This window comes from Streptomyces sp. NPDC091289 (genome assembly GCF_044757365.1).
GTDB lineage: Bacteria > Actinomycetota > Actinomycetes > Streptomycetales > Streptomycetaceae > Streptomyces.
Map to the genome: position 1 here is coordinate 112783 of NZ_JBIVUT010000020.1, position 56229 is coordinate 169011.

General features: G+C 71.0%; 50 protein-coding genes and 1 pseudogene (2 of these 51 cut by a window edge). 23 read left to right on the plus strand and 28 right to left on the minus strand.

The genetic code is table 11. The features are described 5' to 3' along the window. A protein-coding gene (locus ACIQPT_RS26080; protein ID WP_401159020.1) for an amidase family protein crosses the window boundary here: on the plus strand, positions 1 to 99 show its final stretch. The gene continues 984 nt to the left of window position 1, outside the view; the window shows 99 of its 1083 coding nt (coding positions 985-1083); its start codon lies beyond the left edge, outside the window; its stop codon occupies positions 97 to 99. 97 nt (positions 100 to 196) lie between these two features. Here the strand turns inward: ACIQPT_RS26080 and ACIQPT_RS26085 are convergent, their stop codons facing one another. The 3 genes from ACIQPT_RS26085 to ACIQPT_RS26095 all read right to left on the minus strand — a co-directional run bounded on the left by ACIQPT_RS26085 (position 197) and on the right by ACIQPT_RS26095 (position 3238). Then, positions 197 to 1078 (minus strand): hypothetical protein, encoded by an 882-nt coding sequence (locus ACIQPT_RS26085; RefSeq protein WP_401159022.1) that lies wholly within the window; start codon positions 1076 to 1078, stop codon positions 197 to 199. A 55-nt stretch (positions 1079 to 1133) separates the two neighbouring features. After that, on the minus strand, positions 1134 to 2042 hold the full coding sequence (locus ACIQPT_RS26090) for an ADP-ribosylglycohydrolase family protein (RefSeq protein WP_401159024.1): 909 nt from the start codon (positions 2040 to 2042) through the stop codon (positions 1134 to 1136). Positions 2043 to 2110: 68 nt separating this feature from the next. After that, complete coding sequence (locus ACIQPT_RS26095; RefSeq protein ID WP_401159026.1) at positions 2111 to 3238, minus strand: ferritin-like domain-containing protein; 1128 nt, start codon at positions 3236 to 3238, stop codon at positions 2111 to 2113. Between the two features lie 257 nt (positions 3239 to 3495). Here ACIQPT_RS26095 and ACIQPT_RS26100 point away from each other — a divergent pair, with 257 nt between their 5' ends. The 5 genes from ACIQPT_RS26100 (at position 3496) to ACIQPT_RS26120 (ending at position 10244) form a co-directional block, all read left to right on the plus strand. Continuing rightward, positions 3496 to 4431, plus strand: a complete 936-nt coding sequence (locus ACIQPT_RS26100) for a diiron oxygenase (protein WP_401159027.1) — start codon at positions 3496 to 3498, stop codon at positions 4429 to 4431. Between the two features lie 34 nt (positions 4432 to 4465). After that, entirely contained in the window at positions 4466 to 5242 is a 777-nt protein-coding gene (locus ACIQPT_RS26105) for a TetR/AcrR family transcriptional regulator (RefSeq protein WP_401159029.1), read from the plus strand. A gap of 4 nt (positions 5243 to 5246) precedes the next feature. Then, positions 5247 to 5534, plus strand: coding sequence for a hypothetical protein (locus ACIQPT_RS26110; RefSeq protein ID WP_401159031.1), 288 nt, complete (start codon positions 5247 to 5249; stop codon positions 5532 to 5534). 103 nt (positions 5535 to 5637) lie between these two features. After that, positions 5638 to 8784 carry a PQQ-binding-like beta-propeller repeat protein gene (locus ACIQPT_RS26115; RefSeq protein WP_401159033.1) on the plus strand — a complete coding sequence of 1049 codons (3147 nt, stop codon included), beginning with the start codon at positions 5638 to 5640 and terminating at the stop codon, positions 8782 to 8784. Between the two features lie 167 nt (positions 8785 to 8951). Continuing rightward, a complete protein-coding gene (locus ACIQPT_RS26120; protein WP_401159034.1) occupies positions 8952 to 10244 on the plus strand; it encodes an NlpC/P60 family protein in 1293 nt (430 codons plus the stop codon). Positions 10245 to 10280: 36 nt separating this feature from the next. On the opposite strand, the gene ACIQPT_RS26125 is transcribed toward ACIQPT_RS26120, so the two are convergent. The 6 genes from ACIQPT_RS26125 to ACIQPT_RS26150 form a co-directional block, all read right to left on the minus strand. Continuing rightward, entirely contained in the window at positions 10281 to 12476 is a 2196-nt protein-coding gene (locus ACIQPT_RS26125; protein WP_401159036.1) for a hypothetical protein, read from the minus strand. 160 nt (positions 12477 to 12636) lie between these two features. After that, the gene (locus ACIQPT_RS26130; protein WP_401159038.1) at positions 12637 to 13872 is read right to left on the minus strand and encodes a styrene monooxygenase/indole monooxygenase family protein; all 1236 of its coding nucleotides are present in this window, start codon (positions 13870 to 13872) and stop codon (positions 12637 to 12639) included. A 49-nt stretch (positions 13873 to 13921) separates the two neighbouring features. Then, on the minus strand, positions 13922 to 14593 hold the full coding sequence (locus tag ACIQPT_RS26135) for a GTP-binding protein (RefSeq protein ID WP_401159040.1): 672 nt from the start codon (positions 14591 to 14593) through the stop codon (positions 13922 to 13924). Continuing rightward, positions 14574 to 14990: a DUF742 domain-containing protein gene (locus tag ACIQPT_RS26140; protein ID WP_401159042.1), complete on the minus strand. Its 417-nt coding sequence runs from the start codon at positions 14988 to 14990 to the stop codon at positions 14574 to 14576. The genes ACIQPT_RS26135 and ACIQPT_RS26140 overlap by 20 nt, the downstream gene beginning before the upstream one ends. Next, the gene (locus ACIQPT_RS26145) at positions 14987 to 15478 is read right to left on the minus strand and encodes a roadblock/LC7 domain-containing protein (RefSeq protein ID WP_401159044.1); all 492 of its coding nucleotides are present in this window, start codon (positions 15476 to 15478) and stop codon (positions 14987 to 14989) included. The genes ACIQPT_RS26140 and ACIQPT_RS26145 overlap by 4 nt, the downstream gene beginning before the upstream one ends. Further along, a complete protein-coding gene (locus ACIQPT_RS26150; RefSeq protein ID WP_401159046.1) occupies positions 15475 to 18663 on the minus strand; it encodes a nitrate- and nitrite sensing domain-containing protein in 3189 nt (1062 codons plus the stop codon). Before ACIQPT_RS26150 ends, ACIQPT_RS26145 begins: the two co-directional genes overlap by 4 nt. Before the next feature lie 365 nt (positions 18664 to 19028). Here ACIQPT_RS26150 and ACIQPT_RS26155 point away from each other — a divergent pair, with 365 nt between their 5' ends. After that, the gene (locus ACIQPT_RS26155) at positions 19029 to 19823 is read left to right on the plus strand and encodes a hypothetical protein (RefSeq protein WP_401159048.1); all 795 of its coding nucleotides are present in this window, start codon (positions 19029 to 19031) and stop codon (positions 19821 to 19823) included. A 118-nt stretch (positions 19824 to 19941) separates the two neighbouring features. Here the strand turns inward: ACIQPT_RS26155 and ACIQPT_RS26160 are convergent, their stop codons facing one another. Next, positions 19942 to 20424, minus strand: coding sequence for a MarR family winged helix-turn-helix transcriptional regulator (locus tag ACIQPT_RS26160; protein WP_401159050.1), 483 nt, complete (start codon positions 20422 to 20424; stop codon positions 19942 to 19944). A gap of 266 nt (positions 20425 to 20690) precedes the next feature. Here ACIQPT_RS26160 and ACIQPT_RS26165 point away from each other — a divergent pair, with 266 nt between their 5' ends. Next, positions 20691 to 21443: a polysaccharide deacetylase family protein gene (locus ACIQPT_RS26165; RefSeq protein ID WP_401159143.1), complete on the plus strand. Its 753-nt coding sequence runs from the start codon at positions 20691 to 20693 to the stop codon at positions 21441 to 21443. A gap of 103 nt (positions 21444 to 21546) precedes the next feature. On the opposite strand, the gene lon is transcribed toward ACIQPT_RS26165, so the two are convergent. Beyond that, positions 21547 to 23979 carry an endopeptidase La gene (gene lon / locus ACIQPT_RS26170; protein WP_401159052.1) on the minus strand — a complete coding sequence of 811 codons (2433 nt, stop codon included), beginning with the start codon at positions 23977 to 23979 and terminating at the stop codon, positions 21547 to 21549. 292 nt (positions 23980 to 24271) lie between these two features. On the opposite strand from lon, the gene ACIQPT_RS26175 reads away from it, so the two are divergent. The 5 genes from ACIQPT_RS26175 (at position 24272) to ACIQPT_RS26195 (ending at position 31378) form a co-directional block, all read left to right on the plus strand. Then, positions 24272 to 24958, plus strand: a complete 687-nt coding sequence (locus ACIQPT_RS26175) for a spermidine synthase (RefSeq protein WP_401159145.1) — start codon at positions 24272 to 24274, stop codon at positions 24956 to 24958. 234 nt (positions 24959 to 25192) lie between these two features. Further along, positions 25193 to 25930, plus strand: a complete 738-nt coding sequence (locus ACIQPT_RS26180) for a response regulator transcription factor (protein ID WP_030079431.1) — start codon at positions 25193 to 25195, stop codon at positions 25928 to 25930. Then, positions 25927 to 27003, plus strand: a complete 1077-nt coding sequence (locus ACIQPT_RS26185; RefSeq protein ID WP_401159056.1) for an ATP-binding protein — start codon at positions 25927 to 25929, stop codon at positions 27001 to 27003. The genes ACIQPT_RS26180 and ACIQPT_RS26185 overlap by 4 nt, the downstream gene beginning before the upstream one ends. 282 nt (positions 27004 to 27285) lie before the next feature. Further along, positions 27286 to 31092: a multifunctional oxoglutarate decarboxylase/oxoglutarate dehydrogenase thiamine pyrophosphate-binding subunit/dihydrolipoyllysine-residue succinyltransferase subunit gene (locus ACIQPT_RS26190; RefSeq protein WP_401159058.1), complete on the plus strand. Its 3807-nt coding sequence runs from the start codon at positions 27286 to 27288 to the stop codon at positions 31090 to 31092. A 100-nt stretch (positions 31093 to 31192) separates the two neighbouring features. Then, positions 31193 to 31378, plus strand: coding sequence for a DUF6104 family protein (locus ACIQPT_RS26195; RefSeq protein ID WP_003966321.1), 186 nt, complete (start codon positions 31193 to 31195; stop codon positions 31376 to 31378). Between the two features lie 21 nt (positions 31379 to 31399). Here the strand turns inward: ACIQPT_RS26195 and ACIQPT_RS26200 are convergent, their stop codons facing one another. Continuing rightward, positions 31400 to 32242 carry a hypothetical protein gene (locus ACIQPT_RS26200; RefSeq protein WP_401159061.1) on the minus strand — a complete coding sequence of 281 codons (843 nt, stop codon included), beginning with the start codon at positions 32240 to 32242 and terminating at the stop codon, positions 31400 to 31402. A gap of 153 nt (positions 32243 to 32395) precedes the next feature. Here ACIQPT_RS26200 and ACIQPT_RS26205 point away from each other — a divergent pair, with 153 nt between their 5' ends. Further along, positions 32396 to 33253, plus strand: coding sequence for a DUF4097 family beta strand repeat-containing protein (locus tag ACIQPT_RS26205; RefSeq protein WP_401159064.1), 858 nt, complete (start codon positions 32396 to 32398; stop codon positions 33251 to 33253). A 1-nt stretch (position 33254) separates the two neighbouring features. Then, positions 33255 to 34319 (plus strand): helix-turn-helix transcriptional regulator, encoded by a 1065-nt coding sequence (locus tag ACIQPT_RS26210; RefSeq protein ID WP_401159066.1) that lies wholly within the window; start codon positions 33255 to 33257, stop codon positions 34317 to 34319. 73 nt (positions 34320 to 34392) lie between these two features. Here the strand turns inward: ACIQPT_RS26210 and ACIQPT_RS26215 are convergent, their stop codons facing one another. From ACIQPT_RS26215 to ACIQPT_RS26240, 6 genes are all read right to left on the minus strand, one after another. Continuing rightward, positions 34393 to 34977, minus strand: a complete 585-nt coding sequence (locus tag ACIQPT_RS26215; protein ID WP_401159067.1) for a Clp protease N-terminal domain-containing protein — start codon at positions 34975 to 34977, stop codon at positions 34393 to 34395. Beyond that, complete coding sequence (locus ACIQPT_RS26220; protein WP_007447814.1) at positions 34977 to 35186, minus strand: sigma factor-like helix-turn-helix DNA-binding protein; 210 nt, start codon at positions 35184 to 35186, stop codon at positions 34977 to 34979. Before ACIQPT_RS26220 ends, ACIQPT_RS26215 begins: the two co-directional genes overlap by 1 nt. 31 nt (positions 35187 to 35217) lie before the next feature. Then, complete coding sequence (locus ACIQPT_RS26225) at positions 35218 to 35757, minus strand: GNAT family N-acetyltransferase (protein ID WP_401159068.1); 540 nt, start codon at positions 35755 to 35757, stop codon at positions 35218 to 35220. Further along, positions 35735 to 37153, minus strand: coding sequence for a cellulase family glycosylhydrolase (locus ACIQPT_RS26230; RefSeq protein WP_401159071.1), 1419 nt, complete (start codon positions 37151 to 37153; stop codon positions 35735 to 35737). Before ACIQPT_RS26230 ends, ACIQPT_RS26225 begins: the two co-directional genes overlap by 23 nt. An 87-nt stretch (positions 37154 to 37240) precedes the next feature. After that, positions 37241 to 38209 (minus strand): zinc-binding dehydrogenase, encoded by a 969-nt coding sequence (locus ACIQPT_RS26235; RefSeq protein ID WP_401159073.1) that lies wholly within the window; start codon positions 38207 to 38209, stop codon positions 37241 to 37243. Between the two features lie 516 nt (positions 38210 to 38725). After that, positions 38726 to 39967 (minus strand): NADP-dependent malic enzyme, encoded by a 1242-nt coding sequence (locus tag ACIQPT_RS26240; protein WP_401159075.1) that lies wholly within the window; start codon positions 39965 to 39967, stop codon positions 38726 to 38728. A gap of 523 nt (positions 39968 to 40490) precedes the next feature. Between ACIQPT_RS26240 and ACIQPT_RS26245 the strand changes: the two genes are divergently transcribed. Genes ACIQPT_RS26245 through ACIQPT_RS26255 form a run of 3 tightly spaced genes read left to right on the plus strand, consistent with a single transcriptional unit; the run spans position 40491 to position 43208 of the window. Beyond that, a complete protein-coding gene (locus tag ACIQPT_RS26245; RefSeq protein ID WP_401159076.1) occupies positions 40491 to 41453 on the plus strand; it encodes an ABC transporter substrate-binding protein in 963 nt (320 codons plus the stop codon). 28 nt (positions 41454 to 41481) lie between these two features. Further along, positions 41482 to 42447, plus strand: coding sequence for an amino acid ABC transporter permease (locus ACIQPT_RS26250; RefSeq protein WP_401159078.1), 966 nt, complete (start codon positions 41482 to 41484; stop codon positions 42445 to 42447). Beyond that, complete coding sequence (locus ACIQPT_RS26255) at positions 42444 to 43208, plus strand: amino acid ABC transporter ATP-binding protein (RefSeq protein ID WP_401159081.1); 765 nt, start codon at positions 42444 to 42446, stop codon at positions 43206 to 43208. Before ACIQPT_RS26250 ends, ACIQPT_RS26255 begins: the two co-directional genes overlap by 4 nt. A 78-nt stretch (positions 43209 to 43286) precedes the next feature. Here the strand turns inward: ACIQPT_RS26255 and ACIQPT_RS26260 are convergent, their stop codons facing one another. Further along, positions 43287 to 43970 carry a hypothetical protein gene (locus ACIQPT_RS26260; RefSeq protein ID WP_401159083.1) on the minus strand — a complete coding sequence of 228 codons (684 nt, stop codon included), beginning with the start codon at positions 43968 to 43970 and terminating at the stop codon, positions 43287 to 43289. Positions 43971 to 44031: 61 nt separating this feature from the next. Further along, positions 44032 to 44793 carry a class I SAM-dependent methyltransferase gene (locus tag ACIQPT_RS26265; RefSeq protein WP_401159084.1) on the minus strand — a complete coding sequence of 254 codons (762 nt, stop codon included), beginning with the start codon at positions 44791 to 44793 and terminating at the stop codon, positions 44032 to 44034. A 96-nt stretch (positions 44794 to 44889) separates the two neighbouring features. Here ACIQPT_RS26265 and ACIQPT_RS26270 point away from each other — a divergent pair, with 96 nt between their 5' ends. After that, entirely contained in the window at positions 44890 to 45510 is a 621-nt protein-coding gene (locus ACIQPT_RS26270) for a CGNR zinc finger domain-containing protein (protein ID WP_164614994.1), read from the plus strand. Here the strand turns inward: ACIQPT_RS26270 and sodX are convergent. Beyond that, entirely contained in the window at positions 45423 to 45851 is a 429-nt protein-coding gene (gene sodX, locus ACIQPT_RS26275) for a nickel-type superoxide dismutase maturation protease (protein ID WP_401159147.1), read from the minus strand. The two genes, ACIQPT_RS26270 and sodX, sit on opposite strands and share 88 nt — an antisense overlap. Before the next feature lie 188 nt (positions 45852 to 46039). On the opposite strand from sodX, the gene sodN reads away from it, so the two are divergent. Further along, entirely contained in the window at positions 46040 to 46435 is a 396-nt protein-coding gene (gene sodN / locus ACIQPT_RS26280) for a superoxide dismutase, Ni (RefSeq protein ID WP_164614990.1), read from the plus strand. Between the two features lie 7 nt (positions 46436 to 46442). Here the strand turns inward: sodN and ACIQPT_RS26285 are convergent. The 6 genes and pseudogenes from ACIQPT_RS26285 to ACIQPT_RS26310 all read right to left on the minus strand — a co-directional run. Continuing rightward, positions 46443 to 46781, minus strand: a pseudogene (locus ACIQPT_RS26285) (tyrosine-type recombinase/integrase); the annotation flags it as partial. Between the two features lie 260 nt (positions 46782 to 47041). After that, the gene (locus tag ACIQPT_RS26290) at positions 47042 to 48466 is read right to left on the minus strand and encodes a hypothetical protein (RefSeq protein WP_401159086.1); all 1425 of its coding nucleotides are present in this window, start codon (positions 48464 to 48466) and stop codon (positions 47042 to 47044) included. 123 nt (positions 48467 to 48589) lie between these two features. After that, a complete protein-coding gene (locus ACIQPT_RS26295) occupies positions 48590 to 49135 on the minus strand; it encodes an HAD domain-containing protein (protein WP_401159087.1) in 546 nt (181 codons plus the stop codon). Positions 49136 to 49150: 15 nt separating this feature from the next. Continuing rightward, positions 49151 to 49843 carry a class I SAM-dependent methyltransferase gene (locus tag ACIQPT_RS26300; RefSeq protein ID WP_401159089.1) on the minus strand — a complete coding sequence of 231 codons (693 nt, stop codon included), beginning with the start codon at positions 49841 to 49843 and terminating at the stop codon, positions 49151 to 49153. Continuing rightward, complete coding sequence (locus tag ACIQPT_RS26305) at positions 49844 to 50755, minus strand: aminoglycoside phosphotransferase family protein (RefSeq protein WP_401159091.1); 912 nt, start codon at positions 50753 to 50755, stop codon at positions 49844 to 49846. 78 nt (positions 50756 to 50833) lie between these two features. After that, positions 50834 to 51583, minus strand: a complete 750-nt coding sequence (locus ACIQPT_RS26310; protein WP_401159093.1) for a hypothetical protein — start codon at positions 51581 to 51583, stop codon at positions 50834 to 50836. A 203-nt stretch (positions 51584 to 51786) separates the two neighbouring features. Between ACIQPT_RS26310 and ACIQPT_RS26315 the strand changes: the two genes are divergently transcribed. Together ACIQPT_RS26315 and ACIQPT_RS26320 are read left to right on the plus strand one after the other, a co-directional pair. Then, on the plus strand, positions 51787 to 53142 hold the full coding sequence (locus ACIQPT_RS26315; protein ID WP_401159095.1) for a tetratricopeptide repeat protein: 1356 nt from the start codon (positions 51787 to 51789) through the stop codon (positions 53140 to 53142). A 1-nt stretch (position 53143) separates the two neighbouring features. After that, on the plus strand, positions 53144 to 53674 hold the full coding sequence (locus ACIQPT_RS26320) for an NUDIX domain-containing protein (protein ID WP_401159097.1): 531 nt from the start codon (positions 53144 to 53146) through the stop codon (positions 53672 to 53674). Positions 53675 to 54199: 525 nt separating this feature from the next. On the opposite strand, the gene ACIQPT_RS26325 is transcribed toward ACIQPT_RS26320, so the two are convergent. Then, positions 54200 to 55987: a serine/threonine-protein kinase gene (locus ACIQPT_RS26325; RefSeq protein ID WP_401159099.1), complete on the minus strand. Its 1788-nt coding sequence runs from the start codon at positions 55985 to 55987 to the stop codon at positions 54200 to 54202. A gap of 149 nt (positions 55988 to 56136) precedes the next feature. On the opposite strand from ACIQPT_RS26325, the gene ACIQPT_RS26330 reads away from it, so the two are divergent. Next, positions 56137 to 56229: the 5' end (the start) of a transposase gene (locus tag ACIQPT_RS26330; RefSeq protein WP_401159100.1), read on the plus strand. Its footprint extends 315 nt past the window's final position; the window shows 93 of its 408 coding nt (coding positions 1-93); it begins with the start codon at positions 56137 to 56139; the stop codon falls past the right edge of the window.

A 56229-nucleotide genomic window follows, 5' to 3' on the forward strand; every position in this document is an offset into this window, starting at 1 on the left:
CCGGTGGGACTCCATCTGGTGGCGGCGCGCGGGGCGGACGTCCCGCTGCTCGGAATGGCCCGCGCGGTGGAGAACGCCCTGCCCGCCGCGCGGCCATGACCGCCGGGGAACGCCCGACGGCCCGGGGGGCGGGTCGGGCGGGGAGCTCCGCCCCACCCGGACGGTGACAGAACAGGACAGGACGGGACGGGACGCGTCAGCCGATCGGCCGGCGGATCTCCTCGCGGATCTCGGCGGTCTCGACCGCGGCCGCCTCCAGGTCGATCGCCGTGGCGTCCTTGAGGGCCGTCTCGGGACGGATGATCCCCACCGACGCCCCGGTGTTGTCGTCGCCCCAGGCGCACATCGGGATGTTCGCCCGGACGCCGTTCCGGTTCGACTGGAGCACCTGGCACTTCAGCGTGATGTCGTGGCCGGCCGGCCTGAACTCCTTCGGGGGGACGGCCACGGTCGCGCCCTCCCCGTCGGCCCCGCCCTCCATCATCTTGCCGGTCATGGCCTCCGGCCCCGTGAACCGCCCGTACATCCCGGAGATCACCAGGGCTCCGCCCTTGGCCGAGGTGTACTGGCCGACGACGGCCTTCGCGTCCCGGACGGTGGGGTCGTACATGTCCTCGATCTTCTTGCCCTCGGTCGACGACAGGTCCTGGGCCAGGGTGAACTCGCCGTCCATCAGCTCCTGTTGCAGGACGAGCTTGTACTCGGCGTCCGGGAACACGGCGTCGGAGGCCTTCCCGACCAGCTGGGAGACGCCGTAGGTGATTCCGCCCGCCGCCAGGAGCGCGCCGGCCACGATCCCGACGATCAGCACGGTCCGCTTCTTCCGCGGCGGCTGCGGCCCTTGGGGCGGCCACCCGGCCGCGCCGGGACCGCCCCCGCCGGGTATGCCGGGCTGCTGCCCCCAGCCGGGCTGCCCCCAACCGCCGCCGCCCTGCTGGGGCGGGGCCGGCGGCTGCTGCGGGTAGCCGTAGGGCTGTTGCGGGGGTGTCCCGGGAGCGGCGGCCGGCGGGCCGTAGGGGTTCTGCGGGGACGGGGGCGGCCCGTACGGGCCCTGCGGCGGGTGCGGCGGGGTGGTCATGCGCTCACGGTACGACACGTTTGCGAACGGAATTTCGACGCGGCCGCTGTCGGCCTCATCCCAACGGCTCGCGCCTGCGCAGCCACTCCTCCGGCGCCCCGGCCGTCCCGGTCGCCGCCCCGACCACGCCCCCGGTGATCGCGCACGTGGTGTCGACGTCGCCGAGGCCCTCCGCGGTCGCCCAGAGCGCCGCCTCCAGGTCGTCCCCGTGGCGGGTGGCGGTCCACAGCGCGAAGGGCACGGTGTCGTCGGCCCGGATGCGCTGCCCGTTGCCGAGGAGGTCCGCGGCCTTCCACGGTTCCGTGCCGAACGGCGTCCGGGCCGCCCGCCGCACCCCCTCGCGCAGCGGCCCCTCGGGCGTCCGGTCCGCGACCGCGTCCAGCGTCAGTTCGCCGCGGGCCGAGAGCGCGGCCGCCACCGCGACGGCCACCGCGCCCGCGATGCCGTCCGGGTGGGCGTGGGTGACGGCGGCGGAGAGCGCGGCCTGTTCCACGACCCGGTCCAGGTCCTCGTGGAAGCGGGCGCCGAGGGGTGCGACCCGCATGGCCGCGCCGTTGCCGAGGCTGCCGCCGTCGAAGAGTTCGGGGGCCAGGGTGCGCCAGTCGGCCGGGGATGCGAGCAGCCGGGGCAGCAGGAGGTGCATGCCGTGGCCGTACCCCCGGGCCTGGTCGGCGTCGAAGGCGAGGGCGTAGCAGAGCGCCAGGTGGTCCTGGTCGACGTGGCCGTACTCGTCGAGGCAGCGGTACAGGGCGAGCGCGAGGGCCGTGTCGTCGGTCCAGTGCCAGAGAGGTTCGGCCGGGGTGCGGCGGGCCCGGATCTCGTTCGCGGCCTGCCGGGGTTCGCGGAAGAGGGGGAACCAGCGCTCCCCGAACGCGTCGCCGAGGGCGAGTGCTTCGAGACTGCGGCGGGCGGCGGCGTGACCGGCTGCGCTGACCGCGGTGGCTGCGGGCGGGTTCGTCGTCATGCCTGCATCCTGACCGTCGGGGCCCGTGCGCGTACATCCCTTATCGGCCCCGCCCGTCGCACGTCCCTTCAGGCGGCGTCGGCGGCCCCCTCGCCGATCGCCCCCTCGCCGATCGCCTCCGCGACCTCCGCCACCCGGGCCTGCTCCTCGGCGGCGAAGCGTTCGCGGTCCAGTTCCTCGGCAATCTCCTCGTCCTGGGACATCAGCAGGTCGAGGTTGGAGTCGCCGAGTTCGAGGACGCCCATGTCGACGTACGCCTTCTGGAGCCTCGGGCCCCACAGGCCGATGTCCTTGACGCACGGGACGATCCGGCTGAACAGGAGCTTGCGGAACAGCTGGAGGTACTCGGAGTGCTCGGAGAGGTCCTGTGCCTCCTGCTTGCCGATGCCGAAGTTCTCCAGGACCTCGACGCCGCTGAGCCGGTCGCGCATCAGGTAGCAGCCCTCGATGACGAACTCCTCGCGCTCGCGCAGTTCGGCGTCGCTCAGCTGCCTGTAGTAGTCGCGCAGCGCCATCCGCCCGAAGGCGACGTGCCGGGCCTCGTCCTGCATGACGTACGCGAGGATCTGCTTGGGCAGCGGTTTGGTCGTGGTGTCGCGGATCATCCCGAAGGCGGCCAGCGCCAGGCCTTCTATCAGGACCTGCATCCCGAGGTAGGGCATGTCCCAGCGGGAGTCGCGCAGGGTGTCGCCGAGCAGCCCCTGGAGGTTGTCGTTGACCGGGTAGAGCATGCCGATCTTCTCGTGCAGGAAGCGGCCGTAGATCTCGGCGTGCCGGGCCTCGTCCATGGTCTGGGTGGCGGAGTAGAACTTGGCGTCCAGGTCGGGGACGGACTCCACGATCCTGGCCGCGCACACCATCGCGCCCTGCTCGCCGTGCAGGAACTGGCTGAACTGCCAGGAGGTGTAGTGCTTGCGCAGCTCGCCCCGGTCCCGCTCCGTCATCTTCGCCCAGTGCGGAGTCCCGTACAGCGTGAGCGCCTCGTCGGGGGTGCCGAGCGGGTCGGCGGGGTCGACCTCGAGCGACCAGTCGATGCGCTTGTTGCCGTCCCACTGCTTGTCCTTGCCCTTCTGGTAGAGGGCGAGGAGGCGTTCGCGGCCGTCGTCGTAGTCCCAGTTGAACCGGGCGGCTCCGGTGGCGGGGACCTGCCAGATCGGTTCGGCGGGCGGGGTGGTGTAGAGGTCATGTGTGGACACGGACGGCTCCTTCGCCTCGACTGAATCGATCTGCTCGACAAGTTCCGTGACACCGAAGGCAGTTGAGCGCGCGTGAGCATATGCACCGGCCGCCTCCCCGACAGGTTCACACCTTGGTAGACAGCGGGTCAACAAGTCGGACGGAGTCGTGCGGAGTCGTGCGCAAGGGATTGACGGCCTTGCTGACAGGCAGTCTCATAAGGAGTGACCGCCGGTAACTCCTATTCCCGGCAACCCCTGTGTGAGGTGCTCCCGCCATGACGACCGTCACCGCTCGCGATGTGACCGTGCTCCGCGACGCGCTCGGGCCGCTCCGCGACCGCGAGCAGATCGCCCTGCGGCTGCTCGAATCCTCGGCCAAGCACTCCTTCGACCCGGACACCGAACTCGACTGGGACGCGGCCGTCGAGGAGGGCAAGTGGTTCTGGCCGCCGGAGCTGCTCTCGCTGTACGGGACCCCGATGTGGGACCGCATGTCCGAGGAGCAGCGGCTCGACCTCTCCCGGCACGAGGGGGCCGCGCTGGCCTCGCTCGGCATCTGGTTCGAGATCATCCTGATGCAGTTGCTGGTGCGGCACGTCTACGACAAGCCGGTGACCAGCAACCATGTCCGCTACGCGCTCACGGAGATAGCCGACGAGTGCCGGCACTCGATGATGTTCGGCCGCATGATCGACTGGGGCGGCGCCCCGACGTACCCGGTGCCGCGCGTCTACCACAACCTCGCGCGGATCCTGAAGACCGTCTCCACCACCCCCGGTTCGTTCGCCGCGACCCTGCTGGGCGAGGAGATCCTCGACTGGATGCAGCGGCTGACGTTCCCGGACGAGCGGGTGCAGACCCTGGTGCGCGGTGTGACCCGGATCCATGTGATCGAGGAGGCCCGGCACGTCCGGTACGCCCGGGAGGAGCTGCGCCGCCAGATGGTGACCGCCCCGCGCTGGGAGCGGGAACTCACCAAGGTCAGCTGCGGTGAGGCGGCCCGGGTCTTCTCCGTCTGCTTCGTGAACCCGCAGGTGTACGAGAACGTCGGCCTGGACCGCCGTGAGGCCGTCGCCCAGGTGAAGGCGAGCGGGCACCGCGCCGAGGTCATGCAGTCCGGCGCGAAACGGCTCACCGACTTCTTCGACGACATCGGGCTGCTGAACGGCGTCGGCCGCCGGCTGTGGCGAAGCTCCGGTCTGCTGGCCTGAGGTGTACCGCGGGTCAGCCCTTAGGCTCGGTGGCATGACCTCCACCGCCGCAGTCCCGCCGCCCCGGGCGACGTACCGCAGGCTCAGCGTCGAGGAGCGCCGCTCCCAGCTGCTGCTCGCCGCGCTCGGCCTCTTCGCCCATCGGGCGCCCGACGAGGTCTCGCTCGACGAGGTGGCGGTGGCGGCCGGAGTGTCCCGGCCGCTCGTCTACCGCTACTTCCCGGGCGGGCGGCAGCAGTTGTACGAGGCCGCGCTCGGCTCGGCGGCCGACGAGCTGACGCTGTGCTTCACCGAACCGCCGGTCGGCCCGCCCACCGAGCGGGTCGCCCGGGTCCTGGACCGCTATCTGCGCTTCGTCGACGAGCACGACACCGGGTTCAGCGCCCTGCTGCGCGGCGGCAGCGTCGTGGAGACCTCCCGTACGACGACGATCGTGGACGGGGTGCGCCGGGCGGCGGCCGACGAGATCCTGCGCCATCTCGGGCGGATCGGCGGGGCCGGCGAGCAGCCCGCCGGGCCGAGGCTGCGGATGATGGTGCGCAGTTGGATCGCGGCCGTCGAGGCGGCCTCGCTGATCTGGCTGGACGACGGGAAGCGGCCGGACGCGGCCGAGCTGCGGGGCTGGCTGGTCGACCATCTGATCGCGCTGCTCGCCGCGACCGCCGCCACCGACCCGGAGACCGCGGCGGTGGTCAACGACCTGCTGGCCCTGGAGAGGGCCGACGGCCCGGCCGGACGGCTCGCGGAACGGGTGATTCCGGTCGTCGCGGAGGCGGCACACCTGCTGCCCGCGTCCCCTGCGTCAGACTGACCGGGTGAAGAGCGAGAACACCCCTTTCCGAGGCGGGCCCCTGGACGGCCGGGTCCTGCCGATCCTGCTGGGCCCGACCGGCCATCCCCCGAAGTGGTACGAGGTCCCCGTGCCCTCCCCCGACGGCGGCCCCGCCACCGTCTACGCCTACCAGCGGGTCCCGGCCGGCTACACCAAGCGGCTCGGGCTGCAGCGCGGCTGGGTGTACGAGTACGCCCCCGGGGGCCGCGAGCACCGCACCCTGAAGTGGCCCTGGTCCAAGACTCCCCCGGGCTCCCCGGGCCGCGACTGAGCGGCGGGCGACCGTCCGGGGGGCACAGGCCCTAAGATCGACGGTCAGGTGCCGAGGGACGGGTCACTCGGTCGCCGAAGGACGGTCACAAGGGGGGTGCGCCATGGAGGCGCTGCGTCAGGACGATCCACGCCGCTTCGGCCGCTTCACCGCGCTGGCCCGCTTCCACGAAGGCGCGAGCGCCGTGAGGTACGTGGCCCGGGACACCGCCTCCGGCGAGATGGCCCTCATCACCGCCGCGCGCCCCGAGCTGGCCGCCGTACCGGTCTTCAGCCGCCGGTTCCAGGCCGAGGCCCGCACCGCCGAACGCCTCGCGGGCGGCTGGGTGACCCCGCCCCTGGACACCGGCGAGGAGCCGGAGGCCCCCGCGGACGGGCCGGAACCCCTGTGGACGGCGGCGGGTTACGTCCCCGCGCTGCCGCTCGCCGAGGCCATCGGGATCGCCGGTCCGCTGGACGAGCGGGCCTTGCGGATACTGGGCGCGGGCATCGCCGAGATCCTCTCCCGGGTGCACGCCGCCGGGTCCGTGCTCCAGGGGCTGGCCCCGGGCACGGTGCTGCTGGCCGTCGACGGCCCCCGCCTCACCGCCTTCGGCCCGCTGGGCGCCGCGGCGTCGGCGGAGGCCGGTCCGGGCGGCCAGCTCTCGGTACGGCTGGGCTATCTGACGCCCGAGCAGATCGAGGGCAAGGAGGTCTCCGCCGCCTCCGACCTGTTCGTGCTGGGGCTGCTGCTGGCGTACGCGGCGACCGGGACGACCCCGTTCACGGAGGGCCCGGCCGAGGAGGCCGCCCGCCGGATCGCCGAGGACGAGCCCGAACTCGACGCCGTACCGGAGGCGTTGCGGGAGCTGATCGCGGGCTGCCTGGCGAAGGACCCGGCCGAGCGGCCCGCCGCCGGCACGGTCGCCGCCGAACTGGCCCTGGAGGGCGCGGCGGGCCTCGCCCGGGGCGGCTGGCTCCCCGACCGGCTCGCGGCGGCGGTCGCGGACCAGGAGGCGCGGGTCCTGGCCCTGGAGGTGCCGGAGGAGGGGGCCGGGGAGCCCGGGGAGCCCGGGGAGACCGGGGCGACCGGGGAGACCGGGGAGACCGGGGCGACCGGGGCGACCGGGGCGGAGGAGACGCCGGAGCCTGAGGCGGAGGAGGCCCCGGAGCCCGGGGCGGAGGGTACGTCGGCCTCTGTGTCAGCGTCGACGTCTGGCTCGGCGTCGGCGTCTGGCTCGGCCTCGGCCTCTGAGTCGGCGTCTGACTCTGCGTCTGCGTCTGGCTCTACGTCGGCGTCTGCGTCTGCGTCGGAGGGAGCCCTGGAGCCCGAGGACGCCCGGCCGGTGAACGCGGCCACGCCCGAGGAGCCCGGGGAGGTCTCCGTGGGCCCGAAGTCCGCGCCGGAGGGGGCCCCGCAGCCCGAGGACGCCCGGCCCGCCGACCCTCGCCTTGCCCCTGAGCCGAAGGACGCGGGTACGACTCCGGAGCCCGAGGACGCCCGGCCGCTGCCCGCGTCGCCCGTGGACGCATCGCGGCTGCCCGCGTCACCGGTGGACACGCCACCGTCGGTCGCCCCCGCGCCCCAGGAGCCCGCCGCCGCGCCCGCGGCCACGGGCGACGGGGACATCGGTGAGGACCGGGGCACCACCCGGTTCCTCAACACCGGGCCCCGGCCTCCGCAGAACGACCGCCCGACGACCCAGCTCGCGCTCCCCCACGAACTCACCGCACCCCCGGGCGCCGCCCTCGCCCCGGCGGCCCACCCGATGCCGCCCGCACTGCCCGCCGCCCCCGCCGCCCCGCAACCGCCGCAGGCGACCCCTACGCACGGCGGCCCCGCCCCGTACCCCGCCGCGGCACTCCCGGCCGGGCCCGCGGGTCCCGGTGGGCCCGGTGGGGGGCCGATGGTGTCGTTGCCGCTGCCTCCCGCGCCGGCCCCGGTGCCCGACCCCGCCGTAAGCCGCCGGACCCTGCTGACCATCGCGGCGGCGGCCGTCGGCGGGCTGATCGTGGGCGGCGGTTCGGTCGCCGCGCTCGGGTCCGGGGACACCGCGGCGGCGACGGACGACAAGCCCGCCCCGAAGCCCCGCCGTACGCTCCCCGGGCAGGCCCCCGAGCCGCGCTGGATCTACGCGCACCCGGCCTCCGAGTCGTCCCCGCTCACCACCGCCGTATGGCAGGACAAGCTGCTCGTGGTGACGAGCGAGAGCCAGGCCAGCGCCGTGGACCTGCGCACCGGCAAGCGGCTGTGGCAGCGCGCCGACGGGGCGAAGGGGCAGGCCGCGCTGGCGGCGGGCGACGACCTGGTCTTCGTGGCGAGCCCGACGGAGTTCCTGTGGCTGTCGCCGAAGGACGGCAAGGTCGTGCACCGCGTGCGCTACACGGACGCCTTCGCCGACCTGCCGGGCCTCACGGTCGGGCAGTTGGCCGGCAGCTCCGGGCCGGTCATCTGGTTCACCGGGTCGCACACGGTCACCGTGAAGGCCCCGAAGCCGAAGAAGGGCAAGAAGAAGGGCAAGGACAAGGAAGTCGTCCAGGCCCACTTCTTCGCGTACGACATCGTGCAGCGCAAGGAGCTGTGGCGGACCTCGGTGCCCGCGGGCCGCGACCCCGGCACCCCCGCCTACCGTGTGGTCGCCGAGCGCTCGGCCGACGTCCTCGTGCGGCAGGACGCGGTCAGCCTGACTGCGGCCCAGGTCAAGGCGGCCAAGAAGAAGGGCTCGGTCCGCTCGTTCGACCAGAAGACCGGCAAGCTGCTGTGGACCAAGCAGTACGGCGCGGCCTCCCCCGAGGCGGCCACCGCGGGCGACGAGGACGGGACGCTGTACACGGCGGTCGGCAAGGACCTCCAGGCCTTCGAGACGGACACGACGAAGCCGCTGTGGCGCGTCGAGGGCAGCGACGACTCGGCGTTCGGCACCCCGCTGGTCGCCGGGCCGCTGATCCACACCACCGAACGCAGCCGGCTGGTCGGCGCGGTGGAACGGGAGAGCGGCCGGCTCGTGTGGCGGCGCTCCACGGAGGTGCCGGGCATCGGGAACGCCCCGTCGCTCACGCTGAGCGGCAGCGAGAAGACCCTGATCGCCGCCGACGCCGTCCAGGTCACGGCGTTCTCGGCGGCCGACGGCGAGCGGCTGTGGAAGTTCCAGGACATCGGGTCGGCCGATCCGAAGGGGGCGACGGTGAGCGCGTCGTACCGGGTGCTCGCCGTCGGCAAGACCGTCGTCGTCCAGCGGGACAGGTCCTTCTACGCCTTCCCGGTCGCCTGAGACCCGACCCCTCTCACCACCACCACCGCCGCCGCCGTCCGGGGGATCCCCGGGCGGCGCGCCGTGCGGTGCTTGCCTCACCTGATATCACGTGACCGGATGATCGGATTCGCCCATTTATGGACGAGCCCGTTGCCGGGCTACGTCTCCGTCACGGAGGTGATGTCGTGTCAGGCAGACTCCTGCGCGCGGTCTGCACGAGCGCGCTGGCCGCGGCGCTCACGGTCTCCCCCGCCACCGCCGCATCGGCCGAGCCGGGCCCCGTACCGTCCGAGGAATCCGTACCGCTCGCCGAGGAAACGGCCGAGGAGGACGCCCAGGAGGTCGACGCGCCGGAGGAGGACGCCCCGGAAGTGGACGCTCCGGAGGTGGACGCTCCGGAGGTCGACGCCGAGACCGCCCTCGGCGCGCCCGAGGCGCCCAAGAACGTCGTCACCCTGCTGCGCGAGTTGCAGACCCGCTACCAGGCGGCGGAGGAGGCGAGCGAAACGTACAACGCCACCGCCGAGAAGCTGAAGCAGCGGACCGCGCAGGTGAAGAAGGTGAACGCGGACCTGGCGAAGGCGCGGGCCGCGCTGGAGATCAGCCGCGGGGACGCCGGGCGGCTGGCCCGTGAGCAGTACCAGGGGCGTACCGAGTTCTCCGCGTACCTCCGGCTGCTGCTGTCCCACGATCCCGTGCGCGCCCTGGACCAGAGCCATGTCGTGGGGCGGCTGGCCGCGAACCGCGCCGCGACGGTCGACCGGCTGACCGACGCCGCCCGGCGGGCCGACACGCTGGCCGCCGCCTCCCGCAAGGCGCTGGACCAGCAGAAGAAGCTGGCCGACCGGCAGAAGAAGCAGCGCGACACCGTACGCGGCAGGCTCAAGGAGGTCGAGGGGCTGCTGGCCACGCTCTCCGAGGAGCAGATGACCCAGCTCGCCGGTCTCGAACAGCAGGGCGTGGACAAGGCCCAGCGCGAGCTGGTGGCCTCCGGGGCGCTCAGCTCCACCCGGCCGCCCACCCGGCAGGGCGGCGACGCCGTCGCGTACGCGATCCGGCAGATCGGCAAGCCGTACGTGTGGGGGGCCGAGGGCCCCGGTTCCTTCGACTGCTCCGGGCTCACGTCCCAGGCCTGGTCGGCGGCGGGGCGGGCGATCCCGCGCACCTCGCAGGAGCAGTGGAAGCAGCTCCCGAAGGTGCCGGTCTCCGCGCTGCGCCCCGGGGACCTGGTGATCTACTTCCCGAAGGCGACCCATGTGGCGCTGTACATCGGCAACGGCCTGGTGGTGCAGGCGCCCCGCCCCGGTACGAAGGTCAAGGTCTCACCCCTGGCGTCGAACCCGCTGCTGGGCGCCGTCCGCCCCGACCCCGGCGGCGCCCCGCTGTCCACGTACACGCTCCCGGAGCTGCCGAAGGGCGCGACGGACGGATCCGACACGGGATACAGCTCCGGCGCCGCGCCCGGAACTTCTCCCTGACCGTCCGACCGTCTGACCGCTTCCGTGTGAGGGCGGTCAGTGGCTCACGTACTGCTTGTAGTTCTGACTGTGCGGGTAGGCCCACTCCGCCTTCGTGAGACGTTTGCCGGTGATGGCGGTGACCTCGGTTCCCCCGTCGGTCTCGCACAGCGCCAGCAGCTTCACGCCGGCTCGGTCCACCAGTAGGTCCCTGGTCCCGGCGCACTCGCCCGCGGCCTTCGCCATCCTGCCGGTCACCTCGGCGACCACGCCGCCATTCTTGCCCTCCTTCTCGCCGTACGTCAGGGCCAGCAGGGTGCCGGAGGCGGTCATGGCGTAGAAGGCTCCGGGATGCTCATCCAGGGCGTCGTCACGCCGAGTCGCCGGGGGGACCAGCGCCTCCAGCGGCTCCCCGTCCTCCGCGTACAGCTTCTGGTAGGAGCCCTGCCCCTCGACTCGGCCGCGGGCGGGTTCGAGGCGGTACAGCGAACCGTGGCTCAGCCACAGGACGTCGCCGAATCTCGGAGCGTACGGGCGCAGCGGCAGTTCGGTGTTCTTGGGGAGTTCCACCACGGTGCCCCAAGCCTCGTCGTCGTAGTCCTTGCCCACCAGCAGCGGCCCGTCGTAGTCGTCACACCAACGCCCGACCACCACTACGCCCTTGGGGCCGTCCCGGACGTCACTGATGCGAGGGGCCCGGTCGCAGCCCAGGCGGGGAACCGTGTCCTGCCGGTGCGATATCAGGCGGCTCAGGCCGTCGTACGCGAGGTCGGTCTCGTCCACCCCGCGCCCCAGGTCGGCGGGCCGCTCCGGGATCTGGGTGTAGTACGGCGAGGTGCAGCCCTGCGCGAGTACCAGCGGAGCACCGATCGTGCGGGCGCTTCTGCGTTCGTGGGTGGCCAGGTGGAAGCAGCCCTTGTTCTCCTTCGTCACGGCCAGCACCTTGCCGGTCCAGTGATCGACCTCGACGAGCTGCCTGCTGGTCTGCACATAGATCTGGTCCGCGTGCCCCAGGGGGACCAGCGGCTGCCACTTCACGTCCTGGTCCTCGCCGCCTTCGGAGATGTAACTCTCCGTCGCGAAGGCCCAGTTGAAGGCCCGGTCCTTCCACGATGCCGGGGAGGGAAGCTGGGTGGTGTTCTTCACCTCCCCGCTGGAGCCGTCGAGGGTGACCAGGGTGAGGGGGTCGACCACCACGTGTACACGGCAGAAGTCGGAGACTCCGACCTGGCCGAGCCGTGAGTCGGTCGTGTAAGTCTTGTCCAGGCGGGGCAGCGTGAGCTCGGTGTCCCGGACCGTGTAGCGCCAGCGCTCACTTCCGTCGGCCGCGTCGTAGCCGACCACCGCGTTCCCGCCGGAGACGGACTCCACCGCCACCAGCGTGCTCTGCGTCACCAGCGGGTCGTTCCGGTGCTTCTGGTCCACCCGCCATCCGTTGTCCTTGGGGCGGTCGAGTACGCAGGTGGTCAACTCCACCGGGCCCGGCAGCTTTTTCCGCCACAGCGTCTTCTCGGGCTTGAGGTGGGGCACGGGCTCGTGGTGCTCGGCGGCGGAGATGTCATGACCCTTGCCCCGCCGCTCTTCCGGAAGGGTCTGGGAGGTCGCGTCGAACACCGACTTCTTCGTGTCGGCCAGCGCCTGCTGCACGCTCTGGGCGACCTGGTCCGTGCCGACGCTCAACAGCGACCCCGCCAGCGCGCCACCGACCACGACCGCCAGCAGCCGCCGTGCCCGCCGCCGGGTTCCCCCGGCAGCGGCCGGCGGCAGCCGGAAGCCCTGCCGCCGGGCCAGCAGGACACACAGCCCGATCGCGGCCAGGCAGGCCAGGGCAGCCGCCAACGCGGCGGCCGGACGCGGCGGGTCGGCCGCCAGGAACTGGTACGGCCTCGGGGCGCGGGGAAGTTCCTCGGCGGGGCTCCTGGCGAAGGCGAACAGACCGAGGCAGGCCGCCAGTGCCGCCGCGGCCACCGCCCACCGCACCGTTCGGCGGGTGCCGAGGCCGCCCACCAGGAGAACCGCCGCGACCAGTGCGGGTATCGCGACCCACCAGGGCGCCGTGCCGAAGTCATCGGACAGGCCCCAGGACCACGGTGAGAAGGCCGCCAGGACCAGCAGAGCCGCCGCCGCGCCGAACACCGCCGGCGTGATCCACCAGCGCCCCGGCGGGTCGGCCGGGGTCCCGTCCGTCGGCGAGCCGGTTTCCTCGTCGCCGCCGCTCGCGTCCTGTGGTGATGTGCGGTGCTCCTCGCGCACGCGTGCTCCCCTCGGTTCACGGCCGCGCGCGACTGCCGTCGGATCGGCAAGTCGTCATGGCAGGAGGGCACTTCCATGCGATGCCGTACTCCCCCGTCGGCTCCCTGCGAAGGCTACCCAGCCGCCGAACGGAGCGGGCGGACGGGTGGTACGCGGGCGGTCAGGCTCCGGAGACCGAGGCCAGGTACGCGTTCGTCTTCTCCGGCTCGAAGAAGAAGTTCTCGAAGTCCGCCGGGTCGTTGAAGCCGTTGGCGAAGCGGTCCGCGACCGGCTGGAGCTGACCGGCGGCGCCGATCAGGTTCAGCACGTGCTCCGGCGGGACGCCGAGCATCGCGTTGGTCCACTTCGTGACGTGCTGCGCGGTCTCCCAGTAACGGTCGAACGTGGACTGCATCCACGCCGCGTCGAACTCCTTCCCGCCGTGCTCGATGATCGAGTCCAGGTACGCGTTGGCGCACTTGGAGGCCGAGTTGGAGCCCTGTCCGGTGATCGGGTCGTTGGCCACGACGACGTCCGCGACACCGAGGACCAGGCCGCCGCCGGGCAGCCGGCCGATCGGCTTGCGGACCGTGGGGGCGTAGCGGCCGGCGAGGGTGCCGTTGGCGTCGGTCAGCTCGACCTTGGTGGCGCGGGCGTACTCCCACGGCGTGAACTTCTCCATCAGCTCCAGCGTCTTCGCCAGGTGCTCGGAGGGGTCCTTGATGCCCTGGAAGGCGTCGAGCGGTCCGCCCGGGATGCCCTCCCAGAAGAGGATGTCGGCGCGGCCGGAGGTGGTGAGCGTCGGCATCACGAACAGCTCGCCGACGCCCGGCACCAGGTTGCAGCGGACCGCGTCGAACTCCGGGTGCTCCGGGCGGGGGCCCATGCCGTGGACGTACGCGACGGCCAGCGCGCGCTGCGGGGCGTCGAACGGCGAACGGGCCGCGTCCCGGCCGAACATGGAGACCAGCTCGCCCTTGCCGGCCGAGACCATCACCAGGTCGTAGGTGCGGGAGAAGTAGTCCAGGTCGGAGACGGCCGCCCCGTGGATGACGAGCTGCCCGCCGCGCTGGGCGAAGGTCTCCATCCAGCCGGCCATCTTCACGCGCTGGTCGACGGACTGGGCGAAGCCGTCCAGCTTGCCGACCCAGTCGATGGCGCGGGAGGAGTCGGGGGCGGCGACGGAGACGCCGAGGCCCTCGATCTTCGGGGCCTGGGACTCCCAGAAGTTCAGCTGGTAGTCCCGCTCGTGCTGGAGCGCGGTGTGGAACATGCACTGCGTCGACATGACCCGGCCGGTGCGGATCTCGTCGGCGGTGCGGTTGGACATCAGGGTGACTTCGTAGCCTCTGGACTGCAGTCCCAGGGCCAGCTGGAGCCCGGACTGGCCGGCTCCGACTATGAGTATCTTCCGCATCGCGGCTCTCCGTTGTGTGTATTCAAGGCGGGCGGTCTGGGCAGGCGGTCTAGGCGGGGGTGACGTCGAGAGCATGGCCGACCAGGGCCAGGAGCGACTCGACGACCGTGATCCTGTTACGCGCGTCCATGATCACTATCGGCACCTGCGGCGGTACGGTCAGGGCCTCCCTGACGTCCTCCGCCTCGTAACCGGGCGTCCCCTCGAAGTGGTTGACCGCCACGATGTACGGCAGCCCGCAGCTCTCGAAGTAGTCGAGCGCCGGGAAGCAGTCCTCCAGCCTGCGGGTGTCGGCGAGGACGACCGCGCCTATCGCCCCGCGCACCAGGTCGTCCCACATGAACCAGAAGCGCTGCTGGCCCGGGGTGCCGAAGACGTACAGGACGAGGTCGTCCTCCAGCGTGAGCCGGCCGAAGTCCATGGCCACGGTGGTGGTGGTCTTGTCGGGCGTCGCGGTGAGGTCGTCGGTCTCCTCACTGGCCTGGGTCATCAGCGCTTCGGTCTGCAGCGGCGTGATCTCGGAGACCGAGCCGACGAACGTCGTCTTGCCGACGCCGAAGCCGCCCGCCACCACGATCTTGGTGGCGGTGGGGGCGCGGGTGTGGTCGAGCTGCCAGGCCTGGAGGGACTCCTCGGTCTGGTCCACGGGCCGTGACGCCTGTTCCCGGGGCCCCGGCCGGCGCGGGGCGAAGAGCGGCGCCTCAGAGACGGCGGAGTCCATTGAGCACCCTTTCGAGCAGTGCGCGGTCGGGCTGGCCGGTGCCGTGACCGGTCCCGTACACGCGGATCTTTCCTTGGTCGGCCAGGTCGCTGAGCAGCACCCGGACGACTCCGAGCGGCATCTTCAGGAGGGCCGAGATCTCCGCGACCGTACGCATCCGGCGGCAGAGTTCGACGATGGCCTGGAGCTCCGGCATGACCCGCGACACGAGGTTGCCGTTGGTGAGCTCGCGGCGCTCGTCGGGCGCTTCGAGGGCCGCGACGAACGTCTCGACGAGCAGGACGTGCCCGAATCGGGTGCGGCCGCCGGTGAGGGAGTACGGGCGGACCCGGGCGGGGCGCTTGTCGGCCCCGCGGACGGGGAGCCGGGGGGCGGGTTCGGCGGCGGCGGTGGTCACTGGGCGCTCTCCAACGATGTGCGCAGCTCGCTGCGGAGTTCGGGGGTGAGTACGTGTCCGGCGCGGCCGACGAAGAGGGCCATGTGGTACGCGACGACGCTCATGTCGCAGTCCGGGGTGGCGTGGACGCCGAGGAGGGAACCGTCGCTGATCGACATGACGAAGACGCTGCCCTCGTCCATGGCGACCATCGTCTGTTTGACGCCGCCGCCGTCCATCAGCTTCGCGGCTCCGACGGTCAGCGAACCGATGCCGGAGACGATCGTGGCCAGGTCGGCGCTGGATCCCTTGGGCCCGTCCGACGTCCCGGGGGCCGGTGCGGCCGCCTTCGCGGTCAGATGGCCGGGGTCGGAGGAGAGCAGCATCAGGCCGTCGGACGAGACGACGGTGACCGAGTGGACCCCTGGCACCTCCTCCACGAGATTGCTCAGCAACCAGTGAAGGTTCCGGGCCTCGGTACTCAGCCCGAATGTGCTGGGCGCAGTCAACTGCGTGCCTCCTCGACTGTGTCCCCCGTCTCTTCGTTCCGGCCGTCCGCCCGGGCGCCGGTCTCGGCGGCCCGTGCGGTCCTTGCGTTCCGTGCGTCCTCTGTGGTGCCTGTGTTGCCAGTGGCGTGGGTGGTGGTGCTCTGGTGCCCGGTGCGGCCGGTGGGTACGCCTCCGAGGTCGGCGAGGGCGATGCCACCGGTCTCGGCGATCTCCGCCTCGACGTCGCGCCGCCCCTCCTTCGCCGCCTGGTGGAAGCTGCCGAGCCGGCGGCGCAGGGCGTCCCGGTCCAGGCTGCCGGTGCGCCCGGGAGCGGGAGTCGCGTCGGGCTGGACCACCTTGGGAGTGCGCTTCGGCAGCCCCTTGTCGGTGATCCGCCCGGCCTCGGGGCGGCGGGGGCCGGGGACGGTGCCGTCGGCCTCGGCGTGGGGCGCGGGGCGGAACGCGGGCCCGTCCGGGTCCTGGTCGCCCGGGCCGGTCTCGGCCGGACGCTCGTGGCGGTCGGGGCCGATGGCGTACGGGTCGGTGGTGGCCGGGGCGTTCACCGGGGCGGCGGGGGCCTGCGGGGGCTTCGGCAGCCGGACCTGAAGGGTCATCTCGGAGTCCGACCCGGCCTCGGCCTCTTCGGCTTCCTCGGCCTCATCGGCTTCCTCAGCCACTTCGGTCACTTCGGTCACTTCGGTCACTTCGGCCTCTTCAGCCACTTCGGCTGCGGCTTCCGTGACCGGTTCCTGCGCGTCCTGCTCCTGCTCCTGCCCCTGCTCCGGTACGTCGGTGGCTTCCGGGCTCTCGTCGCGTGCGGCGCTCTCGCGGATCGTCCGCTCGGCGGCGGCGATCATGGGGTCCACGGCGGGCAGGGGCTCGGCGGCCGGCTCGGAGGCGTTCTCCGTGTCGGGGTCCGAGGCCGCCTCGGTGACGGGCTCGGTGACGGGCTCGGCGGCCGGGTCGGAGGCCCTGGGCGGGAGCGGTGAACGGCTCGGCAGGGCGTTGGAGTTGGCCTCCGCGACCGAGCCCGGCAGGTTGAGCGTGGGCGCGTCACCGGGCAGCTGCACGGCGGGCGGCGAGGCGGCGGGCAGCGTCTTGGGCAGCAGGGCTTCCGGCAGGACGACGACGGCCGTCACACCACTCCCCTTCTGCTCGCGCAGCTGAACCCGTACTCCGTGCCGGGCGGCCAGCAACGACGTGACCTGGAGGCCGAGTCCGGCCCCGGTCATGTCGATGTGCCGCTCCCCCGGCTCGAACGAGGCCGGGTCGGCCAGCCTGGCATTGAGCTCGCCCATCCGGACCGTCGACATGCCGATGCCCTCGTCCGACACGGAGAGCATCACCTCACCGCTCTCCAGGAGCCAGCCGGACAGCTCGACATGGGAGTCGGGCGGCGAGAAGGAGGTGGCGTTCTCCAGGAGTTCGGCCAGCAGGTGGCTGAGGTCGTCGGCGGCGAACCCGGCGATCTGGGCGTGCGGCGGCAGGGACTGGATGGTCACCCGCTCGTACCGCTCGATCTCGCTGACGGCCGCGCGCGCCACGTCGACCAGCGGGATCGGCCCGGCGTGGCCGTGACCGTGCTCGGCGCCGGCGAGGACGAGCATGTTCTCGCTGTGGCGGCGCATGACCGTGGCCATGTGGTCCAGCTTGAAGAGGGTGGCCAGGCGCTCCGGGTCCTGCTCGCGCTCCTCCAGTCCCTCGATGACGCCGAGCTGCCGCTCGACCAGGCCGAGGGTGCGCAGGGAGAGGTTGACGAAGGTGTGGTTGACCGTGTTCCTCAGCTGCTCCAGCTGCGTGGCCAGCTCGGAGGCCTGTGTCTGGAGTTCGGCCCGCTGGGCGACGAGGTTCTCGCGGCCCGCGATCAGCTTGGACCGTTCGCCGGTGAGGCCCTCGACCCGTCCGGTGAAGTCCTGGTGCAGGGTGGTGAGCCTGCCGTGCAGGGTGTTCATCGACCGGACGACCTGGGCGAACTCGTCGTTGCGGCCGGTGTAGCGGACCGGTTCGGCGTTCTCGGGGTCCTCGGCGAGGCGCGCGGCGCCGATACGCAGGACGGCGAGCGGCTGGGTGAGCGTGCGGGCGACGGCGGTGGAGACGCCGACGGCGAGCAGGAAGCAGCCGCCGAGCAGGGCGATGCTCAGTTCGAGGGCGGTGACGTCGTCGTCGCGCAGGCCCTCCAGGTGCTGGACCTGGCCGGTGGTCAGGGCGGACTCGACACCGCGCATCCGGTCGACGCGGGCGGAGAGAAGCGCTTCCAGCTTCTTGGCGTCGATGCGGCGCTCCGCCTCCGAGAGCTCGGGGCGGTCGGTGAGGCGGGTGAGGTACTTCTCCGCGTCGTTGACCTCGGGTCCGGTGACCGTGGCGGAGAGCTTGTCGCGGGCCTTCGGGTCCGCCGCCTGGTCGAAGTCGGCGAGCGCGGCCAGCTCCCGGACACGGGCCTGCTGGGCGGCGGCGCTCAGTCGGTCGCGTTCACGGTCGGCGCGGGTGGCGCCCTCGTCCTGGGTCTGCACGGGCAGCCCGGTGAAGGGGTCGGTCTGCGGGGCCGTCGGCTCGGGGGTCGGCACGGCGAGCGCGGCGAGGAGAAGCCCACGGGTCGCGGAGGCCTGTTCGGACGCGCCGCCGAGGGTGAGCGGGGCCCGGGTGGCGTCGGCGGCGCGCGGCGGGGTCTTCTCCGCCAGTTCGGCGGCGATGCCGTGCAGCTTGGCGATGATGTCGGAGTACGCCTGGTGCGCCTCCAGGGCCGAGCCCTTGCCGGTCAGCGCGGAGCGGCGCAGCGAGGGAACCGTCGAGAGGTCGCGGCGCAGGGCCGCGGAGGCCGCCTCGTGGATCTCGTCGATCTGCTGGTCGACGCGGGTGGTGCGGGCGGCGCGGTTCTTCGCGCCGTCGCTGTCGTCGCCCTCCTCGACCCGGCCTTCGGCGATGTACGCGGTGATGGCGTCACGTTCGTCGGCGAGGGAGTGCCCGAGGGTGACCGCCTGCTGGTTCAGCTCGGCGAGCGTGACCAGCCGCTGGGACTCGGTCAGATCGGCGGAGGCCCCGAGCACGGCGGGGGCGCCCGCCGCTATGACGATGACACCGACGACCGCGACACCTGCGACCAGTCGGCTGCGCACCCGCACGGTCCGCTTGTCCGCGCCGGGTGCCGGAGGCGTCGCCCCGGAACCGTCGCGCGTCGTGCCCTTGCTCCGCGGCCGCTTCTTCTGCACCGGTGCTCGCAATCTTGACTCGTCCACCCTTGAAGCAGAGGTGACGCACGGTCACATGGAAGGGCGCCCCGCTCCTGGTACGGCTTCTGACCATTCCAGCGCTTATGAGAGGGGGGCGCGCATCAACCGCTCCGCCACTCGAAGGAGTGAACATCACTCCGGAGTTGGCGAACAAGTCTCCCCTGGTGCGCCCCTGACCATGCATGGACGACGGGGTGGAACTTCCGCTCCGCCTTTGGCAAGATGCCCGCCCGCACATCGGTCCGGAGTCGCTCCTTCCGCCCTGTGCGCCCGCGTTGACCTGCTGGTACAGGCCATTTCCGGTCGCGTGCGGAGTCGGTGAAGGGCTCGTGCAGACTGGCGCCATGCGCATCGAACTCGCCACCGCGCCCGGCAGCCCCGAACGCCCCAATGAGGACTGGGCCTCCGGGTCTCTTCCCGCGTCCGGCCAGGGCGGTGTTCTGGTCCTGCTCGACGGCGTCACCCCGCCACGGGGGGACGACGGTTGTGTGCACTCGGTCCCGTGGTTCACCGCACGGCTGGGCGGTGCGCTGGGGGAACTGTCCGGTTCCCGCCCCGACCTGACCCTGACCGAGATCCTGGCCGCGGCCATCTCCCGTACAGCCGACGCCCATCGGGTCACCTGTGACCTTTCTCACGTGCGTACACCTCAGGCGACCGTGGTCCTGGCACGTTGGAACGAACACACGATCGAGCACCTGGTGCTCTCCGACTCGGCCCTGCTGCTGGAGTCCCGCGACGGCGAGGTCCGGGCGGTCCTCGACGACCGACTGGACCGGCTGCCGCCGGGCTCGCTCGCGTCGAACGCGATCGCCGATTCCACGGTGCGCAACAAGGAGGGCGGCTTCTTCACGGCCGCCGCCGATCCGTCGGTGGCGGCGCGCGCGGTGACGGGCAGCACCCCGGCGTCCGGCGTCCGGGCCATCGCCGCGCTCACGGACGGGGCGGCCCGCTGGACGGAGGTGTTCGGCGAGGGCGACTGGACACAGACGCTGGGGCTGCTGCGGAAGGCGGGGCCGCAGGGGCTGATCGACCGGGTGCGGGAGCTGGAGGCCGCCGACGCGGAGGCCGGGCGCGTACGGCTGGGGCGCGGCAAGACGCACGACGACGCCACCGCGCTCCTGGTGGAGCTGGACTGAGCGCGACGGCGCCGGGCCGGCTTCCGGAGCGACTTCCGGCGGGCGCGCCGGTTACGGAGCCGCCCCGGGCTGGCGCGCCGATTACGGAGCCACCCCGGGCGGACGCGACGGTGGCGGGTCAGCTCTCGGCGCGGGCGTTCAGCTGGTGCAGCAGCCGGGCCAGTTCGGCGATCTCGGCCCGGTCCCAGCCGGCCAGCTTGCGTACGTAGCGCCCGCGGCGGGCGTCCCGGACGCTGCGGAAGCGGGCCAGGCCGTCGTCGGTGAGATGGACGAGCCAGGCGCGACCGTCGGCCGGGTCGGGTTCGCGGGCCACCAGCCCGAGGTTCTCCAGCGAGTGCAGCTGACGGCTCATGGTGGCCTTGCCGACGCCGAAGTACGCGGCCAGCTCGGTGGCCCGCTGCCGGCCCGCCGCCTCCAGGCGGACGAGCAGGCCGTAGGCGGCGGGCTCCAGTTCGGGGTGGACCTCCCGGGCCATCTCGCCCGAGCTGGCGCGTGCCCGGCGCAGGAACACGGCCAACTCACGCTCCAGCGCCAGGAATTCGTGGTCCACACCGCTACCGTCCGGCGCACCGGGCTCCGGATCGCTGTCGTTCCCGCGCACGTCAGTACCCCTCGTACGGTTTCCTGCCGATGAAAGCTGCCTCCGCGACCGGTCGACGCCGCAGCTCGGCCAGTATTTCGCAGGAGTGGACCGGCAGCCGCACCTCGGGGCTCTTCCGCACCTGGGTCACCGGGGCTCTCGCCGCCCGGAGCGCCACTGCGCACCCCGCTATGCACTCCGCGTATACGCACTGTGTATAGTCCTCGGCGTACCGCACACCTGTGCGGATTTTCCGCACAGAGGAGTGATGCGTCGTGCCCAGAAAGATGCCGTTGTCAGGGATGGGGTTGACCGCGGCGCTGGTGACGGCGCTCACACTGACGTTGAGCGGCTGCTCGATGGACACGACGGCGCCGGGCTCGGCCCGGGGCGAGGCGGCCTCGGACGCCAAGGGCTCGTTCGGGCCGGTGGACTGCCGCAAGGCCAAGTGCATCGCCCTGACCTTCGACGCGGGGCCGGGCAAGGACACCCCGGAGCTGCTGGACATCCTCAAGGAGAAGAAGGTGCACGCCACCTTCTTCCTGCTGGGCAAGCACCACGTCATCAAGCACCCCGACGTGGTGCAGCGCATCGAGGACGAGGGTCACGAGGTCGCCAACCACACCTGGACGCACCAGGTCCTCACCGACCGGAAGCCGGACGAGATACGCGCCGAGCTGGAGAAGACCCAGCTGGCCATCGAGAAGATCACCGGCAAGAAGCCCCGGCTGATGCGCCCGCCGCAGGGCCGCACCGACGACACGGTCTCGGACATCAGCAAGGACCTGGGGCTCTCCCAGGTGCTGTGGAGCGCCACCGCCAAGGACTACTCGACCAATGACTCCGCGCTGATCAAGAAGCGGATCCTGGACCAGGCGAGCAAGGACGGCATCATCCTGCTCCACGACATCTACAAGGGCACCGTGCCCGCCGTGCCCGGGATCATCGACGCGCTCCAGAAGGACGGCTACACCTTCGTGACCGTCCCCGAACTGATGGCCCCCGCCGAGCCGGAGCCGGGCACGATCTACCGCCCCTGACCGGTACGTACGGCACACGGAACGGCCCGCCCCCCGTTGACTCGGGAAGCGGGCCGTCCGTACCGGTCGCGTACCTGATACCGCGCCCGTCACTGCGTGGCGGTCAGGCCGCGGCCGGGATCCTGCCCCCCGTCCGGTCCTCGGTCCGGGCCGAGGCCGGGGCGAGGGCGATCTCCAGCACCTGGCGGACGTCGGTGACCGGGTGGACGTCCAGCTTCTCCAGCACCTCGGCCGGCACGTCGTCCAGGTCGGCCTCGTTGCGCTGCGGGATCACCACGGTGGTGATGCCCGCGCGGTGGGCCGCCAGCAGCTTCTGCTTGAGGCCGCCGATCGGCAGCACCCGTCCGGTCAGCGACACCTCACCGGTCATCGCCACATCCGTACGGACGAGGCGTCCGGAGAGCAGCGAGGCCAGCGCGGTCGTCAGGGTGATACCGGCGCTCGGGCCGTCCTTCGGGACCGCGCCCGCCGGGAAGTGGATGTGCACACCCCGGTCCTTGAGGTCCGCGACCGGCAGCTCCAGCTCCGCGCCGTGCGACCGCAGGAAGCTCAGCGCGATCTGCGCCGACTCCTTCATGACGTCCCCGAGCTGACCGGTCAGGGTCAGTCCGGACGCCCCGGTCTCCGGGTCGGCGAGCGACGCCTCGACGAAGAGGACATCACCGCCCGCCCCGGTCACCGCGAGCCCGGTGGCCACGCCCGGCACCGCCGTGCGGCGCTCGGCCGGGTCCTGGGCGGACTCGGGCACGTGGTGCGGTCGGCCGATGAGGCCGCGCAGATCGGCGTCGGTCACCGTGAACGGCAGCTCGCGGTCGCCCAGTTCGTGCTGGGCCGCGACCTTGCGGAGCAGCCGGGCGACGGCCCGCTCCAGATTCCGTACGCCCGCCTCGCGGGTGTACTCACCGGCCAGCTTGCGCAGCGCCGACTCCTCCAGGGCCACCTCGTCCTTCTCCAGACCCGCTCGCTCCAGCTGGCGCGGGAGCAGGTGGTCCCGGGCGATGACGACCTTCTCGTCCTCGGTGTAGCCGTCGAGGCGGACCAGCTCCATGCGGTCGAGCAGGGCCTCCGGGATGGCTTCGAGGACGTTGGCCGTGGCCAGGAAGACGACGTCGCTGAGGTCGAGCTCGACCTCCAGGTAGTGGTCGCGGAAGGTGTGGTTCTGCGCCGGGTCGAGGACTTCGAGGAGGGCGGCGGCCGGGTCGCCCCGGAAGTCGGAGCCGACCTTGTCGATCTCGTCGAGCAGGACGACCGGGTTCATCGAACCGGCCTCCTTGATGGCCCGCACGATCCGGCCGGGCAGCGCCCCCACGTACGTACGCCGGTGGCCGCGGATCTCCGCCTCGTCCCGGACACCGCCGAGCGCGACGCGGACGAACTTGCGGCCCATGGCGTGCGCGACGGACTCCCCGAGCGAGGTCTTGCCGACGCCGGGCGGGCCCACGAGGGCGAGGACCGCGCCGCCGCGACGGCCGCCCACGACGCCCAGGCCCCGGTCGGCGCGGCGCTTGCGCACCGCGAGGTACTCGGTGATGCGTTCCTTCACGTCGGCGAGGCCGGCGTGCTCGGCGTCCAGGATCTCCTGGGCGCCGCGGATGTCGTAGGCGTCCTCGGTCCGCTCGGTCCACGGCAGTTCGAGGACGGTGTCCAGCCAGGTGCGGATCCAGGAGCCCTCGGGAGACTGGTCGCTGGACCGCTCCAGCTTCTCGACCTCCTTGAGCGCGGCCTCGCGGACGTGCTCGGGCAGGTCGGCGGCCTCGACGCGGGTCCGGTAGTCGTCGGACTCGTCCTCCGGGTCGCCGTTGAGCTCGGAGAGCTCCTTGCGTACGGCGTCCAGCTGGCGGCGCAGCAGGAATTCGCGCTGCTGCTTGTCGACGCCGTCCTGGACGTCCTTGGCGATGGATTCGGCCACGTCCTGTTCGGCGAGGTGCTCGCTCAGCCACTGGATGGCGAGCCTCAGCCGGGCGATCGGGTCCACGGTCTCCAGGAGCTGGACCTTCTGGGCGGTGGTGAGGAACGGCGAGTATCCGGAGTTGTCGGCGAGCGCGGAGACATCGTCGATCTGCTGGACCCGGTCCACGACCTGCCAGGCGCCGCGCTTCTTCAGCCAGCTGGTGGCGAGCGCCTTGTACTCCTTGACGAGCTCGGCGGCGGAGCCGGGCAGCGGGTCGGGGGCGGCGGTGTCGAGGACGGTGCCCTCGACCCAGAGCGCCCGGCCGGGGCCGCTGGTCCCGGCGCCGATGCGGACCCGGTCGCGGGCCCGGATGAGTGCGCCCGGGTCGCCGTCCGACAGGCGTCCGACCTGCTCGACGGTGCCGAGGACGCCGGTCCCCGTGTACGTCCCGTCGATCCGCGGGACCAGCAGCACCTCGGGCTTGCCGCCGCCGGGGCGGGCGGCGGCCTGCGCGGCCTCGACGGCGGCGCGCACCTCGGTGTCGGACAGGTCCAGCGGCACCACCATGCCGGGCAGGACGACCTCGTCGTCGAGCGGCAGCACGGGCAGGTCGATCGGTGTGAACGCCTGGGACTCGTTAGTCATGATCTCCCCTTCGGCAGGCAAGTTGAGCTATGTGGACTCAATGCTCCTGAGCCGCCGAATGTTCCCCAGCACTTGTTCGCTCTGAGCGATCAGGCACGTTCCGGTCCCCGGGCCGCCTTTACGGCAGCACCGCGGGACGGACCGTTGTTCCCCGCCCCCGGAGGGGGAACCCGCTGGCATTCCCCCCGGGCGGCGGGACAGGATGGCGGACACCGACCGCTACGACCGGAGACCGGAGAGCCACACCATGTCTTCGATGGACGCGATGTCCGCACCGCACGCCCCGGCCCCGATGCCGACGCGCCCCGCCGACGGCACCCCCTTCGTCCTCGACCGCCGCGAGGGCCCCTTCGGCGAGGTCGTCCTGCGGGGGCGCGGCGAGCACTTCGAGATCATCGCCAACGGCTGCTTCCTGATGGACACCTCCGACGGGCGTTCCGAGCGGCTGCTGATCGACGCCGCGCTGGCCGCCCTGCCCGCCGGGCGCACCGGCCCGTCCGTGCTGATCGGCGGTCTGGGCGTCGGGTTCTCGCTGGTGCGGGCCGCCGAGGAGGGGCGTTGGGGGCGGATCGTGGTCGTGGAGCGGGAGCAGGCGATCGTGGACTGGCACCGGGCCGGGCCGCTGGACCGGATCTCCGGGCCGGCGCTGGCCGACCCCCGGACCGGGATCCTGCACACGGATCTCGTCGCCCACCTCCGTACGGCCACGGAGCGTTACGACGCGCTCTGCCTGGACATCGACAACGGGCCCGACTGGACGGTCACGGAGGACAACGGAAGCCTCTACTCCGCCGCCGGACTCGCGCACTGTCACGACCGGCTGACCCCGGGCGGCGTGCTCGCCGTCTGGTCCGCGCAGCCGTCGACGGCCTTCGAACAGGCGTTGCGGAATGCCGGGTTCAGCGGGGTTAGGACGGAAGAGGTGGCCGTTGCCCGAGGTGTGCCCGACGTGGTCCATCTCGCACTCCGGGCCGCCTGAACCCCCCTCCCGGTATGCACGGCCCGGCGGTGGCACGGGTCAACCGGTACAAGGACGACGATCCGGTTGCCCGGCAGGCATGAACGCGCACCTCCGGGGCAACACCCTGCGTAGCCGGGAGCCCTCCGCTGCCTTTACGCTGCTGACCGGCACACGGGATCACCCACGAAATCCACGAGCGAAGACCGTGCCTCCGGGGGAATGGCTCCCGCGAGAACGGGCAGGGGCGGGGCGATGGAACAGACACACACCACCCACAACGGCGTCGCGGCCACCCCGGGGGCTCAGCGCCGGGTGCTGGTGGTCGAGGACGACGCCACGATCGTCGACGCCATTTCCGCCCGGCTGCGGGCGGAGGGCTTCCTGGTGCAGACCGCGCTGGACGGCCCCGCGGCCGTGGACGCGGCCGAGGCCTGGCAGCCCGACCTGATGGTGCTCGACATCATGCTTCCCGGCTTCGACGGCCTGGAGGTCTGCCGCCGGGTGCAGGCGCAGCGCCCGGTGCCGGTGCTGATGCTCACCGCACGCGACGACGAGACCGACATGCTGGTCGGGCTCGGGGTCGGCGCCGACGACTACATGACCAAGCCGTTCTCCATGCGGGAGCTGGCCGCCCGGGTGCACGTGCTGCTGCGGCGGGTGGAGCGGGCCGCGCTGGCCGCCGTCACCCCGCGCAGCGGGATACTGCGTCTGGGTGAGCTGGAGATCGACCACGCGCAGCGCCGGGTCCGGGTGCGCGCCGAGGACGTCCACCTCACGCCGACCGAGTTCGACCTGCTGGTCTGCCTCGCCAACACCCCGCGTGCGGTGCTCTCCCGGGAGCAGCTGCTGGCCGAGGTGTGGGACTGGGCGGACGCCTCGGGCACCCGCACGGTCGACAGTCACATCAAGGCGCTGCGCCGGAAGATCGGCGCGGAGCGGATCCGTACCGTGCACGGCGTGGGCTACGCCCTGGAGACTCCGGCGCCATGACCTGGCCAGGGCCCGGAATGCGGTCCTTCTCCATCAAGGCCAAGCTGGGCACGCTCGTCGTGGTCTCGGTGTTCATCACCACCGGGCTGCTGATCGTCGCCCTGCGGACCCGCACCGAGTTCCAGTTCATCACCGTGTTCTCGGTGATCGCGACGCTGCTGATCACCCAGTTCGTGGCGCACGGTCTGACGGCGCCGCTGGACGAGATGAGAGCGGTGGCCCGGTCCATCTCGCACGGCGACTACACGCGCCGGGTGAGCGGTGCCGGGCGGCGGGACGAGCTGGGCGATCTGGCTCAGACGATCAACCGCATGGCGGACGATCTGGAGGCGGAGGACCGGCATCGAAAAGAGCTGGTCGCCAATGTCAGCCATGAGCTGCGCACCCCCATCGCGGCGCTGAGAGCCGTGCTGGAGAACGTGGTGGACGGGGTGTCCGCCGCCGATCCGGAGACGATGCGCACGGCGCTGAAGCAGACGGAGCGGCTGGGCCGGCTGGTCGAGACGCTGCTGGACCTGTCGCGGCTGGACAACGGGGTGGTGGCGCTCAAGGCACGCCGTTTCGAGGTGTGGCCGTATCTCTCGGGCGTACTGAAAGAGGCCAATCTCGCCGCCTCGCACCGACGTCTGTCGTCCGGTTCGGGCAACCACTCCCGTACGGACGTCCATCTGCACCTGGACGTCTCACCGCCGGAGCTCACCGCGCACGCGGACGCCGAGCGGCTGCACCAGGTGGTCGCCAACCTCATCGACAACGCGGTCAAGCACAGCCCGCCGCACGGCCGGGTGACGGTGCTCGCGCGGCGCGGGGCCTACCCCGAGTCGCTGGAGCTGGAGGTCGTCGACGAGGGGCCCGGCATCCCGGAGGCGGAGCGCCACCGGGTGTTCGAGCGCTTCAACCGGGGTCAGGCGCCGTCCCCGCACGGTCCGGGGAGCGACGGCGGTACGGGACTGGGTCTGGCCATCGCCCGTTGGGCGGTCGATCTGCACGGCGGCCGGATCGGGGTGGCCGAATCCGTACGGGGCTGCCGCATCCAGGTCACCCTCCCGGGAATTCCCGGGCAGCGCGGTTGACGGCGCGGTTGACATAGGGTCGAACCGGAAGGGCGCGTTCATCCGTGTCCTGCCAGCAAGGGACCGCCAGGGGATGCGGTCGGAAGACCGTCCCTGTGGTCCTGCGTACCCGAAGTGCAGTGGAACCTCGCTTGTTTCCCGCCATTTCCTGCGCCGAAACCCGCCTTCCGATGTGATGTGCACGACGAAGCACCGGCCCGGCCTGCAAGGAACGGTTCGGGGGGCGTAGCCTTGATTTCCGCTGTCCATCACCTTGTGAAGCGGAAGAGGGCGGTTGCCGCCGTGTCGTCTCAGTCCCCCAGTAACTCGAGCATCTCGACCGACCAAGCCGGACCGGGCACCAACCCGGCCGCGGCGTTCGGCGCCAATGAATGGCTCGTCGACGAGATCTACCAGCAGTACCTCCAGGATCCCAGTTCGGTCGATCGCGCCTGGTGGGACTTCTTCGCCGACTACAAGCCGGGTGCCTCCGGCACGGCGGACAAGCCCGTTCCCGGCGCCCCGGTGACGGAGGCTCCGGCCTCCGCCGCACCGGCCGCGCCCGCTCCGGCGGCCGCCCCGGCCCCGGCGAAGGCCGCGCCCGCAGCCGCTCCGGCGGCTCCCGCGCAGCCCGCACCGGCCAAGGCCGCCCCGGCGGCCCCGGCCCCGGCTCCGGCGAAGCCCGCGACGGCGAAGCCCGCCGCCGCGCCCGCCAAGGCCGACGAGGCCACCGAGGCCCCGGCCGGCCCGGAGTACGTGACGCTGCGCGGCCCCTCGGCCGCCGTCGCGAAGAACATGAACGCCTCGCTGGAGCTGCCGACGGCCACATCCGTCCGCGCGGTCCCGGTGAAGCTGCTCTTCGACAACCGCATCGTCATCAACAACCACCTCAAGCGCGCCCGCGGCGGGAAGATCTCCTTCACGCACCTCATCGGGTACGCGATGGTGCAGGCCCTCAAGGCCATGCCGTCGATGAACTACTCCTTCGCCACGAAGGACGGCAAGCCGACCCTGGTCAAGCCGGAGCACATCAACCTGGGTCTGGCCATCGACCTGGTGAAGCCGAACGGCGACCGCCAGCTGGTCGTCGCGGCCATCAAGAAGGCCGAGACGCTCAACTTCTTCGAGTTCTGGCAGGCGTACGAGGACATCGTCCGGCGCGCCCGCATCGGCAAGCTCGGCATGGACGACTTCTCCGGCGTCACCGCCTCGCTGACCAACCCCGGCGGCATCGGCACCGTTCACTCGGTGCCCCGCCTGATGCCCGGTCAGGGCCTCATCATGGGCGTCGGCGCGATGGACTACCCGGCGGAGTTCCAGGGCACGTCGCAGGACACCCTGAACAAGCTCGGCATCTCGAAGGTCATGACGCTGACGTCGACCTACGACCACCGGGTCATCCAGGGCGCCGCCTCCGGCGAGTTCCTGCGGGTCCTCTCCCAGCTGCTGCTCGGCGAGAACGAGTTCTACGACGAGATCTTCAAGGCGCTGCGCATCCCCTACGAGCCGGTCCGCTGGCTCAAGGACATCGACGCCTCGCACGACGACGACGTCACCAAGGCCGCGCGGGTCTTCGAGCTGATCCACTCCTACCGGGTCCGCGGCCACGTCATGGCCGACACCGACCCGCTGGAGTACCACCAGCGCAAGCACCCCGACCTGGACATCACCGAGCACGGCCTCACCCTGTGGGACCTGGAGCGGTCCTTCGCGGTCGGCGGGTTCGCCGGCAAGACGATGATGAAGCTCCGCGACATCCTCGGCGTGCTCCGTGAGTCGTACTGCCGCACCACCGGCATCGAGTTCATGCACATCCAGGACCCGAAGCAGCGCAAGTGGCTCCAGGACCGGGTCGAGCGCCCGCGCCCGAAGCCCGAGCGCGAGGAGCAGCTGCGCATCCTGCGCCGGCTGAACGCCGCGGAGGCGTTCGAGACGTTCCTGCAGACGAAGTACGTCGGCCAGAAGCGGTTCTCGCTGGAGGGCGGCGAGTCCGTCATCCCGCTGCTCGACGCGGTCATCGACTCCGCCGCCGAGGCCCGCCTCGACGAGGTCGTCATCGGCATGGCCCACCGCGGCCGGCTGAACGTCCTGGCGAACATCGTCGGCAAGTCGTACGCGCAGATCTTCCGCGAGTTCGAGGGCAACCTCGACCCGCGCTCGATGCACGGCTCCGGCGACGTCAAGTACCACCTGGGCGCCGAGGGCACCTTCACCGGTCTGGACGGCGAGCAGATCAAGGTCTCGCTGGCCGCCAACCCCTCGCACCTGGAGGCGGTCGACCCGGTCCTGGAAGGCATCGCCCGCGCCAAGCAGGACATCATCAACAAGGGCGGCACGGACTTCACGGTCCTGCCGGTCGCGCTCCACGGCGACGCGGCCTTCGCGGGCCAGGGCGTCGTCGCCGAGACGCTCAACATGTCGCAGCTGCGCGGCTACCGCACCGGCGGCACCGTGCACGTGGTGATCAACAACCAGGTCGGCTTCACCGCCGCCCCGGAGTCCTCGCGCTCCTCGATGTACGCCACCGACGTGGCGCGCATGATCGAGGCGCCGATCATCCACGTCAACGGTGACGACCCGGAGGCCGTGGTCCGTGTCGCGCGGCTCGCCTTCGAGTTCCGGCAGGCGTTCAACAAGGACGTCGTGATCGACCTCATCTGCTACCGCCGCCGCGGTCACAACGAGGGCGACAACCCGGAGTTCACCAACCCGCAGATGTACACCCTGATCGACAAGAAGCGCTCGGTGCGCAAGCTCTACACCGAGTCCCTCATCGGTCGCGGCGACATCACGCTGGAAGAGGCGGAGCAGGCGCTCCAGGACTTCCAGGGTCAGCTGGAGAAGGTCTTCGCGGAGGTCCGCGAGGCCACCTCGCAGCCGGCCGCCCCGCACGTCCCGGAGCCGCAGGCCGCGTTCCCGGTGGCCCTGGAGACCGCGGTCTCCGCCGAGGTCGTCAAGCGGATCGCCGAGTCGCAGGTCAACATCCCCGAGTCGATCACCGTCCACCCCCGTCTGATGCCGCAGATGCAGCGTCGCGCGGCCTCGGTGGAGAACGGCACGATCGACTGGGGCATGGGCGAGACCCTGGCCATCGGTTCGCTGCTGATGGAGGGCACCCCGGTCCGGCTCGCCGGCCAGGACACCCGCCGCGGCACGTTCGGCCAGCGCCACGCGGTCCTGGTCGACCAGGTCACCGGCGAGGACTACACCCCCCTGCTGTACCTCGCCGACGACCAGGCCCGGTACAACGTCTACGACTCGCTGCTCTCGGAGTACGCGGCGATGGGCTTCGAGTACGGCTACTCGCTGGCCCGTCCGGAGTCGCTGGTCATCTGGGAGGCCCAGTTCGGTGACTTCGTCAACGGCGCGCAGACCGTCGTGGACGAGTTCATCTCCTCGGCCGAGCAGAAGTGGGGCCAGACCTCCGGCGTCACGCTGCTGCTGCCGCACGGTTACGAGGGCCAGGGCCCGGACCACAGCTCCGCCCGCCCGGAGCGCTTCCTCCAGATGTGCGCGCAGGACAACATGACGGTCGCGATGCCGACCCTCCCGTCGAACTACTTCCACCTGCTGCGCTGGCAGGTGCACAACCCGCACCACAAGCCGCTCATCGTCTTCACCCCGAAGTCGATGCTGCGTCTGAAGGCAGCGGCTTCGACGATCGAGGAGTTCACCACCGGCGGCTTCCGCCCGGTGATCGGCGACGCGTCGGTCAAGGCCGAGGATGTCCGCAAGGTCGTCTTCTGCGCGGGCAAGCTCTACTACGACCTGGACGCCGAGCGGGAGAAGCGCGGCGACACGGAGACGGCGATCATCCGGCTCGAGCGCCTGTACCCGCTGCCGGGTGCGGAGATCCAGGCCGAGATCGCGAAGTACCCGAACGCCGAGAAGTACCTCTGGGCCCAGGAGGAGCCGGCGAACCAGGGTGCGTGGCCGTTCATCGCGCTCAACCTGATCGACCACCTGGACCTCGCGGTCGGCTCGGACGTGCCGCACGGCGAGCGCCTGCGCCGCATCTCGCGGCCGCACGGCTCGTCCCCGGCGGTCGGCTCGGCCAAGCGCCACCAGGCGGAGCAGACGCAGCTGGTCAACGAGGTCTTCGAGGCCTGAGGACCGTAACGCCGAACACCCCGGGGACCCGGTTCCGCGCTCGTCGCGGGGCCGGGTCTCCGGCGTCTCCGAGGCCTCCGGGCCTCGCTATCCTTTTCCCATGTACTTCACGGACCGTGGCATCGAGGAACTGGAGAAGCGACGCGGCGAGGAGGAGGTCACCTTCGAGTGGCTCGCCGAGCAGCTGCGGACGTTCGTCGATCTCAACCCCGACTTCGAGGTGCCGGTCGAGCGCCTCGCGACCTGGCTGGCACGGCTGGACGACGAGGACGACGAGGACGCGTAACCGCCCCAGGCCTGTCCGGCTCTAGGAGGCGCCCGCCCTGGCCCGTTCGTACGCGAGTCCCAGCGCGCCCTGCGCGAGGAGCACCGCGCCGGCCGCCGCCCAGCCGCCGCTGCGCCGGCGGGCGCCCCACAGCAGGAGCGGGAGCCCGGCCGCGAGCTGGACGGCGGCGACGGCCCGCGCGCGCGGGCCGCGTACCCACGGACCGATCCGGCTGCTCTCGACCGCGTCCAGTTCGACCCGTACGGCATCACGCCAGCCGGCCCACTCGACCTGCTCCACCCCGCGCTGCACCGCCGCGACGCTGCGCAGCCGGTCGGCGCTCTCGCCCGGGGAGAGTCCGGCGGGCAGGGTCAGCCCGGTGCCGCCGAGGACGGCGAGCAGTCCGCGCAGCCGGGCGTCCGCGGCGGCGTCCGGATCGGGGCGGGTCAGCTCTTCCAGCGCCTGCACGCCGAGCACCGGGTCGAGACCGAGGCGAACCGCGAAGGTGCGCATGGCCTCGTCCTCGCCCACCGGGGTGCCGTCGGTCAGCCAGATGTAGCCCACGGGCCGGCGGAATCCGGCGGCGAGGGTGTACCCGGCCCGGTCGGCGTCCCACCACAGGGCGAGCACCGGCCAGGTGGAGCCGACGGCGAGCGCGGTGGCCCAGCCGCCGAGGACCCGGTCGACCGGCTCGGCGTCCTGCTCCGCGCCCCCGGCCCCGGTCCCGCCCCCGGTCCGCCAGGGCTTCCCCTCCGGGACGAGCACGCTCCACTCCTGGCCCGCGCGGGCCAGCAGCATCTGCTCGCGCAGCAGGTGGGCGAGCGGCCGTACGGTCTCGGGGGCGGCCCGGCACAGCAGGAGGGCCCCGGTGGGTGTCGCGTTCATGGCTCACACGCTAGGCCAATATGCCCATGTTTGATGCGGTTGCGTGTACTTCACCCCGGGCCAACTTCTCTTGACTTCCCCCATCCGCGATATATCGTGTTCTGAACGAGACGCGATATGTTGCGTCGCCACGCTTTCCGGGAGGTCACATCCATGCCTGTGTCGACATGGACCATCGCCGAGCCGCGGAAGCTCGCCTTCGACGATCCGGTGGCGGCGCTCCACGTGCGCATCGTCGACGGCACGGTCAACGTGGTCGGGACCGACGAGCCGGACGCCCGGCTGGAGATCTCCGCGATCGAGGGCCCGCCGCTGATCGTGACGCAGGAGGGCGGCCGGCTCACGGTGGCCTACGAGGATCTGCCCTGGCAGGACTTCCTGCGCTGGTTCGACCCCAAGGGCCGCCGCCGCAGCGCCGTCGTCTCGCTCGTCGTGCCGGCCGCGTCCTCGGTCGAGGTCGGCGTGATCGGCGCCGGGGCCGTCGTCTCCGGCATCAGCGGCCGTACGGAAGTCCGCGGCATCACCGGGGACTCCACGCTCGTCGGGCTGACCGGCGCGGTGCGCGGGGAGTCCGTGTCGGGCAGCCTGGAGGCGCAGAGCGTGACGGGGGACCTGCGCTTCCACTCCGTGTCCGGTGATCTGACGGTGGTCGACGGGTCCGGCGCCTCGGTCCGGGCCGAGTCGGTCAGCGGTGACATGGTGCTGGACGTCGACCCGTCCGGGAAGCCCACGGACATCCGGCTGACCTCGGTCTCCGGCGAGATCGCGATCCGGCTGCCGCATCCGGCCGACGCCAGGGTCGAGGCGAACACCGCGAGCGGGGCCGTCTCCAACGCCTTCGAGGACCTGCGGGTCGGCGGGCAGTGGGGGGCGAAGAAGATCACCGGCACGCTGGGCGCCGGGACGGGGACCCTGCGGGCGACGACCGTGTCCGGTTCGATCGCCCTGCTGCGCAGGCCACCCGCCGAGGACGACGCGTACGCCCCCGAGCCGACCGGAAAGGTTCTCTGACATGCCTCCCGTATTCGCCCACGGCCGTCTGCGGCTGTATCTCCTCAAGCTCCTGGACGAGGCCCCCCGCCACGGCTACGAGGTCATCCGGCTGTTGGAGGAGCGCTTCCAGGGCCTGTACGCCCCGTCCGCCGGCACGGTCTACCCGCGGCTGGCCAAGCTGGAGGCCGAGGGCCTGGTCACCCACGCCACCGAGGGCGGCCGCAAGGTCTACTCGATCACCGACGGCGGCCGCGAGGAGCTGGCGGGCCGCGGCGGCGAACTGGCCGACCTGGAGCTGGAGATCCGCGACTCGGTCTCCGAACTGGCCGCCGAGATACGCGACGACGTACGGGGCGCGGCGGGCCGGCTCCGCAGCGACATGCGGGCGGCCGCGTCGGAGTCCCGGCACGGCACGAAGACGGGGCCCGGAAGCGACAAGGGGAAGGGGAAGGGACCGGGGAAGAGCGAACCGTCCTCCCCCTTCGGCGACTTCGGCGACTTCGGCGACTTCGGCAATCTGGGCGACCTCGGCGACAGCGAGGCGTGGCGCACGGCGAAGGAGGAGCTGCGCCGGGCCAAGCAGGAGTGGAAGGAGCAGGCCCGCCGGGCGAAGGACGAGTCCCGGCGCGCCCGCGAGGACGCCCAGCAGGCCCGCCGTCAGGCCAAGGAGGCCCAGGAGAAGGCGCGCGAGCAGATGCAGACCGCCGCCCGCCAGGTGCAGGAGCACTTCGCGCGGGGCGACTGGCCCTCCGGCGTACGCGAAGGCCTTGCGGAGATCACCGGCCAGCTCGGCGGCTTCGCGCGGTCCGGCGCCTGGCCCCCGTTCGGCAAGCCCGAGCCGGACGCCGCCCCGCCCGTCCAGGACCCGGCCCCCGGTGCGGACTGGGGGCAGGACGTGCCGTCGGTCGGCGACCCGGTGCGCGACCTGGACCGCCTGCTGGACCGCTTCCGCGACGGCATCCGGGACGCGGCCCGCGATCACGGGGTCACGGAGGCCCAGCTCGCGGAGGCCCGCGGCCACCTGGGAGCGGCGACGGCGCGGATCGAGGCGCTCCTGACGCCGGAGGACGAGGCGAAGGCCTGAGCCCGGGGGGGGCGACGGAGAGGCGGATGTCCGGGACCGGGCGTCCGCCTCTCCGTGCGTGGGGGCTCATCGCTCATCCGGCCTGGGCGTGCCCCTCCTGGCCCCCGTCGGCGTCGGGGCCGTACAGCGCGCGCCGCACGGTCGTGTAGGTCGCGCCGTGCTCGGCGAGGACGTCGGCGACGACTCCGGGCATCGCGGTGAGGGCCAGGAGCAGATGCTCCTCGCCGATGAACCGGTCGCCGCGCCCCAGGGCGATCCGTAGCGACTTCTCCAGGACGGTCTTCGCGCCCGGTGTGAAGGGGCGGTGCCCGGACCACCACCGGCGGCTGCGGCGGTCAGCGTCCAGAGCGCCCTCGCCGTGGGCTCCCTCGACCCGGGAGACGATCGCGCCGACGTCGATCCCGATGCCGGCGAGGGCGTCGGTGTCGGCCCTGGTCAGCCCGCCGCGGCGGCGGGCCTCGGTGAAGGATGCCTCCAGGGAGGCGCGGCGGTCGTGGAGACCGAGGGCGGTGACGGCGAACGAGGCCCGGCCGCCCTCCTGTTCCAGCAACGCGAGCAGCAAGTGCTCCTCGGTGACCGAGTCGGCCCCGGTGCGCTCGGCCCGGACCACGGCGCCCTTCACGGTCGCGCGGGCCCCTCGGGTGAATCGCTCGAACATCAACGCCTCCCGTACTTCTTGTGCACGGCCTGCCGGCTGACGCCCAGCTCGGCGGCGATCTCCTGCCAGGACCAGCCCTGGACGCGGGCACTTCTGACTTGTACGGCTTCGAGCTGCTCCAGCAGCCGCCGCAGCGCGGCCACCGACCGCAGCCCGACGCGCGGGTCGCGGTCACCGGCACGTGCGGCCAGATCCGTTGCTTCGGTCATGATGTCAACCTACATTGACACCACTCTCCCGTCAATGAAAGTTGACATCATCGTCGGCCAGGCGGGCGTGGCGCTCGACGTCGTGGCGGACGTCGCCGTAGCGCAGCTTGGCCCGCTCGATGCCCTCGGTCGCGAATCCGGACCGGGTCGCGACCCGGCACGAGGCCGGGTTGTCGGTGCGGTGACCCAGCTCCAGCCGGTACAGCCCGAGCTCGTCGAAGGCCCAGCGCGCCAGCGCCCGCACTCCGGCCGGGGCGACACCCCGGCCGCGTGCGGTCTCCGTGGTCCAGTAGGAGACCCAGCCGGTGTCATGGGTCCGGTTGACGGCGGCGAGGGCGACACCGCCGAGGGCCTCACCCTCCTCCCCCACGACGGCCCAGGAGTAGCCGGTGCGCGCTCCCCGTTCGCGCGTACGGTCCGCGATCCAGGCCAGCGCCCCGGGCCGGTCGAACACGGGCCGGTCGGTCTGGCGGTCCATCTCGGCCGGGGCAAAGGCGCGGAGCACCGCCGAGGCGTCGGCGGGCTCCCAGGGGCGCAGCAGAAACCCTTCAGGGGTGGTCAGTTCGTCCATGCGGGCCAGCTTCTCGCACGGTCACCACCACCTCGGCCCCGGGCCATGCCAGAACGAGGGGCCATCCCCCGCGCGACGGCTCGCCGATGACGTGGGCCGGTCCGGTGACGGAGACACGCCAGCCCCGGGGTGAGGGCGGGAGGGACAGCTCCGTGACGCCGGGGCGGGCGGCCGCCGCACGGTAGGCGAGGCGGTAGGAGCGGGTGGCGGCGTCGTACGTGTCGGAGCGGACCGTGCCCGCGACGGCCGGGGCGTACGGGGTGGCCGTCCGCTCCTTGTTCGTACGGAAACGGCCGTGCTCGTCGACCGCGCAGTAGCCGCCGCCGTAGCACCAGACGTACCCGGCCCAGCCGGAGCTGTAGCGGTTCAGGGAGGCGACGGCCTCGCGGTAGAAGCGGCCCATGTTGGGGAGGGAGTTGTTGAGCGGCCCCCATTCACCGACGACCACGGGCATCCGGTGGCGGGCCGGATAGGCGGTGACGGCGGCCTCGTACGCCTCGATCCAGCCGGCCGAGGGGTCGTAGTCGGCGCCCGCCTCCATGGCGGTGTTGTAGAAGTGCGGGGCGTAGACGGTCCGGCGGTCCTGGATCCGGCCCAGCCCGGTGGGGACACCCTCGCCGACGATGGGGGTCGGTTCGACGAAGAGCCAGGTGGAGCGGTCCTTGGCGCGGACGGCCCGGGCGAGGCGGTTGTACATCGGGGTGAGGTGCTGGGCCTCGATGCGGCGGGCGGCGGTCGGCAGGTCCTCGCCCGCGCGCAGCTCACCCATCGGCTCGTTGATCAGGTCGTAGCCGATGACGGCCGGGTGGTCGCGGAAGCGCTCGGCGAGGACCTGCCACATGGCGGCCTGGGCGCGCTGGAGGTCGGGGTCCTCGTAGAGGTGGGTGAAGGCCCGCTGGACGGCGGGCTCGAAGTACTCGGAGAACCAGTCGTCGGGGTTCGGGGTGAACGGCAGCCCGTCGGTCCTGGTGGCCCAGGCGGGGATGCCCCGATGGCCGAACGCGGGCCCGAAGACGTCCTGGTGGGCGTCGATGAGGACGTGGATACGGTGCTTGCGCGCCCAGTCCAGGATGCGTTCGACGCGCCGGAGGTAGCGCTCGCTGTACTGGCCGCGCTCGGGCTCCAGGTCGTCCCAGAAGACCAGCAGCCGGGCGAAGTTGAAGCCGTTCGCGCGCAGGTCGCGGAAGTGCCGTTCGGTGATGGCGGTGAGGGCGGCCTCGCCGCGGTTCGCCTTGTCCTCGACGTTCCAGCCACGCAGGGTGAGGGTGCGCCCCCGGTCGTCGGTCAGCGGCGGGATGCCGTGGCCGGATGCCTGTACGGGTGCGGGTGCGGGGCGCGCCGAGGCGGCGGGGGCGAGGGCCCCCGCCGCGAGCACGGACGCGACGACAACTGCCATGAGTGCTCTGCCCATTCGCATGGGCAGATCTCACCAGCAAAGCTGAACATCCCTCAAGTATCTGTCACCGACGAGTTCTTGGCAGACCTAGGAGGTCGGCCTGAGCACGATCTTCCCGAAGAGGTCACCCGACTCCAGCCGCTGGAACCCCTCCCGGGCCCGGTCCAGCGGCAGCACCTCGTCGATGACCGGGCGCACCCCGGTGGTCGCGCAGAACGCGAGCAGGTCCTCCAGCTCGTCCTTGGACCCCATGGTGGACCCGACGACCTTCAGCTCCAGGAAGAAGATCCGGGTCAGCTCGGCGTGCGCGGGCCGGTCGCCGCTGGTGGCCCCGGAGATGACGAGGGTGCCGCCGGGGCGCAGCGACTTCACGGAGTGGGACCAGGTGGCGGCCCCCACGGTCTCGATGACGGCGTCCACCCGCTGCGGTAGCCGGGCGCCGGGCTCGTACGCCTCCAGCGCGCCGAGTTCGACCGCCCGCTCCCGCTTGGCCTTGTCCCGGCTGGTGGCGAAGACCCGCAGCCCGGCGGCCTTCCCGAGCACGATCGCGGCGGTGGCGACCCCGCCGCCCGCGCCCTGGACGAGCACGGAATCGCCGGGCCGTACGCCCGCGTTGGTGAACAGCATCCGGTACGCGGTGAGCCAGGCGGTCGGCAGGCAGGCGGCCTCCTCGAAGCTGAGCTCCTTCGGCTTGGGCAGCACGTTCCAGGTGGGGACGGTGACCTGCTCGGCGAAGGTGCCCTGGTAGCGCTCGGTGAGGATGGAGCGCGGCTCCTTCGGCCCGACGCCGTGCCCCGACTGCCCGATGACGGAGTGCAGGACGACCTCGTTGCCGTCCTGGTCGACGCCGGCCGCGTCGCAGCCGAGGATCATCGGCAGCCGGTCCTGCGAGAGCCCCACGCCCCGCAGGGACCAGAGGTCGTGGTGGTTGAGGGAGGCGGCCCGAACGGTGACGGTGGACCACCCGGGACGCGCCTCGGGGGCCGGGCGGTCACCCAGTTCCAGGCCGTCGAGGGGCCGGTCGGGATCGATGCGGGCTGCGTAGGCGGCGAACATGGCTCGACGATAGGCGGGGCGGGGGGACCCGCGTAACCGCCTACGCGTGTGACGCACGCCAACAAATCAAGCCCCTCCGGCGATTGAGGAGGCAGGCCCGCACATCCAGCCCCTCCGGGGGCAAATCAAGCCCCTCCGGCGATTGAGGAGCGGGGTCCGGGGCCGCGCCCCGGGGGGGGGGGGGGGGGGGGGGGGGGGGGGGGGGGGGGGGGGGGGCGGGGGGGGGCGGGGGGGGGCGGGGGGCCCCCGCGGCCCGGGCGCCCCCCCGGCCCCGCGCCCCCCCCCCCCCCCCCCCCCCCCGCCCCCCCCCCCCCCCCCCCCCCCCCCCCCCCCCCCCCCCCCCCCCCCCCCCCCCCCCCCCCCCCCCCCGGGCTCCGCCCCCAGACCCCCGCTGCTCAATCGCCGCAGAGGCTGGAGTGGGCGACCCCGCTCCTCAAACGCCGCAGGGGCTTATACGTGCACGGGCGGGGCCCGTACCGACAGGCCCCGCCCACCCACAACCGCTCAAGCGCGGACTCAGCGCCGAGCCACACCCTCCGCACGGGCCGCAGCCGCCACCGCGGCCGTCACCGCCGGAGCGACCCGCTCGTCGAACGGGGACGGGATCACGTAGTCCGCCGCCAGCTCATCGCCGACCACGTCGGCCAGCGCGTTGGCCGCCGCGATCTTCATGCCCTCCGTGATCCGGGAGGCCCGGACCTGGAGCGCACCCGCGAAGATGCCGGGGAAGGCGAGCACGTTGTTGATCTGGTTCGGGAAGTCCGAACGGCCGGTCGCCACGACGGCCGCGTACTTGTGCGCGACCTCCGGGTGGACCTCCGGGTTCGGGTTGGCCATCGCGAAGACGTACGCACCGGGGGCCATCGAGGCCACCGCCGCCTCCGGGACCGTACCGCCGGAGACGCCGATGAAGACGTCGGCGCCGGCGAGCGCCTGCTCCAGCGAACCGGAGATGCCCGCCCGGTTGGTGAGCTCGGCCAGCTCGCGCTTGACCTCGGTGAGGTCGTCGCGGTCGCGGCTGACGATGCCCTTGCGGTCGGCCACCGCGACATCGCCGATGCCTGCCTCCAGCAGGAACTTGGCGATGGCCACGCCCGCCGCGCCCGCGCCGGAGATGACGCCGCGCAGGTCGCCGAGCGTCCGCCCGGAGAGCTTCGCCGCGTTGCGCAGGGCGGCGAGGGTGACGACGGCGGTGCCGTGCTGGTCGTCGTGGAAGACCGGGATGTCCAGGCGCTCCTGGAGCTTGCGCTCGATCTCGAAGCACCGGGGCGCCGAGATGTCCTCCAGGTTCACGCCGCCGAAGGACGGGGCGAGCCGGACGACGGTGTCGACGATCTCGTCGGCGTCGGTGGTCGCGAGCGCGATCGGCACCGCGTCGACGCCGCCGAACTGCTTGAAGAGGATGGCCTTGCCCTCCATGACGGGGAGGGACGCCTCGGGCCCGATGTCGCCGAGGCCGAGCACGGCGGTGCCGTCCGTCACGACGGCCACGACCTGGGACTTCCAGGTGTAGTCGTGGACGAGCTCGGGGTTGTCGGCGATGGCGCTGCACACTTTCGCCACACCGGGCGTGTACGCCAGGGAGAGGTCGTCCTTGTCCCGGATCGGGACGGTGGCCTGCACGGCCATCTTCCCGCCCCGGTGGAGGGCGAAGGCCGGATCGAAGGGCTCGTCGGCCCCGATGTCCGCTGCGCTCGTGCGCTGGATGCCGCTGTCGGTGGTGCTGTCGCTGCGAGGATTGACGATCTCCGCTGCCATGGTGTTGACCCCTTAAGTCTTCATCGTTTGAGGGTGGCCACTCCTGGTTGAGGAGGGGTGGGCGGGCACCGCGTACGTGCCCCGCACCGAGCGGTTGGCCCGCCCTGGCAGGGAGAGGTACATACGCGCGGGCGCGCCGCACACGCGCCCTGAGCCCCGGATGAGGGGTGTAAACGTCTTTCTTACCGGACGAACGGTGTTACGGACGAGTCCATATCGACGCGGTGACGTGACTCATAGTCGAATATCTGGACAAGTCGGCAAACCGGTATAAATGCCGCCCACCAGTCGAGACGCACCGAAGATTCTCCGGCGAGGGGAATGAATCCCCACAGATGGTCCGGTCCCGAGGTACCGGCCGTTGATGTTCGGGGGTCGCCCGTTATCCGATTTTGACATGGCGGGACCCCTGAATGGGCCAGTCCGAATGGCAGGATGCCGTTCACACGAGGTGGCGACACTCGAAGGTGCGTGCCAAGCCGCCCCACCAGCACCTCACCCTCACCTGCCGGAGGATCCCGACATGACCGCAAGCACCACGCGTCGTACGACCGCCAGGGCCCGGATCGCGGCGGTCGGCGCCATCGCGGTCGCCGGCACGCTGCTCCTCACCGCCTGCGGCGACCAGACCGACAGCGCCTCCCAGGAGAGCGGTAGCGGCAAGGAGACCAAGAGCGGTGCGCCGCTCTTCTCGAAGCTGCCGGAGAAGTACCAGAAGTCCGGTGTGATCAAGGTCGGCACGAATGCCGAATACGCCCCGATGGAGTCCGTCGAGAACGGCAAGATCGTGGGTGTCGACCCCGATCTGGCCGAGGCTCTCGGCAAGCAGCTCGGTGTGAAGTTCGAGTTCACCTCGGGTTCCTTCGACGGTCTGATCACCGCCCTGAACAGCGGGCGCCACGACATCGCGATGTCGTCGATCACGGACAACAAGCAGCGCCAGGAGGGTCTGGACGACTCCGGCAAGAAGCTGGGCGAGGGCGTCGACTTCGTCGACTACTTCCTCGCGGGTACCGCCGTGTACACGAAGAAGGGCAACCCGCAGAACATCAACTCCATCGAGGACCTCTGCGGCAAGCCGGCGGCGGTGCAGCGCGGCACCACGTACGAGGAGGCCCTCAAGAAGCAGTCGAAGGCCTGTACGGACGACGGCAAGAAGGCCATCAAGATCGAGTCGTTCGAGAACGACACCGAGGCGCAGACCCGCGTCAAGTCCGGCGGCTCGGTCGCCGGTGTCAACGACTACCCGGTCGCGGTCGACCTGGCCGCCAAGGCCGACAGCGGCAAGGCGTTCGAGGTCGTGGGCGAGCAGGTCGACGCCGGCCCGTTCGGCATCGCCGTCAAGAAGACCAACACCGGTCTGCGCGACGCCCTGAAGGAGGCCGTCGACGCGATCATCGCCGACGGTTCGTACCAGAAGGTGCTCGACAAGTGGGGCGCCGGCACGGGAGCGATCGACAAGGCCGCCGTCAACGGCGGCAAGTGACCGGACGCTTCACCGAAGGGCAGTCACGATGACTGACAAGTTCGACAAGACACCCGCCGGTTCACCGGCCGGCCAGGTGTCCGTCTCCAAGGCCGCCACCACGGCCCCGGAGAACATCAAGGCCATTCCCGTCCGCCATGTCGGCCGCTGGATCAGCGGCGTCGTGGTCATCGGCCTCCTCGTCGCCCTCGGGTACGCCTTCTCGCAGGGCAACATCCAGTGGCACGCCGTGGGCGACAAGCTGTTCGACGAGACCGTCGTCGCCGGTGCGGGCCGCACCCTGCTGATCAGCGTCCTCGCGATGATCCTCGGCGTGATCCTCGGCGTCGTGCTGGCCGTGATGCGGCTGTCGAAGAACCCGGTCACCAGCTGGGTGGCCTGGCTGTACATCTGGTTCTTCCGCGGCACCCCGGTCTACGTACAGCTGCTGCTCTGGTTCAACCTGGCGCTGATCTTCCCGGTCCTGAACATCCCGTTCATCTACAAGGACGAGATGACGGACGTCATGACCCCGTTCATGTGCGCCCTGCTGGGGCTCGCGCTGAACGAGGCCGCCTACATGGCGGAGATCTGCCGCGCCGGCATCCAGTCGGTCGACGAGGGCCAGACGGAGGCCTCGCACGCGCTGGGCATGACGCAGGGCAAGACCATGCGCCGCGTGGTCCTCCCGCAGGCGCTGCGAGTGATCATCCCGCCGACCGGCAACGAGTTCATCAACATGCTCAAGACCTCCTCGCTGGTGTACGCGGTCACGTACAACGAACTGCTCCGCTCCACCTCGCAGATCGGCTCCACGTCGTACGCGGTCATGGAGATGCTGTTCGTCGCCTCCATCTGGTACATCACGATGACCAGCGTGTTCAGCGTCGGCCAGTACTACCTGGAGCGCCGCTACGCCCGAGGCTCGCTGCGCTCGCTGCCGCTCACGCCGCTGCAGCGCGTCAAGATCAACCTCGCCGCGTTCAGCAACCGCTCCGGAGGTGCCTCCTCATGACCACTCCCATGGTGAAGGCCGAGGGCGTCCACAAGTCCTTCGGCGCCGCCCACATCCTCAAGGGCATCGACCTGGAGGTCGCCCCGCGTGAGGTGTTCTGCCTCGTCGGCCCGTCCGGCTCCGGCAAGTCGACCTTCCTGCGGTGCATCAACCACCTGGAGCAGATCAACGCCGGCCGGCTCTCGGTCGACGGCGAGCTGGTCGGCTACCGGCAGAAGGGCGACAAGCTCTACGAGCTCAAGGACAGCGAGGTCGCCCTCCAGCGCCGGGACATCGGCATGGTGTTCCAGCGGTTCAACCTGTTCCCGCACATGACGGCCATCGAGAACGTCATGGAGGCTCCGATCCAGGTCAAGGGCGAGGCCAAGGCCGTGGCCCGGGCCCGTGCCGAGAAGCTGCTGGACCGGGTGGGCCTCGCCGACAAGATGAAGAACTACCCCTCCCAGCTCTCCGGCGGTCAGCAGCAGCGCGTGGCGATCGCCCGCGCGCTGGCGATGGAGCCGAAGCTGATGCTCTTCGACGAGCCGACCTCGGCCCTCGACCCGGAGCTGGTGGGTGACGTCCTGGACGTCATGCGCGGCCTGGCCGAGGACGGCATGACGATGATCGTCGTCACCCACGAGATGGGCTTCGCCCGCGAGGTGGGCGACGCGCTGGTCTTCATGGACGACGGTGTGGTGGTCGAGTCGGGCCACCCGCGCGAGGTACTGGGCAACCCGCAGCACGACCGGACGAAGTCGTTCCTGTCGAAGGTGCTGTAGCCGGCTCCTCGGGGCCCGTCGCACACGGGAGGGCGGTACGGACTCCGGTCCGTACCGCCCTCCCGCGCGTCCGCGCCCTCAGCCCTCGGGCAGCACCTCGGGGCCGGTGACCAGCTCCTTCACCTCCTGACGGGAGAGCGGCGGCTCCGGAAGAAGCGGGCCCAGGGTGCCGGAGCCCTCGAAACCGGTGCTGGAGCGTACGAGGAACCGGGAGCCGTCCGCCTGCGTGAGCCGGCCGACCAGTTCGGGCCCCCAGCCGACGCTGTCGTCGCCCTCGTGGTCCATCGCGTCGTGCCACGTCGCCAGCACCCGGCCGTCGGGGAGCACCTCCCGCTCACAGTCGGTACGGGCCGGCTCCTGGCCCACGCGGACGCAGAGGTCCTCGGCCGGATCGGCAGGGCGGCCCGTCTTCTTCTCCACCGCCTCCCGGTCCTCCAGGGTGAGCACCAGGTAGCCGACGCCGCCGCCCTTGCGGAACGCGTACTGCCCGTCCAGCGGACCGAGGAAGGTGGTCCGTGCCTGTTCGGGTGTCGCCTTCTTGATGAGCGCGAGGAGTGGGACCTCTTCGGTCTCCCCCACCTCCGGCGGCAGCAGCGCGGCCAGCCGTTCGGCCTTGTCGGGTGCGTGGTCCGGCGAGGAGGCGGACGGCCCGGGCGACGCCACCGAGGTGTGCGCGGTGTCCGCGTCACCGCCCGTCCGGGGCAGGGCGAACGCCCCGGCGGCGACCACCGTGAGGGCTGCCGCGGAGACGGCGGCCCGCATCCGGGCCCCTCTCCGTTGTCCGCATGCCCCGCCCCTCTCGCCGCCGTACGCGGCCTGCCGCCTACTTCACGGCCAGCACCAGCGAGTCCGAGGGCGACGCCCAGACCGCGCGGGCCTCACCGAAGCCGGAGGCGATGAGGGTACGGGCGTGCCAGTCGGCGGAGGGCATGTCGCCGTCCGCGTGCTCGCCGTAGATCGCGAACCGTTCGGCGGTGGGTGCGGCGAGGACCGGGTCCTTCGCGGCGACGGCCCACCACTGGGCCCAGTCCAGCGCCCCGGCGGCCTTGGCGCGGTCCATCGCGGCGTGCCGGTGGGCGCGTTCGGCGGCGTTGATCCGGGGCGTGCCGGTGTCGATCATGTGGTCGGCGTTCATGAACACCCCGCCGTCCCGGACAAGACCGCCGATCTGCCCGTACAGCGTGGCGAGCGGCTCGCTGTGCAGCCAGTGCAGGGCGGTGGCGGTGAGGACGGCGTCGTACGAGGTGTGGGGCAGCCGGGCGGTCCAGTCCGGGTCCTTGAGGTCGGCGGTGACGAAGGTGACCCGGTCGTCGCCCTCGAAGGTGCCGCGGGCGATGGCCAGGAGTGCGGGGTCGAGGTCGACACCGGTGCTCGTGGCCTTCGGGAACCGCTTGAAGAGCCGGTCCGTAATACTTCCCGTACCGCACGCGAGGTCGAGCACCCGCGGTTCCGGTCCGACGACCGCCTCGACCATGTCCAGCATCACCCGGAACCGCTCCTCGCGGTCGGGCATGTACCACTCCTGCTGCCGGTCCCAGCTCTCCTGCCAGGACTGCCAGTCGGTGCCCGTAGCCGTCTCCGTCACGTCAGCCTCCACGTCATACCGTAATACCCGTTATCACCAACCGACCATTACACTGGCCGATGCCCCGACTCTAGACCGACACCGTAAGGACTACAAGTGGAACTGGCCTATTACTCGGACTACGCCGTGCGCCTGGTCAACACCGAGGAGCCGGCCCGTAACAAGGACGCCCTCACCTCGGTCGAGGCGGTCCGGGAGCTGTTCGGCGCCAATCAGCAGGCGGCACGGCGCACGACGGACGCGGACGTGACCCGGTTCCGTTCCGTACGGGCGCGGCTGCGCGCGGTCTTCGAGGCGGCCGACGACGGCGACGAGACCCTCGCGGTCGACCTGCTGAACTCGCTGCTGCTGGAGTTCCCGGTGAGCCCGCAGATCTCGGGGCACGATTTCCGGGACGAGGACGGCCGGCCGGACTGGCACATGCACCTGGCCGACCACCCGTCGAACGCGACCGCCGGCTACGCGGCCATCGCGGCGATGGGGCTGGCCTTCCATCTCACCGGGCACGGCGTGGACCGCCTCGGCCTGTGCGAGGCGCTCCCCTGCCGCAACGCCTACCTGGACACCTCCACCAACCGCTCCCGGCGCTACTGCTCGGACCGCTGCGCGACGCGGGCCAACGTGGCGGCCTACCGGGCCCGCAAGCGCGAGGAGGCCGAGCGCACCGGCCGCAGCGCGGAGACCGCCCAGCCCAGCACCGCCGTCACCGACCGCTGACTCTTCGCCAGGGGCCGGTAGCGGGCCCGCACCCGGGCCAGCACCAGCTCCTCCGGCACGGTCCCGTAATCCGTGCTGTCCCCGCCCGCGAAGGTGTTGTCGCCCCGCACCCACCAGCCGCCGGGCCGCCGCTCGGTGGCCCGCTTGACCACCAGCAGGTCCTGCTGGAAGGGGTGACGCAGGATCACCACGTCTCCGGGGCGCACGGGCGCTCCGTACTGCACGAGCAGCAGGTCACCGTGGTAGAGCGTGGGCACCATCGAGGGGCCCGTCACCTCCACGACCTGCAACGGACGCCGCGTCACCCGCCTGCCTCCGGACACCTGTCGCCGCTCCGGCATCTCCGGCACCTCCCGGTCCTCCTCCAGCACATCGTCAGTACATCGCCCCGTGCGGGGTTCCGTACATTCGGCCGACGGCCCGATTCTCACCCCGGACTTTTGACCTAAGCCCCTGGGGCAGCCACGGAAAGCGGCGCTCCACGGAGTAATGTCCCACCTGAGAAGACGATCACGAGGAGGACAGCTCCATGCTTTCCCGCCTGTTTGCCCCCAAGGTGAAGGTCAGCGCCCACTGCGACCTGCCCTGCGGCGTGTACGACCCGGCCCAGGCCCGCATCGAGGCCGAGTCGGTCAAGGCCGTCCAGGAGAAGTACCAGGCCAACGAGGACGCGGACTTCCGCACTCGCGCCATCCTGATCAAGGAGCAGCGCGCCGAGCTCGCGAAGCACCACGTCTCGGTGCTCTGGAGCGACTACTTCAAGCCCCCGCACTTCGAGAAGTTCCCGGAGCTGCACCAGCTGATCAACGACACCCTGAAGGCGCTCTCCGCGGCCAAGGGCTCGAACGACCCGAAGACGGGCCAGAAGGCCCTGGACCTCATCGCCGAGGTCGACCGGATCTTCTGGGAGACCAAGAAGGCCTGATCTCTGGCTAGGCCGTCTGACCTGCGGTTTCGCTGGTCAGATCGCCTACCGGTCCGCACCCGGTCCGCAGGCCGCCGAGAACGGCGTCCATCACGGACCGGGTGCGGTCTTCTTCGCCCGGCCACAGATGCGCGTAGATCCGCAGCGTGATGACGGCGGACGCGTGGCCGAGGACCATCTGGACCTGCTTGACGCTCGCCCCGCCCGCGATGAGCGCGGAGGCGTAGAAGTGCCGCAAGTCGTGGGTCACCATGTGCGGCAGCCCGACGGGCTTGCGGCCCTCACGCCCGGCCGCCTCGCCCTCCGCCGCCTGGAGCGCCTTGCGGGCGCAGTTCCACTCGGTCTCGGCCACAACCCTCGATGCCTCTTGGCCGAAGTGGGCACCCAGGGGGAACTCATCCGTGCCGATCACCCCGCCGAGGTCCTCAACTGGCGCATGACGGCTCAGCCGAGCAAGCGCGTTCAGGCAGCACGCAGGCGAAGCACTGTCACCGGTACATCGCCCATGCCCACCGCGCCACACCTCTCAGCCACGCCAGTGGCCATGAAGCCCGAAGAACGCACTCGGCACCGCTGACGGTCTGGTCAGATGCTCTCGCCCCACCTTCAGAAGTGGTTCCACTCCGCGCTGGGCAGCGAGTGCCACAGGTCCAGCCAGTTATGGAACAGGAAGAGCGGTCGGCTCAGGACGGCGTTGCCGGCCCGCTGGGGCCGGATCGCCAGGCCGAGGTCGGCGAAGACCGGATCGCCAGCAACGCTGTACGCCAGGCTGCCGGGCCGTGTTGTGCGGTGGACGAGCCAGTCCTCCACGTGGGAAGGCGCGCAGCCGGTCAGCGGGGCTGTGCCCAGTCTCACCTGGGGACCGGTGAGGGCGTCCACGGCGATACACCCCAGGCGGCCTTCCTGGAAGAGGGCCCTGATCCCAGTCTCGGCAAAGTCAGCGTAGTTGAGCTGTTGGTCTTTGCCGCGATGGGAGTAGGACGACGCTGCCGATCCTTCACCGAGGGCGCTGGTGATCTCCTCCAAGGTCATTCCGAAGTGCAGGGGGCCGACTCCTATGTACGGCGTGAACGTCCACTCGGCGCGCTCCTCCTCCCTGGCGATTCGCCACGGGCTGCGGTCCCCTGCCTCGCTCCCCGGGACGGCCACGGGCGGCTCGGGTGCCGGCTCGTGCGGAGCCACCTGCATGGGCGCGGTCCGGTCCTCACACCGGCGGCCACGTCGTTCCTGAGCCGTGGTGTCCTCGGGTTGCTCCTCCAGCCAGCGGATCGCCTGCTCCTGGCCCTCCCCGAACGGGTCGTCCGCCAGAGCGTGCGCCCGGTCCAGGGCCGCGCAGTGTTCCCTCTCTGCGGCGAGGAGACCGGTGACGTCTTCTCCCCAGGCCACCAGGCGTTCCCGGGCGATCCACCGGTAGTACGAATCTGCGCTCACGGCGAGGATCGTACGGACGGCGGGTGCGTACCGGGGGACGGACGAGGTGAGGGCGGGGTCGGCCAGGAGCAGGGCGATGGCCGCGAGCGCGGCCTCCCTCACCAATGGATCATCGCCCTCGCAAAATTCCGCGATGCGGTCGTGGAGCACCGGCCGTACCGCACGGGCAGCGGCCAGATCCTGCGCCACCCCGATACCGTCCTCGACGTCCAGGCGGGCGATGTCGGCGAACGAAGCCAGCCAGTTCAGCAGTTCGGCGCGGAGCGGCCGCCGGCCGGCCCTGCGCTCCCACCGGTCTTCAGTGAGGGTGCGCGGATCATCCAGAAGACGAGCGATGACCAAGGCCGCCGGAGCGGTTGCCGGAAACACCCGCGACTGATTGAGGAGCAGCCGGTACAGATCCCCGACCGCCCGCACCCGGCGGACCGGGTCGGCGGCGAGCACCGCGCCGAGGATGTCAGGCGTGTCGGGCACACCATGCCGGCCCGTGCAGAAATGCGGCAGCTCCTCCCAGGCGGTTCCGGCGAGTTCAGCCTGTGCTGCGGGTGCCAGGGAGCCGGCGGAAACATCAGGAAGGTCCGGGGGCGGTTCGTTGATCACAGCCGCAGTGTTCCAGCCGACACCAACATCAGCGGCGCCAATACGTGCCACGGACCGCATACAGCTCACGCACGAGCAACACCCTGATGCCCTCGCTGCTCGCGACACCCAGGGCCTCAGTCGTCAGACGGCGCGGGCTGTGGGTAACTGCGAGACCCATGTCGTGAGCTCGGTCAGGTGCTCGGGCTGCAGCCCGAGATGTGGGTCGGGCTGAACGATGAGGGTCGGCGTTCCCCTGGCGGTGCGCTCCGCCGCCCAGGCGTGGTCGAGGCTGGTGAAGTCGTCGTCGATCCAGACGGCGGGGCCGTCTGCCAGCCAGTCGTTGACGTGGTCACGTTTCCAGAGGTAGCCGTCGGGGTGGCTGGTGGTGATCTGGGGGCGAGGCAGGTCGAGGTAAGGGAAGTCGGGCAGCCCCAGGAGAGGGCCGATGATCGTGGTGGCGTCCTTGCGCCAGCTCGTGCACCACACGGGGGTGACGAGTCCGCTGGTCACGAGGTCGGTGAGAATGCAGCCCTGGCTGGGGTCGAGCCAGATGGGGACGGGGTCGTCGGGGTGCCGGCCGGTGGGCAGGACGGTGTGGCGGACGTGGGTGGGCGGGGTGCTGCCGTCGGCGGCCGGGAAGGGGATGAGGACGCCGTCGATGTCCAGGAGCAGGTAGGGCAGGGGCATCATTGCCTCCGTCGGTCAGCGTTTGCGGGCGGTGATCAGGAGGGTGGTGGGCCACGGGTCTCGGCGCGGGTGCCGCAGCTCCACCGCCGAGGTGACGCCCAGGCCAGTCCGGGAGAGGTGGGCTCCCCAGCGTCGTGCGTCGAACTCCCATCGAGCGAGGGGCAGTCGGGTGCGGTCGGGCATGGTGACGTAGTCCTCGCGCGGACGGTCGTCCGTGGATGGATGTCTTCCGGCCCGTGCCGGGTGAGGGACGGAGAAGGCCAGCACACCGCCAGGCTTCAGGCGTCGCGAAATGGCGGCGAGGAGGAGCTCGGGGGCGACGAGGCCGACGGCGCCGAAGACGGAGTAGATCGCGTCGAAGGTCTGGCCGGTGGCCTGCAGGTGGTGCAGTGCGTGGCCGGCGGCGAACGTGACACCGTCGATGTGGCCGTAGTGGGAGCGGGCCCGGCGTACCTGGAGGCCGATCAGGTCCACGCCGGTGGCGCGGGCTTGGTGGTGTTTCGCGAGGTGGGCCACGTTGTGGCCGGGGCCGCAGCCCAGCTCCAGGACGCGTTTACCGGACAGGTCCCGTCCCAGGACCTCGGCGCCGGGACCGATGCCCGCGTGGGTGCTCCATTCCATCCGGGACGGTGCGGTGAGGGCGTGCGCGGGGGCGGCGGCTGTGCGCTGGGCTGCGTGGGCGTACCAGGGGGAGGTCTGGGCGAGCACCTAGACCTCCAGGAGTTGGACCACGTCGTTCAGATGGCGGCGGACGACGGAGATGTACGCGGGGTCCTTGGCCGGTTCATCGATCCAGCGGATGGCCTGCTCCATGAACCACTCCACGGCCCACATGCGGTGCCAGCCCAGGGCCCATGCCTCGGCAGCCAGGCCGCCCCGGGCGGCGAGGGCGTCCTCATGACCGCCTGCGGTGACGTACTGCTCCAAGAACACCCGCAGTCGGAAGGGGCTCGGCACGTCGGTGGTGCCGTGGTAGGAGGCGAGGTCGATCAGGCCGGGGCCGGTGAAGGCGCGGGCGAAGTCGAGGAGGTGCCAGCCGTTCTCCCCGACGTGGACGCTCGTGGGGTGGAACTCGGAGTGGACCCAGCCGAAGGGGTCGAGCGTCGCACCCTGGACACGGGCCTCGGCTGCGGCGGAGATCTTCCCCAGCGTGGTCTCGATGTCGTCGCAGTCCGCCCAGCGGTCAACTTTCCGCAGCCGTTGGAGGTGATCGAGGGCTCGGCCGGGCAGGGCTGCGAGGCCCGCCCCGTCGAGGAGGGGCAGACCGCCCGCGGGGCGGGCGGCGTGGAGCATGACGGCGGCGGCGACACCGTCGAGGTCGTCGGCGTCCCGTACAGGAGTGGCGAGGTCGTCCATGAGCATCCCGAGCCACTTGTCCTGCATGGCGGTGGCGTGGAGCGCGGGGACCGGGAGCTGGCGCTGGTGGGCCATCCGCAGGGCCTGGGCCTCGCGATCGAAGGGCTCCTTGGCGTACTTGAAAACGGCTGTGGTGCCGTCGGGGAAGGTGACGCGTTCGACGCCGGACATGCCCCAGACGCGAATCTCGGTACGTTCGGGGAGGGGCTTGCCGATGAGAGCGCACAGGTCGTTCAGCAGGGTGGCGGACAGGCGCTGGGCCATGGGGGTCTCCAGGGGACTGGTGGGCTCCGGGGCGGGCGCGCGCGAGCCGGCCCGCCCCGGAGCCGTACTGGGGGTGGGTTACTCGGCTGCGGTCACGCGGTGGGCGTAGACTTGGTCGATCCAGCCCGCCTTGAACTCGGCCAGGTCGTCACGGAAGTTGGCCATCGAGGCACCGTAGGGCGCGACGACGCCGCCGGACTGGTCCGGCACGGACTGGCAGCCGTGCACGAGTCGGCCGCCGAGCGCGGCGTGGGCTTTGATGGACTCGATCCGGCGGTGCTCGTTGAACCAGCCGCCGTGGTAGACCTCGTCCAGCGTTCCGCCCGTTGCGTCGTCCAGGTCGAAGACGACGGACGTGGCGGCGGGGAAGAACCAGCACGGACCGACGTTGGAGATGTGCCCGTCCAGCTCCACCTTGTTGAGCGCCATCAATGTGGCCGCCTCGCGCAGCATCCTCAGGTGCTCGGCAGTGATCTGCGGGAGGCCGAGGCCTGCCAGGTGCTCCTCGCGGAAGAGGTACGAGTACACCCCGTACGCCGTCGCCAGCACGCGGGCCGCGTCGGAGGTGGACTCGCCGTGGTTCTTGATGAAGTCGAGCGCGAGCTGCTCGACCGCGCTCTCGGTCGTCTCATCCACGTCCAGGAGCTGAGCCTTCACCGACTCCCAGTCGGCGACGAGCCAGGTGCTGGACTCGAAGCGGAAGAAGTACTCGGCCGGGTCGATGGTGATACGCCGGCCGTCCACCTGGATGCCGGGCAGGCGGTTCCAGCGCGGGTCGAAGGCGTCGGGCAACTCGACCGTGATGGTCGCGGTGTCGATAGTGGTCACCGTGTCTCCGTCTCTGAATCGTCCGGACCGGGGCACAGGAATGCCCGAGCCCGTTGGGGCGTACGGAACTTGGGAGCCACCCGGCCCGCGATGCCGTGAGTGGGGCGGCTGTCGATAAGTGAACCGCCCGCTACGCAGAGTGGGTACGGTGTGACCGAGGTCAAGGGGTATACACGGTTTACGGATCCGGAGCGGAGGCGATCATGCCGACACCGACCAGCGCCAACTCCCGCCTGCGCGACACGATCAACGCCGCCGGGTGCACGTACGAGGCACTCGCCAAGGATGTACGCCGCATCGCCGCCGAGAACGGCGAACTGCTCCAGACCAACAAGTCGGCCATCTCCCACTGGGTGGTCGGTGCCCGCACGCCGTCCGGCCAGGCAGGCCAGTACCTCGCCGAAGCCCTCTCCCGGCGGCTTGGCCGCGTCGTCACCCGAACAGAGCTCGGCCTCCACTCACCCGACACGGAGTCGCCACCGGACACCGACCCCGTCACCGCGGTCACCGACCTCGGCCGCGCGGACGTCGAGCGCCGCCGCTTCCTCGCCATCGCCGCGTTCACCACGGCCGGCGTGGCCATGCCGCTCCTGCACGATCACGAAGCGACCTCGCGGATGCTCCGTGCCCGCACCGCCCGCTCCCTCGTCGGCAGCGACGACATCGACGTCGTACGACAGATCACGGCAGCCTTCAGCGCCGCCGACGAACGGCTCGGCGGCGGGCACGGCCTGACCACAGTCACCGCGTACCTCGCCGACACGGCAGCCCCCATGCTGCGCGGACGCTTCCCCACAGAAGTCTTACGGCAGGCCGCCTTCGGCGCCGTCGCCGAACTCGCCTACCTCGCAGGGTGGAAGCACCACGACCTTGGACACGAAGGCGCTGCCCAGCGCTATTACCAGGTCGGTTACCAGCTCGCCTGCGAAGCCGACCCCCACGGCCATGCCGCCTGGATGATGCGCGCCCTCGCCCACCAGTCCCTCAGCCTCAAGCAACCCCACCACTGCGTGGACCTCGTCAAAGGCGCGCTCGCGCGCGGCCTCGGCCACGTGGACGGCCAGACAGAAGCGCTCCTCCACATCACGCACGCCCGCGCCTACGCAGCGGTCGGTGAGAACCCCTTGGCTGCTCGTGCTCTCCTCGCCGCCGAAGACGCACTCCTGCGCGAGGACGGTCCCCAGCCCAGCTTCTCCCGCGTCAGTGGCCCTGCCGCCGGCACCGTGGCCAGCCACACCGCCCGCACGCTGACCGACCTCGCCGACCACATCGGTACGGAACAGCAGCACCGCGACGCGTTCGCCCGCTGGGACCCGGAGAAGTACAAGCGCGTCCACGCCCTCACCCACGCCGACCTCGGCGACAGCCTCGCCGCCCAGGCCCGCGCCGATGAAGCTGTCGCGGCCTGGGCCCAGGCCCTGGTCCTCATGGAAGGCATGACCTCCGACCGCACCCGCAAGGCGATCACCTCGATCCGCTCCACGCTCGCGATCTACCAGCGCCGCCGCGTCCCTGGAGCGGCAGATCTCGCCCGCCGAACCCGCGAGGCCCTCGCCTAACATGCCCAACAACCCGCCCGACGAAGGGAACCCCGTGGCCCAGCAGACCGACAACCGCCCCCCGGCGCTCAAGCCGGCACTCGACTCCATGACCCTGCTGGTCGCGGCCGTCATCGTCCACGACAAGGCCACCAACCGCGTGGTCCTCCTCCAGCGCAGCAAGAACGCCAAGTTCGCCCAGGGCAAGTGGGACCTCCCCGTCGGCAAGAGCGAACCGGGCGAGCCCATCACCGAGACCGCGGTCCGCGAGCTCTACGAGGAGACCGGCCTCACGGTGAAGCCGGAGGCCCTGAAGGTCGCCCACATCATCCACGGAGCCTGGGGCGTTGAATCCCCCAACGGCTTCCTCACCGTCGTCTTCGCCGCCGAGGAATGGACCGGCGAACCCGAGAACCGCGAACCCCGCAAGCACTCCCAGGTCCGTTGGGTCGACGCCGCCGCAGTACCCGAGAATTTCGTCGACACCACTTCAAGCGCCCTTCATCGATACCTCACGGGAGGCCCGGAAGTCTCCCTCAATGGCTGGCGATAGATGCGCCCAAGTAATTTGCAGCCAGATGCTCCGCCGTGCGTCCTCGGACCGAGAGACAACTGATGCCCGTACCTCACCAACTTCCGTCGTCGGCACAATCCACTCCCAGAGGGCTGTCGCGCCGCCACCGCTTGGCCAGGATGCACCCGTGACAAGGTCATTTGACCCGTGGAGCTGGGAATGGCGTCGGCTCCGGTGCCTTGCAGGCTGCGGTGACCCTGTGAATCGCAATGTTCACGCATGGGTGGAGCTGTACGGGGCTCAATCCGGAAGTTGGCTCGCAGCGTCCCGCATAGACGCGGGACAGGGATTCGCCGACCCACTTCCGCCCCCAACTGGTGAGCCGCTGTACATGCTGGGAGTTGCACACCGAACCTGTCTGAACTCAGCCATCAAACTCCTTCGGCAAGGACGTGCGGTTCTCGATCAGCCCCTTCAAGAGGCGTTTGTCGACGTGCCAACTCCGGCGAAAAGGGCCTCGGATCAGGCACCACTCCACCCCATGCCCACCCTTGAAATTTGGACTCAGGGCAAGCGCGTGGGGGAGCCGAGGATCTTCCCGAGCGTGATGGCCACGTCGAAGTCCCGACACCATGTGAGTGCGACGAGGTCGTCGAACTCCGCCTCAGGGCGTAGCAGATCGAGGACGTCGGCTTCGAATACTGAGCCCGGTTCTGCCAGGTCGAGCGCCTCTTCGCGGAAACAGCGGTACGTATCGCGTGACCGGAACATGACCGAGTACTCACCGTCTACGAGCTCTCCCACGGAGACATCCCACTTCTCTTCCAGTGCCTGCAGCGTGTTGGCGACGTGGTCGGCGTTGAACGGCTCGGCCAACAGATCCACTCCCACCGCTTCTCGGGCCGAATTCAACGGAAGTGTCTCGTCCCAGATCACCGAGAGGTGGTGCTCGAAACCGATGTCCTCACGAATAGTTTTGTCGAATTCCAGGTAGTCGGTGTCCAGAACCGTACGCATCCAGCGGGTAATCCAAAGGATCGGGGCGCTGATCAGATTCGCCCGCAACGAGCCATCACCTTCACCGTAGACAGATTCGCGGATGCTCGTCAGCAGCTCTTCGCAGTGGTAATCCTTGCAGAACCGGAACAAGTGAGCCGACCGCCGCGGCAGACCACCCCAGCGCGAAGACTGAGGGAGGGGGAAGTCATCCAGAATCTTCTCCAGCTCGCGTTGGAGTCCCGGCTTGGCGGCCGACAATACGAGAGCGTCGTCGTTCTCGCCCCACTGCACGGCGCCCTCATAATCGAACTTCGCCTTGCACGAGGCATATATAACGGCTTGAGCACATGTGTTGAACAGCTCCGCGCTCACCCGATAAGCAACCTCGCAGTGATAGTTGAGGTTAAATCGGTCGAGCTCTCTGTCGGTGACCCGCTCGAAGACATGCTTCGCCGACAGTACGTCTCTGGCGGCACGGCCGAGGATTCGCTCGACCTCGCCGGACGAGCTGTCGGCGGACCCTTCGTTGGGGCTCAGATCGTCGGAGATCTCCTCGATTGCCGAGTCGAGCCGCTGAAGTGTCACCCGAAGCATGCCGCGTACGGTATCGATGCGGAGCCGCTGCGCCTCGTCTTGGAGCAGCATCTGTTCAACGATCAGGTCGAGGTCGGCCAGGAAGGGGTAGCGGTTGCGCACAAGCGCGTGCCGTCGCCCTCGGGCGTTCTGCTTCGTGAACATCTCGGTTATGACGAGGCCGAGCGCAAAGATGTCCGCCGGCTTGCCGATACTGAGGGCGTTGTTCCTCACCATCTGCTCGGGAGCGAGATAGTTTCGGTTCACCAGGAGGTCTCCCCGGTTCGTGAGCGAGGAGTCCTTGAAATGTGCGATGCCGAAGTCGGCCAGGACGAGCCGACGCGCATCATGGTCGACGAGGACATTCTCAGGTTTGATGTCGCGATGCACTACGCCGTCGCCGTGCACGTACGCGAGCGCATCGCAGAGCTGGCGCACGTAGTCGAGAAGCACGTCAGCATCGGTTTCGTCGTTGATCACTTGTCGCAGCGTCATAGGGTAGAAGTCCATGACGTAGTAGAAGAAGTTCGCGTCCTCTGAGCGCGCGTGGATACTCACCACGTTCGGGTGGCTCGATGTCTGCCCGTACTCGATCTCCTGCTTGAAACGCTTGTTGCGAGCGGAGTCCGCCTTGCTGTCCTTCTTAATCTGTTTGACTGCGAACACCTGACCGTCGGGCCTACGGCGGACCTTCCACACCACGGCTGATCCGCCCCCTCCCGGAGTTGAATCGCGCTCGTAAGTGACTCCGTCGATGATGAACGGTTCGTTCTTCGGCATGAAACCACCCTACTGACCCTCAGGTCGGTGACGTCGGCTAGTTACCGCCCGGACCAGAGCGCTCTCCGGCGGGCTAACAACGGCTAACACAATGAGGCGAGTGGGCCCTGGTGGCCGTGTCGGCGTCAGGAGTTGGGCGTTGGCGATGCATGGAGACTTCGCCGGGGATCGTTTCGGATGACTTGTGGGAGCGGATCGAGCCGCTCCTGCCGCGCAAGGAGCGTCGGTTCCGGCACCCGGTC

Bases quoted from the DNA above. Each gene is read 5' to 3' on its own strand.
- ACIQPT_RS26085 (WP_401159022.1), bottom strand. From the start codon at position 1,078: ATGACCACCCCGCCGCACCCGCCGCAGGGCCCGTACGGGCCGCCCCCG.
- ACIQPT_RS26090 (WP_401159024.1), bottom strand. From the start codon at position 2,042: ATGACGACGAACCCGCCCGCAGCCACCGCGGTCAGCGCAGCCGGTCAC.
- ACIQPT_RS26100 (WP_401159027.1), top strand. From the start codon at position 3,496: ATGACGACCGTCACCGCTCGCGATGTGACCGTGCTCCGCGACGCGCTC.
- ACIQPT_RS26105 (WP_401159029.1), top strand. From the start codon at position 4,466: ATGACCTCCACCGCCGCAGTCCCGCCGCCCCGGGCGACGTACCGCAGG.
- ACIQPT_RS26115 (WP_401159033.1), top strand. From the start codon at position 5,638: ATGGAGGCGCTGCGTCAGGACGATCCACGCCGCTTCGGCCGCTTCACC.
- ACIQPT_RS26130 (WP_401159038.1), bottom strand. From the start codon at position 13,872: ATGCGGAAGATACTCATAGTCGGAGCCGGCCAGTCCGGGCTCCAGCTG.
- ACIQPT_RS26135 (WP_401159040.1), bottom strand. From the start codon at position 14,593: ATGGACTCCGCCGTCTCTGAGGCGCCGCTCTTCGCCCCGCGCCGGCCG.
- ACIQPT_RS26155 (WP_401159048.1), top strand. From the start codon at position 19,029: ATGCGCATCGAACTCGCCACCGCGCCCGGCAGCCCCGAACGCCCCAAT.
- ACIQPT_RS26165 (WP_401159143.1), top strand. From the start codon at position 20,691: ATGCCGTTGTCAGGGATGGGGTTGACCGCGGCGCTGGTGACGGCGCTC.
- lon (WP_401159052.1), bottom strand. From the start codon at position 23,979: ATGACTAACGAGTCCCAGGCGTTCACACCGATCGACCTGCCCGTGCTG.
- ACIQPT_RS26175 (WP_401159145.1), top strand. From the start codon at position 24,272: ATGCCGACGCGCCCCGCCGACGGCACCCCCTTCGTCCTCGACCGCCGC.
- ACIQPT_RS26180 (WP_030079431.1), top strand. From the start codon at position 25,193: ATGGAACAGACACACACCACCCACAACGGCGTCGCGGCCACCCCGGGG.
- ACIQPT_RS26185 (WP_401159056.1), top strand. From the start codon at position 25,927: ATGACCTGGCCAGGGCCCGGAATGCGGTCCTTCTCCATCAAGGCCAAG.
- ACIQPT_RS26195 (WP_003966321.1), top strand. From the start codon at position 31,193: ATGTACTTCACGGACCGTGGCATCGAGGAACTGGAGAAGCGACGCGGC.
- ACIQPT_RS26200 (WP_401159061.1), bottom strand. From the start codon at position 32,242: ATGAACGCGACACCCACCGGGGCCCTCCTGCTGTGCCGGGCCGCCCCC.
- ACIQPT_RS26205 (WP_401159064.1), top strand. From the start codon at position 32,396: ATGCCTGTGTCGACATGGACCATCGCCGAGCCGCGGAAGCTCGCCTTC.
- ACIQPT_RS26210 (WP_401159066.1), top strand. From the start codon at position 33,255: ATGCCTCCCGTATTCGCCCACGGCCGTCTGCGGCTGTATCTCCTCAAG.
- ACIQPT_RS26215 (WP_401159067.1), bottom strand. From the start codon at position 34,977: ATGTTCGAGCGATTCACCCGAGGGGCCCGCGCGACCGTGAAGGGCGCC.
- ACIQPT_RS26220 (WP_007447814.1), bottom strand. From the start codon at position 35,186: ATGACCGAAGCAACGGATCTGGCCGCACGTGCCGGTGACCGCGACCCG.
- ACIQPT_RS26225 (WP_401159068.1), bottom strand. From the start codon at position 35,757: ATGGACGAACTGACCACCCCTGAAGGGTTTCTGCTGCGCCCCTGGGAG.
- ACIQPT_RS26230 (WP_401159071.1), bottom strand. From the start codon at position 37,153: ATGGCAGTTGTCGTCGCGTCCGTGCTCGCGGCGGGGGCCCTCGCCCCC.
- ACIQPT_RS26235 (WP_401159073.1), bottom strand. From the start codon at position 38,209: ATGTTCGCCGCCTACGCAGCCCGCATCGATCCCGACCGGCCCCTCGAC.
- ACIQPT_RS26240 (WP_401159075.1), bottom strand. From the start codon at position 39,967: ATGGCAGCGGAGATCGTCAATCCTCGCAGCGACAGCACCACCGACAGC.
- ACIQPT_RS26245 (WP_401159076.1), top strand. From the start codon at position 40,491: ATGACCGCAAGCACCACGCGTCGTACGACCGCCAGGGCCCGGATCGCG.
- ACIQPT_RS26250 (WP_401159078.1), top strand. From the start codon at position 41,482: ATGACTGACAAGTTCGACAAGACACCCGCCGGTTCACCGGCCGGCCAG.
- ACIQPT_RS26255 (WP_401159081.1), top strand. From the start codon at position 42,444: ATGACCACTCCCATGGTGAAGGCCGAGGGCGTCCACAAGTCCTTCGGC.
- ACIQPT_RS26260 (WP_401159083.1), bottom strand. From the start codon at position 43,970: ATGCGGGCCGCCGTCTCCGCGGCAGCCCTCACGGTGGTCGCCGCCGGG.
- sodX (WP_401159147.1), bottom strand. From the start codon at position 45,851: ATGCCGGAGCGGCGACAGGTGTCCGGAGGCAGGCGGGTGACGCGGCGT.
- sodN (WP_164614990.1), top strand. From the start codon at position 46,040: ATGCTTTCCCGCCTGTTTGCCCCCAAGGTGAAGGTCAGCGCCCACTGC.
- ACIQPT_RS26295 (WP_401159087.1), bottom strand. From the start codon at position 49,135: ATGCCCCTGCCCTACCTGCTCCTGGACATCGACGGCGTCCTCATCCCC.
- ACIQPT_RS26305 (WP_401159091.1), bottom strand. From the start codon at position 50,755: ATGGCCCAGCGCCTGTCCGCCACCCTGCTGAACGACCTGTGCGCTCTC.
- ACIQPT_RS26315 (WP_401159095.1), top strand. From the start codon at position 51,787: ATGCCGACACCGACCAGCGCCAACTCCCGCCTGCGCGACACGATCAAC.
- ACIQPT_RS26320 (WP_401159097.1), top strand. From the start codon at position 53,144: ATGCCCAACAACCCGCCCGACGAAGGGAACCCCGTGGCCCAGCAGACC.
- ACIQPT_RS26325 (WP_401159099.1), bottom strand. From the start codon at position 55,987: ATGCCGAAGAACGAACCGTTCATCATCGACGGAGTCACTTACGAGCGC.